The sequence below is a fragment of the Kocuria sp. KH4 genome (genome assembly GCF_053711175.1).
Genome location: NZ_JBSJYX010000029.1, coordinates 1 through 47,741, shown reverse-complemented (window position 1 = coordinate 47,741; position 47,741 = coordinate 1). Strand labels below are relative to the sequence as shown.

Here is a 47,741-nt window from a genome sequence, read left to right as displayed (position 1 = left end):
GGTTCCCGGGCCGCCGTGGGGAGGGCGCCGCCTCGGTAGTATGGACAGGACGATTGTCCGAAGCCGGGCGACGGCGCCGGACCCGATCCCGGCGCCGGTCCGGCGAGAGCGAAAGAGTTGTAGCGGTGACCGAACGTCTCGAATCCGACGACCAGCCCACCCCCCGCCCCGTTCCCAGCCCGGGAGCCGCACCGCGGCCCGGCATGCCGAAGCCCGGCGCCCCCAAGCCCGGAGCGGCCCGGCCCGCGGCCCCGGCGGCCCCCGCCCCCGGCCCGGCGGTCGCCCAGCCGGGCGCCGCGCAGCCCGTGGCGGCCCAGCCGGCGGCGGCTCCCGCGCTGGCCTCGCCGGAGTCCGTGGCCCGGGCCCGCGCGTTCGGGCGGGTGACCGAGGACGGGCACGTCTACGTCGTCGTGGACGGCGAGGAGGTGCTGTGCGGGCAGTTCCCCGACGCCACGGAGGACGAGGCGCTGGGCTACTTCGCCCGCAAGTACGACGACGTCGAGGCGCAGGTCGCCCTGCTCGAGCAGCGGGTCTCCGCCGGCGCCCCGTCGGCGGACATGCTCACCACGGTCGACCACCTCGCCGAGCAGGTGGGCCAGCGCAACATGCTCGGGGACATCCGCGGCCTCGAGGGGCGGATCGAGGCCCTGCGCCCGGCGATCCGCGACCTCGAGGCCGCCGAGCGGGCCGCCCACGAGGCACAGCGGGCGCAGAACGTCGCGGCGCGCGAGGCGATCGTCGCGGAGGCGGAGCAGATCGCCGCCCAGGACCCGCAGCGCACCCAGTGGAAGCAGTCCTCCGCCCGGATGGCCGAGCTGTTCGACCAGTGGAAGGCGCACCAGAAGTCCGGCATCCGGCTGGGCCGGGCCGCGGAGGACGCCCTGTGGAAGCGGTTCCGCACCGCCCGCACCACCTTCGACCGCCACCGCCGCGCGTTCTTCTCCCAGCTCGACGCCGACAACGCCGAGGCCAAGAAGGCCAAGGAGGCGCTCATCGCCGAGGCCGAGGCCCTCTCCGGGTCCACCGACTGGGGCGCCACGGCCGCGGAGTACCGCCGGCTCATGGACCGGTGGAAGGACTCCAAGCGGGCCTCGAAGAAGGACGACGACGCCCTGTGGGCCCGCTTCCGCGCCGCCCAGGACCGGTTCTTCGAGGCCCGCAAGGCCGACAACGACCGGATCGACGAGGAGTTCGAGGGCAACCTGGTGGTGAAGGAGCAGCTGCTCGCCGAGGCCAAGGCCCTGCTGCCCGTCACCGACCTCAAGGCCGCCAAGCGCGCCCTCGGCGAGATCCTGGACCGGTGGGAGCTGGCCGGGAAGGTCCCGCGCGCCCACATGCGCCGGGTGGAGGCCGAGCTGCGCACCGTCGAGGACGCCGTGCGCCAGGCCGAGGACGAGAAGTGGCAGCGCTCCAACCCCGAGACGAAGGCCCGCTCCAACTCGATGCTCAGCCAGCTCGAGACGAAGATCGAGGACCAGGAGGCCGCCCTGGCCAAGGCGCAGGCCGCCGGGGACGCCCGGCGCGCGGCCAAGCTGGAGGGCGAGCTCGCCACCAGCCGGCAGTGGCTGGAGACCCTGCGCCGCTCCTCCGCCGACCTGCGCTGACACCGGCGGCGCCGGGCCCGCCCGCACCGCGCGGGACGGTCCCGGCGCCCGGCAGGCCCCGGGCCCGTGCTGTCCACAGCACCGGCCCGGGGCCTTTCCCGTGCCCGGTCCGTCGGCCAGGCTGGCCCCATGCACGACCCGCCCTGGACCCCCGACTCCCTGCTGCTGCCGGACCGGCCCTTTTCCCGCGCCGAGCTCTCCGCCCTCGTGGCCGACGGGGTGCTCGTGCCCGTGGTGCTGGAGGCCCACGTGCTGCGCGGGCGCCCGGTGACGCGGGCGGTGAAGCTCGCGGCCCTCGAGGCGCAGCTGCCCCCGCACCTGCTGGGCCGCGGGGTGCTCGGCCGACTCTCCGCCGCCTGGTTCTACGACTGCGCCGCGCGCCCCACCGTGCTCCCGGTGCTGCTGGACAAGCTGCGCCGCACCACGATGTCCCCGGTGCCGGACGGCATGGCGCTGCACCAGGTGACCCTGGGCGGCTACGACGTGCACGACGCCGGGCCCGTGCGGGTCACCACCCCGCTGCGCACGGCCGTGGACCTCGCCCTGCACGTCCCCGAGCGGGAGGGGCTGGCGGCCCTGGAGCGGCTGATGCACGCCCCGCACCTGCACTGCCCGCCGGCGCTGGTGCAGGCCGCGCTGGAGAGCTTCGAGCGGATGCCCGGACGGCAGGCGGCGCTGCTGCGGGTGCGCCGCGCCGCCCGCGGGATCGGCCGGCCCGTGCCCTGACCCCGGCCGGCCGGCGGGAGCCACCGGTGCCCGCCGGTCCCGCGGGAGGACGGCTCAGCGGGAGGACGGCTCCGAGATGGGCCGGTTGCCGGAGGTGCGGTAGACGTCGTAGACCCCGTCGATCCGGCGGACCTGGTTGAGCACGTGGTCCAGGTAGCGCGGGTCGCCCATCTCGAAGGCGAAGCGGGAGATGGCCAGCCGGGCCTTGGAGGTGTGCACCGAGGCGGCGAGGATGTTGACGTGGTTCTCCGACAGCACCCGGGTGACGTCCGAGAGCAGGGACTTCCGGTCGAGGGCCTCCACCTGGATCTCCACCAGGAACACGCTGGACTGCGTCGGGGCCCACTCGACCTCGACCACCCGCTCCGTGGAGGTCAGCGCCAGCATGTTCACGCAGTCCTTCCGGTGCACCGAGATGCCGGCGCCCCGGGTGACGAAGCCCATGATCTCGTCCGGCGGCACCGGGGTGCAGCAGCGGGCGAGCTTGACGTAGACGTCCGAGGCCCCCTTGACCACGACCCCGGAGTCGGACACCCGCGGGCGCACCGGCTGGGTGGCGATGGTCGTCTCCGCGAAGTCCTCCTCCGCGCCGTCGGCCCCGCCCAGGTTGCCGACGATCCGCTCCACCACGTCCTGGGCGCTGACCACGTCCGAGCCGATCGCCTCGTAGAGGGAGCTGATGTCGGTGCGGTGGAAGTCCTGGGCCACCGCCAGCAGGGACTCCTGGGTCAGGGTGCGCTGCAACGGCAGGTGGTGCTTGCGCAGGGCGCGGGTGAGGGCGTCCTTGCCCTTCTCGATGGCCTCCTCGCGGCGCTCCTTGGAGAACCACTGCCGGATCTTGTTGCGCGCCCGGGGGGACTTCACGAACTTCAGCCAGTCCTGGGAGGGCCCGGCGTGCTCGGACTTGGAGGTGAGCACCTCCACCCAGTCCCCGTGCTGCAGCTCCGAGGACAGCGGCACGAGCTTGCCGTTGACCCGGGCGCCGATGGTCTTGTGCCCCACCTCGGTGTGCACCGCGTAGGCGAAGTCCACCGGCGTGGAGCCCGCCGGGAGAGCCATGACCTCGCCCTTGGGCGTGAAGACGTACACCTCGGAGGTGTTGATCTGGTAGCGCAGCGAGTCGAGGAACTCGGAGGAGTCCTGCGTCTCCTCCTGCCAGGAGACCAGGGAGCTCAGCCACGCGAGGTCCCCCTCCTGCGCCTTGGGCGTGGCGGAGTTCGCCTGGTTGGCCTGGTCCTTGTACTTCCAGTGGGCGGCCACCCCGTACTCCGCGCGCCGGTGCATCTCGTGGGTGCGGATCTGGATCTCCACCGGCCGCCCGTCCGGGCCGATCACCGTGGTGTGCAGGGACTGGTACATGTTGAACTTCGGCATGGCGATGTAGTCCTTGAATCGCCCCGGCAGCGGCCGCCACCGCGCGTGCAGGGCGCCCAGCGCCGCGTAGCACTCCCGCACCGTGTTCACGAGCACCCGGACCGCCTGCAGGTCCTGGATCTCGTCGAAGTCCTTCCCGCGCACGATCATCTTCTGGTAGATCGAGTAGTAGTGCTTGGGCCGGCCCGTGATGGTCGCCTCGATCCCCGCCTCGGAGAGGTCCAGGGCGATCCGCTCCCGGATCTTGGCCAGGGACCGCTCGCGCTGGGGCTGGCGCTCCCCCACCATCCGCACGATCTCCTCGTAGACCTTGGGGTAGAGCGCCGCGAAGGCCAGGTCCTCGAGCTCCCACTTGATGGTGTTCATGCCCAGCCGGTGGGCCAGCGGGGCGAAGATCTCCAGGGTCTCCCGCGCCTTCTTCGAGGAGGAGGACTGGGAGACGAAGCGCCAGGTGCGGGCGTTGTGCAGCCGGTCGGCGAGCTTGATCACCAGCACGCGGATGTCCTTGGCCATCGCCACGATCATCTTGCGCACCGTCTCGGCCTGGGCGGCGTCCCCGTACTGGACCTTGTCCAGCTTCGTCACGCCGTCGACGAGCGCGGCCACCTCGTCGCCGAACTCGGCGCGCAGCTGCTCGAGCGTGTAGTCGGTGTCCTCCACGGTGTCGTGCAGCAGCGCGGCGACCAGGGTGGCCCCCGTCATGCCCAGCTCCGCGAGGATCGTGGTCACGGCCACGGGGTGGGTGATGTAGGGGTCCCCGCTCTTGCGCTTCTGCCCCTCGTGGCACTTCTCCGCGACCTTGAACGCACGCGCCAGGACCTCCACGTCCTCCTCCGGGTGGGTGGCGCGCACGGTGTGCAGCAGCGGCTCCAGGATCGGCGAGTGGTCCATCGGCCGGCCGGAGAGGTAGGACAGGCTGGAGCGGGTGCGGTCGCTGCGGCCCGGGAACACCGCCCGGCCCTGCAGCGGCCGGGAGGCGGGCACGACGTAGTGCGTGCCGGCCATGTCCGAGCGGCGCGGCGGTGTCGGGGCGGTGCCCTGACCGGCGGGGACGACCCCGTCGTCGGACGAGCTCATGACCGTAGCTCCCTTCCCATCGATGCGACCGGGGCGGCGGCCGTGCGGCCGCCGCCCCGGTCGTCGAGCTGACGTGTGCTGCTGTGCGGCGGTCCGCGGCTGCGCGGTCCGCCCTGCGGTGGACCTCAGTCTAGTGCGCCGCGGCCTCCTCGGCGGCACGTCCGGCCGGGGCGCCCGCCCGCGCCTCCTGCTCGCGCACGTCCGCGTCCCGGGAGCGCAGCAGGGCGTACATCGGCGAGGCCACGAACAGGGTCGCGACGGTGCCCACGATGATACCGACGAACAGCGACAGGGACAGGTCCTTGAGGGTGCCCGCGCCGAGCACGAGCCAGCCGATGAACAGGATCGAGCCGACGGGCAGGATGCCGACCACCGAGGTGTTGATGGAGCGCACCAGGGTCTGGTTCACGGCGAGGTTCACCTGGTCGGAGAACCGCCGCCCCGCCCGTTCGGGCGGGGCCGTGCCGTCGAGCAGGCCCTCGGTGTTCTCCCGGACCTTGTCGAAGACCACCACGGAGTCGTAGAGGGAGTAGCTGAGCACCGTGAGGAAGCCGATGACCGCGGAGGGGGTGACCTCGAAGCCCACGAGGGAGTAGACCCCGGCGGTGATCGCGACGGTCGCGATCATCCCCGCGATCGCCGAGACGGACATCTTCCAGGTGCGGAAGTACAGGGCCATCAGCACGGTGGCCAGCACCACGAACGCCACGAGCCCCTGCAGCGCCTGCCGGGTGACGCCGGCGCCCCACGTGGGCCCCACGAACGTGGAGGTCACCTCGTCCTCGCTCACGCCGTAGGCCTCGACCAGGGCGTCCTTGACCGCGAGGGTCTCGTCGTCGTCGAGCTGCTCGGTCTGCACCCGGATCGTGCCGGGGGCGATGTTGGTGACCTCGACCTCCGCGGCGTCCGAGGACGCCGCCACGGCCTCGCGGCCGGTCTCCACCTCGGGCTCGGACACCGCGGAGACGGTGAACTCGGAGCCGCCGGTGAAGTCGATGCCGAGGTTGAACCCGCCCTTGGCCACGGGCACCAGCAGGGACAGCCCCACGAGGACCGCGGCGATCGTCAGCCACAGCCTCGCCCGCCCCACGAAGGGGTAGGAGATGCGCCCGCTGTGCAGGGCGTTGCCGAAATCAGCGAACCGGGACATCAGGCGTTCTCCTCGGGAGTGCGGGCCGACGACGGCGCGCCGACCGGGGCGTCCTGCGGGGCGGGCTCGCCGGGCCGGTCCGGCGGGACCGCCTCCGCCGCGCGGCGGCGCCGTTCGGCGATGGTCAGCCCGTCCCCGGTCCCCGGCTCCCGCAGGCGCCCGGCGCCGCGGTACAGGGGCACCGCGTCGAGGGCCTCCGGGTTCAGCCCCGAGTGCCGGCCGCCGCCGCCGAAGTAGCGGGTGCGCGCGAGCAGCACCATCACGGGGTGGGTGAACAGGAAGACGACGAGCAGGTCCGCGATCGCGGTCAGCCCGAGGGTGAAGGCGAACCCGCGCACGTTGCCCACCGCCACGAAGTACAGCACCACGGCGGCCAGCAGGTTCACGGCCTTCGACGCGAGCACGGTCTGCCGGGCCCGCCGCCAGCCGTGGTCGACCGCCGCGGGGATGGAGCGGCCGCTGCGGATCTCGTCGCGGATGCGCTCGAAGTAGACGATGAAGGAGTCGGCGGTCTGGCCGATCGCCACAATTAGGCCCGCGACGCCGGCCAGGGAGAGCCGGTAGTTCGCCGACCAGCCCAGCAGGGTGATGGCCAGCCAGGTGAGCACGCCCGCGACCACGAGGGAGCTGATGGTCACGAGCCCCAGCAGCCGGTACTGGAAGAGGGAGTACACGCACACCAGCACCAGCCCGATGATCCCGGCGACGATGCCCATCCGCAGCTGGTCGGCGCCGAGGGTCGCGGAGATCTGCTGCTCGGACTGGATCTCGAAGCTCATCGGCAGCGCCCCGTACTTCAGCTGCTCGGCGAGGAAGCGGGCCTGCTCCTCGGTGAAGCTGCCCGTGATCTGCGCCTGGCCGTCCGAGATCACCGCGTTCATCTGGGGGGCGGAGACCACCTGGCCGTCGAGCAGGATGGCGAACTGGCCGCGGGGGTCCTCGGGGGTGGACTGGCCGATGCCGTAGAGGCGCTCCGAGAGCTGCCGGAAGCGCTCGGTGGCGTCCGGGCCGAACTGCAGGTTCACGGCGAACTGGTTCAGGGAGGCCCCCTGGGAGTTCTGGGCGGTCCCGTAGGAGGCGTCCTCGATGCCGGTGCCCTGGATCTCCACCGGGCCCAGGAGGTACTTGGTCCCGGTGTCGGGCTCGCAGGCGACCACGGGCGCGTCGGCGTCCTGGGCCTCGCGCTCGTCCGGGGACTGCGGCGCGGTGCAGTCCGTCTCCTCGAACTGCCGGTACAGCTCCGGGGTGATCCAGTTGGGGTCGGAGGAGTCGGCGGGCTCGGCGGCGGGCTCGGGCAGCTCGTCCCGGGGCACGCGCTGGTCCTCGGGCACGGGCTCGGCGGCCGCGGTGGTGAGCACGGGACGGAAGTTCATCTGCGCCGAGGTCTGGATCAGCTCGCGGGTCTCGGCCGAGGGCACCCCGGGCATGGAGACCACGATGGTGCTGCCGGACTGGGTGGCGATCTCGGCCTCGGCGACGCCGGAGCCGTCCACGCGCTGGCGGATGATCTCCACGGCCTGGTCCAGCTGCTCGGGGGTGACCTCCTGGCCGGCCTCCTCCCCCTGCAGGGACGGGGAGAGGATCATCTGGGTGCCGCCCTCCAGGTCGAGGGCCAGCTTGGGCCCCCACCCGGTGCGGTCGGTGCCCGCGCCCCAGGCGAGCAGCCCGCCCAGCAGCGCCAGGAGCACGAGCAGCCCGAGCAGGGAGCGGCGCGCGCCCGAGAGAGCGGCCCGCACGCCGGAGCGCGCCGGTGCGGTGCTCCCCCCGCCCCGCCCGGGGGCGGGGGGAGCACCGGAGGTCTTGCGTGTGGTCAGTGCCATGGTTGTCCTAACGCACCACGGCCCGGGCGGCCCGGGCCTGCTCATGGGAACGGGCCGACCAGCGGTCGGCCCGTCGCCCCGAAGGGGGGATCAGTCGTTGCGCGGTCCCGGGTCGCGCCGGGAGTCGTCGTCCAGCGGGTCGACCGGACCGGAGCCGGTGCCGTCGGCGTCGCGCATCTCCGGCCCGGCCGGCGCCGCGGTGCCGGCGGCGGGGGCCGGGGCCTCCTCGACGACGGTGGTGACGGTCTGCAGGTGCACGGTCACGGCCGTGCCCGGGGCGATCTCCAGGACGACCTTGTTCGCGTCCCGGTCGACCGAGCGGACGGTGCCGTAGAGGCCGTAGTTCGTCATGACCTCGGTGCCCGGGCCCATGGCCGACTGCTTCTCCTTGACCTGGGCCATCGCCTTCTTCTGCCGGCGCATGGGCAGCCAGACCAGCAGCACCAGGGCCACGAGCATGAGCGGCAGCAGCCAGGAGGTGCCGCCCCCGGTGGGCTGGGCGGCCTGGGCGGAGAGGGACTGGGCGAGGAGGAGCGAGCTCACGGACTTCCGTTCGATCGGTGGTGGGTGTCCGTCCCATGGTAGGTGATGGAACCCGGAGCGTCCTGGACGTCCACCGGTGGATCCGCGCGTCGGGCGCGGATCAGTCCTCGAACAGGGGCGGGTCCTCCTCGGCCGCGGACGGGTCCGCCGCCGCGCCGAAGGCCGCCCGCAGCCCGGGGTCGCGGAACGCCGCGTGCTCCGGGACGGCCAGGCCCAGGTGGTCCCAGGCGGCCGCCATGGCGATCCGCCCCCGGGGGGTGCGCCCGAGCAGGCCCTCGCGGACCAGGTAGGGCTCGGCGACGGTCTCGACGGTCTCGGTCTCCTCCCCCACCGCGATCGCCAGGGTGGACAGGCCCACCGGCCCCCCGCCGAACTTCGTCACGAGCGCCTCGAGCACGGAGCGGTCCAGGCGGTCGAGGCCGCGGGCGTCCACCTCGTACATGTCGAGGGCGGCGGAGGAGGTGCGGGCGTCGATCCGGTCGATGCCGTGCACGAGCGCCCAGTCCCGCACCCGGCGCAGCAGCCGGTTGGCGATGCGGGGGGTGCCCCGGGACCGGGAGGCGACCTCGGTGAAGCCCTCGGCGGTCATCGCCAGGTCCATCAGCCCGGCCGAGCGGCGCAGCACCAGCTCGAGCTCCTCCACGGAGTAGAACTCCAGGTGGCCGGTGAAGCCGAAGCGGTCGCGCAGGGGCCCGGGCAGCAGGCCCGCCCGGGTGGTGGCGCCCACCAGGGTGAAGGGCGGCAGGTCCAGCGGGATGGAGGTGGCGCCGGCGCCCTTGCCGACCACGATGTCCACCCGGAAGTCCTCCATGGCCATGTACAGCATCTCCTCGGCGGGCCGGGACATGCGGTGGATCTCGTCGAGGAACAGCACCTCCCCCTCGGTGAGGGAGGACAGGATCGCCGCGAGGTCGCCGGCGTGCTGGATGGCCGGGCCGGAGGAGATCCGCAGGGGCGCGCCCATCTCCTCGGCGATGATCATCGCGAGGGTCGTCTTGCCCAGCCCCGGCGGGCCCGAGAGCAGGACGTGGTCGGCGGAGCGGCCCCGCAGCCGGGAGGCCTCCAGCACCAGGGACAGCTGCTGGCGCACCCGCTTCTGCCCCACGAACTCGTCCAGGTTGGCCGGGCGCAGGGCCGACTCGAGCTGCTTCTCGTCGGGCTCGTCGACCGGGGAGACGAGCCGGTCGCGGGCGTTCACGGCGGCGCCGTCCTCGCGGGCCACGCTCAGACCCCCCGCTCCGCGCCGGTGCGGGCACCGGCCTTGGCGGCGCCGAGCCACGCGAGCACGGTGCGCAGGATGGCGGGCACGTCCCCGGAGGCGCTCAGCTCCTCGCGTCCGGCGAGGGCGTCGGCGACGCCGCGGGCGGCGTCCTTCTCGTTCCAGCCCAGCCCCACGAGGGCCTCCAGCACCTGCTCCCGCCAGGGCTCCACGGGCGCGGCGGCGGCCGGGGCGGGGCGGTCGGGGACGATCAGCTTGTCGGCCAGCTCCAGCACGATCCGGCGGGCGCCCTTGGGCCCGATGCCGGGCACGGCCGTGAACGCCTTGGCGTCGCCCTGCGCGATGGCGCGGTGGACGTCGTCCGGGCCGAGCACGGAGAGCACCGCCAGGGCGGTGCGGGGCCCGACCCCGCTGACCCCGAGCATGATCTCGAAGACCTCGCGCTCGGCGGGGCTGCGGAAGCCGAAGAGCAGCGGGGACTCGTCCTTGCGCGCCACGTACGCCGTGTCGAGCCGGACCTCTCCCCCGATCCGCAGCCCGGACAGCGTCTCGGGGGTCGCCTGGACCTGGACGCCGAAGCCGCCCACCGCCACGACGGCGGTGGTGAGGCCGACGTGCTCGACCTGTCCCGTGATGGACGCGATCACCGCGCGCCTCCTTCCCGCGCCCCGGCGGGGCCGGGACCGGTTGCTCGAACAAATCTACGAATGACGACTCGCCGCCACTCTAGCAGGGGCGGCCGACTCAGCTGCGCCCGCCCCGGCGGGCCCGCGCCTCCGCCTCGGCCCAGGCGCGCTGGGCGGGGGTCATCCCGGAGCGGGCGGCGGCGAGGGGGCGGGCGCCCTGGTGCGTCTCGGTCCGGGCGGTCGCGTCCACGCCCGTGCCGCCGCCGCGCCAGCCGTGGCAGATGGCGATGGCCAGGGCGTCGGCGGCGTCGGCGGGCCGGGGCGCCTCCTCGAGCCGCAGGATCCGCACCACCATGCGGGCCACCGAGGCCTTGTCGGCCCGCCCCTCGCCGGTGACGGCGGCCTTGACCTCGGACGGGGTGTGCCAGGCCACCGGCACGCCGTGCCGGGCGGCGGAGGCGATGACGGCTCCGGAGGCGTGGGCGGTGCCGATCACGGTGTTCACGCTGGTCTGGGCGAACACCCGCTCCAGGGCCAGGGCGTCGGGGCGGTAGCGCTCGATCCACCGCTCGGTGGCCTCCCAGATGCGCAGCACGCGCACGTCGAGCGGGTCGGCGGCGTCCGTGCCGGCCACGCCGACGTCCACGAGCGACGCGGTGCGGTTGCCGGCCATGTCGATCAGGCCGAACCCGCACCGCGTCAGCCCGGGGTCCACCCCGAGGATCCGCTGCGTGGCCGTGGTCAGTCCTCGGCGTCGAGCTGGGCGAGGACCTCGGCGGGGATGTCCGCGTTGGCGTAGACGTTCTGCACGTCGTCGAGCTCCTCGACGGCGTCGACCAGGCGCAGGAACTTCCGGGCGCCCTCGGCGTCCAGCGCGACCAGCATGCTCGGGCGGAACTGGGGGTCGTCGTTGTTGTACTCGAGCCCGGCCTCGTCGAGGGCCGCGCGGATCGCCGGCAGGTCGGTGGCCTCGGAGACGACCTCGAAGACCTCCTCCTGCTCCACGACCTCGTCGGCGCCCGCGTCCAGGACGGCCATGAGGACGTCGTCCTCCGTGAGCCCGTCGGTGCGGGCGACCTCCACGACGCCCTTGCGCTCGAAGAGGAAGGCCACGGACCCGGAGTCGGCCATCGTGCCGCCGTTGCGGGTCACGGCCACGCGCACCTCGGAGGCGGCGCGGTTCTTGTTGTCCGTGAGGCACTCGATGTACAGGGCCGTGCCCTGCGGGCCGCGGGCCTCGTAGAGGATCTCGGTGTAGTCGACGACCTCGCCGGTCAGCCCGGCGCCGCGCTTGATGGCGCGGTCGATGTTCGCCACCGGCACCGAGTTCTTCTTGGCCTTGGACACGGCGAGGTCCAGCGCCGGGTTGCCGGCGGTGTCGGCCCCGCCCATGCGGGCGGCCACCTCGATGCCCTTGATGTACTTGGCGAAGGCCTTGGCGCGCTTGGCGTCGATCGCGGCCTTCTTGTGCTTGGTCGTGGCCCACTTGGAGTGACCTGACATGCGTTCCTCCTCGGAAGTCGTGACGGGACGTGGTGCCCGGGGTCTCGGGAGCCGCCGGCCGCGTCCCGGAGCGGCCCGCCCGGGCGGCAGGCCGGGACGGACCGGAAAAGTCCTGCTCCATCCTACCGGGTGCGGGCCCGCCCGCTCCCGGCGGCCGGCGGGGACGGGCCGGCGGGAACGGTCCGGCCGGTGCGGGCCGGGCCGATCAGCGGGGACGGGCCGCGGCGACCTCCCGGGCGCGCTCGGCGAGCGTGTCGTCCAGCGGCTCGGCGTCGAAGCTCCCGTACCGGCGCTCCACCGCGGCGCGGATGAGGTGGTCGGCCACGGCGGGGTTCTTCGGCAGCATCGACCCGTGCAGGTAGGAGGCCACCACGTGGTGTACGCGCGCGCCCTCGGTGCCGTCCTCGCCGTTGTTGCCGGCGCCCCGGCGCACCGTGCCGAGCGGGGCCTGGCCGGGACCCAGCCGGGTGATCCCCGAGTGGTTCTCGTAGCCCACCACGGTGCCGAACTCCGGGGACTCCAGGACGATGTTGCCGATCAGGCGCGTCGGTCCGCCCACCGTGGTGACGTCCAGGATCCCGATCCCGGGCAGGGTCTGCCCGGCGCCGGTGCGGAACTCGTGGCCGAAGAGCTGGTAGAGCCCGCAGATCGCCAGCATCGGCACGCCGTCCGCGGCCATCGCGCGCAGCTCCGGGGCGATGCGCTGCAGGTCCTCCTGGACGCGGAACTGCCCGGAGTCCTGCCCGCCGCCGCCCACGAGGAGGTCGGCGTCGGCCGGGAAGGGGTCCCCGGGGTCGTGGTCGGACAGCCGCACGGTGTAGCCGTACTTCTCCAGCCGGCGCTTGAGGGTCAGGGTGTTGCCCCAGTCGCCGTAGATGTTCATGTCCCGGGGGTAGAGCTGGACGAGGTGGACGGTGCGGTCGGTCATGGGGGCTCCGCTCAGATCTCGGCGACCTCGGCCACGCGGGACAGCTCCCGGCGCAGCTCGAGCATGGACGTGTAGGTGCAGAAGACGCGCATGGGCCGCTCGCCGGCGGCGGCCACGAAGCGCCGCAGCGCGTCGCCGAGGTCGGGGACGACGTCGCGCACGGGGACCTCGTCGTAGTCCAGGCGCAGGGCCATGTCCCACGCGCGGGTGCCGCCGACGACGTCCACCCCGGCGTCGCGCAGGGAGTGGAAGTCGACGTCCCACAGCCAGGACACGTCCCGGCCGTCGGCGTACTCGTCGTTGATGGTGACCATGGTGGCGTAGTCGCCGGGGCGGGCCGAGGCCAGGGAGAGGCGGAACCCGGCAGGGTTCTTCACGAGCAGCAGCTGCAGCGGGCGGCCGTCGACGTGGATGGTCTCGCCGCGCCCGAACGCCGGGGTGACGCGGGAGAGCTCGTCCACCAGCGCGGGGCGGTCCGCGTCCGGTCCGGCGACGGCGAGCACCAGCGCCAGGGCCGCGGCCGCGTTGTAGATGTTGTAGACGCCGTAGAGCTCCACGGTGGCCTCGACGTCCTCGCCGCCCACCGTGAGGTGCACCCGGTTCGCCGCGAAGGAGGTCAGCTCCACCTCGGCGGCCGGGCGCGGGGCGAGCTCGCGCTCGTGGTCCGCCTCGGCCTCGGGCCCGCCGGCGGAGCGCATGTCGTCGTCGGAGGGGAACATGCGGCGCAGCTGCGGCGCGAGGCCGAACCAGCGCACGTCGGTGCCGTCCGGGACGTGCTCGGCCAGCGACACGATCCGGGGGTCCTCCCGGTTGAGCACCACGGTGCCCGTGGTGGCCGCGGCGATCTGGGCGAGCATCCGGCGGGTCGTGTCGATCTCCCCGAAGCGGTCGAGCTGGTCGCGCATGACGTTGAGCAGCAGCGCGTGGCGGGGGGCGACCTGCTTCACGAAGTGCACCGCGTGGGCCTCGTCGAGCTCGAGCACGGCGATGTCGGCGTCGAGCCGGCCGGTGAGGCTCATCTCCCCCAGCAGCGCCGCCGCCACGCCCCGCACGAAGTTGGAGCCGGTGCGGTTCGTGAAGACCCGGTACCCCTGCGAGCGCAGCAGCTGGACGGCCATCTTGGTGGTGGTGGTCTTGCCGTTGGTGCCGCTGACGACCACCACCCCGTGCGGCAGCCGCCCGAGCTGCTCCGCCACGAACCCGGGGTGCAGCTTCTCCATCACGAGGCCGGGGAAGGCGGAGCCTCCCCCGCGCAGGGTCGTCAGGTACCGGATGCCTTGGCCGAGCAGGCGCACGTGGGGTCGGGACATGCGCTCCATCCTAGGGCGTGCGGGCGGCCCGGCGGGTCGGGGGCGCCGTGGACCCGCCCGGCTCCCTCCGGCACCCGGGCACGCCCCCGGGCCGCTCGGGGGCGTGCCCGCCCCCGGCGCGGCGCCTCCCCCCGGTAGGGTGGCTCAGCGTACGTGCCCGCCCACCGAGCCCGACAGGGACTGAGCCTTGGACAACCCCCTCCTGCGCCCCAGCGCGCTGCCCTACGAGCTGCCGGACTTCCGGAGCATCCGGGAGGAGCACTTCCTGCCGGCCTTCGAGGCGGCGATGGCCGAGGACCTGGAGTGCGTGCGGGCGGTCCGGGCCGACCCCGCGCCCCCCACGTTCGCGAACACCATCGAGGCCCTCGAGCGCGGCGGGCTGGCCCTGGACCGGGTCGAGTCGGTCTTCTTCACCCTCACCGCCGCGCACAACACCGCCGGCGTGCAGCGGATCTACCAGGAGCTCGCGCCGCGGCTGTCCGAGCACAAGGCGGACTTCACGCTGGACAAGGAGCTCTACGCCCGGGTCCGGCGGGTGGACCGCACGGACCTGCAGCCCTGGCAGCTGCGGGTGCTGGACGAGTACGTCTCCTGGTTCCAGGACTCCGGGGCGGAGCTGGGCCCGGCGGAGCAGCAGCGGCTGCGGGAGGTCAACGACGAGCTCTCCGCGCTGAGCATCCGCTACGGCAACGACCTGCTCCGGGAGGTCAACGCCTCCGCCGTCGTGGTGGACGACCCGGCGGCGCTGGACGGCATGGACCCCGCGGACGTCGAGGCCGCCGCCTCGGCGGCCGCCGAGAGCGGCCACCCGGGGCGCTACCTGCTCACCCCCGCGCTGTTCACCGTCCAGCCGGTGCTGTCAGTGCTCACCGACCGGGCGCTGCGCCGGCGGATCCACCTGGCCGCCGTCCACCGGGGCACCGGGGAGCACGGCGGGGAGGGCTCGCAGAGCCGCACGGACCTGCGCCCCCTGGCCGCGCGGATCGCCCGGCTGCGCGCGGAGCAGGCGCGGCTGCTGGGCTACCGCAGCCACGGCGACCACGTCATGGCGGGCAGCACGGCGCCCTCGCCGGAGGCGGTGCGGGAGGTGCTCGAGCGGATCACCGGGCCCGCGGTGCGCAACGCGCTCGAGGAGCGCGCCGAGCTGGAACGGCTCGCGGGCCACCCGGTCGAGGCGTGGGACTGGCCGTTCTGGGCCGAGCGGCTGCGCCGGGAGCGCTACCACGTGGACGCCTCCGCGCTGCGGGAGTACTTCGAGCTGGAGTCGGTGCTCGAGCACGGGATCTTCCGCACCGCCCGTGAGCTCTACGGGCTGGTCTTCACCGAGCGACCCGATCTGCACGGCTACCTGCCGCAGGTGCGGGTGTGGGAGGTCACCGACGAGCACGGGGCCGGGGTGGGCCTGTTCCTGGGCGACTGGTTCACCCGGCCCACCAAGCAGGGCGGGGCCTGGATGGGCTCGCTCGTGCACCAGAACCGGCTCACCGGGCAGCGGCCCGTCGTGGTGAACAACGCGAACTTCACCCGCCCGCCCGCCGGGCGGCCGAAGCTGCTGACCCTGGACGAGGTCGTCACGGTCTTCCACGAGTTCGGCCACGCCCTGCACGGGCTGCTCTCGGACGTGCACCTGCCCTCGTTCTCCGGCACGAAGGTGCCCCGGGACTTCGTGGAGTACCCCTCGCAGGTCCACGAGATGTGGGTGCTGCACCCGGACGTCGCCCCGCACTACGCCCGACACCACCGCACCGGCGAGCCGGTCCCGGAGGCCACCCTGGCCGCCCTGCGGGAGGCCGCCGCGCACGGGCAGGGCTTCCGGACCGTGGAGTACCTGGCCGCCACCTGGCTGGACCTCGCCTGGCACGGGATCGAGGACCCGTCCCGGCTGGCCGACCCGCGCACCGTGGAGCAGGAGGCCCTGGAGCGGGCCGGGATCGACGTGCCCGGCATCGCCCCGCGCTACCGGACCGGGTACTTCAAGCACATCTTCGCCGGGGGCTACTCCGCCGGGTACTACGCCTACATCTGGTCCGAGATCCTCGACGCGGACACCGCCCGGTGGTTCGCCGCCCACGGCGGGCTCACCCGGGAGAACGGACGGCGCTTCGCGGAGGAGGTGCTCTCCCGCGGCAACGAGACGGCGCCCCTGGAGGCGGTGGAGGCCCTGCTGGGCCGGCGCCCGCACCTGGGCGCCCTGCTGCGGCGGCGCGGGCTGCTGCCGCGCGAGGAGTTCGTGCACCGGCGGCGCGGGGCACCGGCCCCCGGTCCCGGGGGCCCGGGGCGGGCCTGAACGGCGCGCCGGCGGGCACCTCCGGGACCGGTCGGCCCGCGAGCGGGCAGGCCCGGGGTCAGGCCCGCGGCCAGGCGTCGGCGATGTCCTGGCGGGTGTCCCCCAGGGTCTGCATGATCGCCTTGGTCCCGGCGAGCACGGGCATGAAGTTCGCGTCCCCGTTCCAGCGGGGCACCACGTGCTGGTGCAGGTGCCCGGAGAGCGACCCGCCCGCCGCGGCCCCCAGGTTGATCCCCACGTTGAAGGCGTGCGGGGAGGCCACCCGGCGGATCGTCGACACGGCGGTGCGGGTCAGGTCCGTGAGCTCGCGCAGCTCCTCCTCCCCCAGCTCCGTCAGGTCGGCCACGTGACGGTACGGGCAGACCATGAGGTGGCCGGGGTTGTACGGGAAGAGGTTGAGGATCACGAAGCAGTGCTCGCCGCGGTGGACGATCAGGGACTCCTCGTCCGCCCGCCGGGGCCCGTGGCAGAAGGGGCACCCGGGATCCTCCCGCACGGACGGGTCCTCCCCCCGCACGTAGGCCAGCCGGTGCGGGGTCCACAGCCGCTGGAAGCTGTCGGGCACCCCCGGGATCTCGAACTCGTCCTGGCGGATCCAGTGGTGCGGAGGCCCGCCCTCGGGCGCCCGGCCGGTCACTGCCCGACCCCGGCCGTCTCCGCGGCGGACCGGGGGTCCTCGGGCAGGGCGGCCGTCGGCTCCTCGTTCACCCGGCGCTGGACGTGCGCCACGATCCGTTCGACGGCCTCGCCGACCGGGACGCCGTTGTCCTGGGAGCCGTCGCGGAAGCGGAAGGAGACCGCGTGCGCCTCCGCATCCTCCCCGCCGGCGATGAGCACGAACGGCACCTTCTCCTTGGAGGCGGTGCGGATCTTCTTGGGGAACCGGTCCGAGCCGGCGTCGAGCTCCACGCGCACTCCGCGGGCCCGGAGGGTGTCCACCACGCCCTGCAGGTAGTCGTTGAACGCCTCGGCCACCGGGATCGCCACCACCTGGACGGGGGCCAGCCACGCCGGGAACGCCCCGGCGTAGTGCTCCACGAGCACGCCCATGAAGCGCTCCACGGAGCCGAACAGCGCGCGGTGGATCATCACCGGGCGCTGCCGGGTGCCGTCCGCGGCCTGGTACTCGAGGTCGAAGCGCTCCGGGAGGTTGAAGTCCAGCTGGATGGTCGACATCTGCCAGGTCCGCCCGATGGCGTCCTTGGCCTGGACCGAGATCTTCGGGCCGTAGAAGGCCGCGCCCCCGGGGTCCGGCACCAGGTCCAGCCCGGACTCCGCCGCGACCTCGGCCAGGGTCGCCGTGGCCTCCTCCCACAGCTCGTCCGAGCCCACGAACTTCTCCGGGTCCTTGGTCGAGAGCTCCAGGTAGAAGTCGTCGAGCCCGTAGTCCTTGAGCAGGTCGAGGACGAATGTGAGGGTGGTGGTCAGCTCCGCCTTCATCTGCTCGCGGGTGCAGTAGATGTGGGCGTCGTCCTGGGTCATCCCGCGCACCCGGGTCAGGCCGTGCACCACCCCGGACTTCTCGTAGCGGTAGACCTGCCCGAACTCGAACAGCCGCAGGGGCAGCTCCCGGTAGGACCGCCCGCGCGAGCGGAAGATGAGGTTGTGCATGGGGCAGTTCATGGGCTTGAGGTAGTAGTCCTGGCCCTGCTTGGTGAGCTGGCCCGTTTCGGCGTCGCGCTCCTCGTCCACGTGCATGGCCGGGAACATCCCCTCCCGGTACCAGTCCAGGTGCCCGGAGACCTCGTAGAGGTGGCCCTTGGTGATGTGCGGGGTGTAGACGAACTCGTAGCCGGCCTCGGTGTGGCGGGCCCGGGAGTAGTCCTCCATGGTCTTGCGGATGATCCCGCCCTTGGGGTGGAACACCGGCAGCCCGGAGCCCAGCTCGTCCGGGAAGGAGAACAGGTCCATCTCGGAGCCGAGCCGGCGGTGGTCGCGCCGCTCGGCCTCGGCGAGGCGGTCCCGGTAGGCCTTCAGCTCCTCCTTGGAGGGCCACGCCGTGCCGTAGATGCGCTGCAGCTGCTTGTTCTTCTCGGAGCCGCGCCAGTACGCGGCGGCCGAGCGCATGAGGGCGTAGCCGTTGCCGATCAGCTTGGTGTCCGGCAGGTGCGGGCCGCGGCACAGGTCCTTCCAGACCGTCTCCCCGGTCTTGCGGTCCACGTTGTCGTAGATCGTCAGCTCGCCGGCGCCGACCTCCACGGACGCGCCCTCGGCGGCGGCGTCCACGTCCCCGCCCGAGCCGGGGCCCTGGGACAGGCCGATCAGCTCCAGCTTGTACGGCTCGTCCGCCATCTCGGCCCGGGCCTCCTCCTCGCTCACGGCACGGCGGCGGAAGGACTGAGTGGAGTTGACGATCCGCTGCATCCGCTTCTCGACGGCCTTGAGGTCCTCCGGGGTGAACGCCTGCGCGACGTCGAAGTCGAAGTAGAAGCCGTCGGTGATGTACGGGCCGATGCCGAGCTTCGCGTCCTCGTGCAGCTGCTGCACCGCCTGGGCCATCACGTGGGCCGTGGAGTGGCGCAGCACCTCCAGTCCCTCCGGCTCCGAGATCAGCACCCGCTCCACGGCATCGCCGTCGGCGAGCTCGGTGGCGAGGTCCCGGAGCACGCCGTTGACGCGGGCGACCACCACGGAGCGCTCCTCGCGGTACAGCTCCGCGGCGGAGGTGCCGGCCCCCACCGTGCGCTGCTCGCCGTCGACGGTGATCGTGAGGGGTGCGGACTCGGGCTGGTGCTCCGGCGCGGTGGTCATGGGGAGGGGTCTCCTTCGGTCGGCATCGGCACGCACCCGTACGGGGGGCGCGCGGCAGGGGCGCCGGCGGGCGGCGCGCACTGCATCGATGGTACCCGTCCGGTGTGGCGGGGACCGGTGAGGGGCGGTGACGCCGGGCCCGGCCGCACCGGGCGGACGCGGCCGGGCCCCCGGTGCGGACGGACCCCGCCCGGGCCGGGGAGCCGGCACGACGACGGGCCCCCGTCACCTCGCGGTGACGGGGGCCCGGAACGATCGGGTGCGATCAGATGCGGTCGCGGCGATCGCGGTCGGTGAGTCCGGTGCCGCGCTCGGCGTCGCTCTCGACCTCGACCTGCTCCTTGCGGACATCGGCCTCGACGCGCTCGGTGTCGCGGACGGTCTCCTTCTCGATCTCGACCTTCTCGACGCCCACGGTCTCCTTGGCGACGACGGGGCGCTCCTCGTGCAGGACCACCTCGACGTCCTCCTCGCCGATGGTGCCGGTGGTGGCCTCGGTGCCGCTGAGCGGAGTGCGCTCGACCCGGACCTCCTCGCGCTCGACGGGGACGTCGACGGTCTCGCGCTCGGTCACCACGTACTTGCGCAGGCGGGCCCGGCCCGTCTCCTGCTGCTCCTTGCCGACGTGCAGCCGCTCCTCGTGGCGGACCACGCCGTTGTCGTCGCGGTCGGTGAGGTCGCGGTCGGTGACGCCGCGGTCCACGTCGGCGTAGCCGGCGGTGCTGTCGCGGTCGGTGACGCCGCGGTCGGTGACGCCGCGGTCGACCTCGGCGTAGCCGGCGGTGCCCGCGCCGGGCACGGCGTTGCGGTCGGTGTCGAGCGTGTCGCCGGCGTCACGGCCGGTGGTGCCGGTGCCGGTGTAGTCGGTCGTGGCGTAGTCCGTCCGGGTGTCGCGGTCGCCGCCGGTGCCGGAGTAGTTCATCTTGTAGTAGCGGTAGATCTCCTCCTCCTCGGCCGGGGAGAGGTGCTGGTCCGCGTCCACGTTCGGGGCGTCCTTGACGACCTCCTTGGCGTAGGGGAGCACGAGGCGGTCGCCGTCCTGCTGGGCGCCCTCGACCGGGACGAAGCTCTCCTTGGTGCCGAACAGACCGGTGTTGACGGTCACGAAGGTGACCTCCTCGGTGTTGTCGTCCAGGAAGACCTGCTCGATCCTGCCGATCTTGTCGCCGTCCGACCCGTAGGCGGTGGCGGACAGCAGCGCGTTGACGTCGTACGTAGCCATGAGAACTCCTTCTCTCGATCTGCCGGGGAACGGGCTCCCAGGAGGGCGCCCGTCGCGGACGAATCCCGCCGGGGGGCGGGGTGCAGCTCATCCGCTGTTATTAGTAACCATACTGGCTATCAGCCCACTGGCCAATGGATTCTCCGAGAGTGAAATCCCTGGATCCGCACCGGCCTCCGGCGCATCATGCCCGGCCTCCGGTCCGCTCCCCGGCGCGGGGGCGGACCGGGGAGCGCACGGCCGCCGGGGTCGCCGGGTCGGCGAGGTCCCAGGCCTGCTCCGCGCTGAGGCTGATCCCGCGGGGACCCGTGCGCCGGATGCGCCCGCGCACCAGCAGCAGCCGCGTGCCGAACAGGTGCTGCCCCGAGCGCTCCTGGGCGTCGGCGAAGAAGGCGCAGTCCACGGCGCCCGTGCCGTCGTCGAGACTGACGAAGACCACCCGCCGGCCGCTGCGCATGGGCGGGGTCATGGTGGAGACCCGCACGCCCGCCACGAGCACCTCGGACCGGTTGCGCAGCTCCAGCAGCCGCTCGGCGGGCACGACCCCCAGCTCCCGCAGCAGGGGGGACCAGCTGTCCAGGAGGTGCGCCGAGACGTCGACCGCCAGCAGGTCCAGCTCGGTGCGCACCTTCTCCTCGACGGTGGGCTCGGGCCGCTCCGCGGGCAGGCCCCGCAGCTCCAGGTCCCCCAGGTCCAGGGCCAGCTGCCCCCGGACCTCCCGGCTCGCGGGGTCCCGGGGCGGGCGGGCGCTGTCCGCCCGGGTGCGCAGGGCGTGCACCAGGTCGGCGCGGGAGGCGGTCCCCCCGGAGCGGCGCAGCAGCCCGTCGAACGCGCCGACGGCGGCGAGACGCTCGAGGGTGCGGCGGGCGGGGCGGGCCCGCTGCCGCAGGTCGGCGAGCGAGGCATAGGGCTGCCCGGCCACGATCCGGCGCACCTCGGCCTGCGAGACCCCGTGGATGCCCGTCAGGGCCAGGCGCACCCCCAGGCGCCCGGGGTCCTCCGCCAGCCGCTCCACCCGGTAGTGCTCGTCGGAGCGGTTGACGTCCACCGGCAGGACGGGGATGCCCATCCGCCGCGCCTCCCCCACGAGCAGGCGCTTGGGGTACATCCCAGGGTCGTGCTCCCAGAGCCCGGCCAGGAACGCCTCCGGGTGGTGGGCCTTCAGCCACGCGGACTGGTAGGTGGGCACCGCGAAGGCCGCGCCGTGGGCCTTGCAGAAGCCGAACGAGCCGAAGGCCGCCAGGATCCCCCACACCCGGTCCACGACGTCCAGCGGGTACTCCCGCTCCCGGGCCCGCTCCCGGAAGTACGCCTCCACCTCGAGCTGCCGGTCGGAGCCGAGCCGGCGGCGCAGCTCGTCGGCCCGGGCGAGACCGCAGCCGGTGAAGGCGTGGAGGATGCGCAGGACCTGTTCGTGGAAGACGGTCACCCCGTGGGTCTCGGCGAGGATCGGGTCGAGGCTCGGGTGGACGGGGACGGGCCGGGACCAGCCGTGGCGGTGCTCCAGGTAGGGCCGGACCATGTCCGAGTGCATGGGCCCGGGGCGGAAGAGGGAGATGTCCACGACGAGGTCGCCGAAGCTCGTGGGCGCCATCTTGCCGATGAGCTCGCGCTGGCCCGGGGACTCGATCTGGAAGCAGCCCAGGGTGTGCGTGGAGCGGATGAGCTCGAACGTGGCCTCGTCGTCGACGGGGACGGACTCCAGGTCCAGGCGGGGCCGTCCCGGGTGGATGCGGGCCACCTCCTCGACGGCGTGGGCGAGGGCGGACTGCATCCGCACGCCGAGGACGTCGAGCTTGAGCATGCCCATGGGGTCCATGTCGTGCTTGTCGAACTGGCTCATCGGCATCCCGGCCCCGCCGGTCTGCACCGGGGTGCGGTCCAGGAGGGAGCGGTCCCCCAGGATCACCCCGCACGGGTGCATGGAGATGTGCCGGGGCAGGCGGTCCAGGCGCTCGGTGAGGTCCACGAGCAGGTCCAGCTGCTTCTCGCGGGACACCTGCTCGGCGAACTCCCGCAGCTCCGGCTGGCGGGCGAGGGTCTCGCGCAGGGCCGAGGCGGGCAGGTGCCACAGCTGCTTGGCCACCGTGTCCACGGTCTCGGGGTCCAGCCCGAGCGCCAGCCCCGCGTCCCGGACGGCGCCGCGGGCGCGGTAGGCGTTCTGCATGCTCATGAGGCTCACCCGCTCCGCGCCGAAGCGCTCGAAGATGCCCCGGTAGACGCGGTGGCGCTGGGCGGACTCGACGTCGATGTCGATGTCCGGCAGGGTCGAGCGGGCGGGGGAGAGGAAACGCTCGAAGAGCAGGTCGTGCTCCAGGGGGTCCACCTGGGAGACGTCGAGCAGGTAGTTGACGAGCGAGGAGACCCCGGAGCCGCGGGCGGCGTGCCGGACGCCCATCGCCCCGATCATCGCGGAGACCTCGGCCACGGTGAGGAAGTAGGAGGCGAAGCCCAGCTCCCCGATCACCGCCAGCTCCCGGTCCAGCCGGGAGCGCACCGCCGGGCTCGCCCGGCGGCCCGGGTAGCGCCGCGCCAGTCCGGCCTCGCAGCGGGCCTGCAGCTCCGCGGTCGCCGGGCGCCGCAGGCCCAGCACGGAGGCCTCGGGCACCACCGGGCGCCCCCAGCCGCAGTCGGACTCCGGGTCCAGGCGGCTGCGGTCGGCGACCCGATGGGTGCCCGCCAGCAGGGCCGCGGCGCCCTCGGCCCCGAGGTCGGCGGCCCCGGCGATCTCCGCGGCCAGCGAGCGCATCTGCCGGGCGGACTTGAGCCAGCCCTGGCCGTTGGGCTGCAGCGGCTCCGCCGGGGGCGCCCGCCGGTCGGCGCGGGCCCCGCTGCCGGGCGGGCCGGCCCGGCCGAGGGCCTCGAGCGGGGTGAGGGCGCGGGCGGCGTCGAGGACGTCGGCGGTCGCCGCCTCGGCGGGGGTGGCGTAGCGCACCGCGTTGGTCAGCACGGGGGTCAGTCCCGCCTCGACGGCGCCGCGCAGCAGCCGCGCCGCGTGGGAGGTGCTGCCCGCGGTGCCGGGGGCGGCCAGGTGGGTGACCACCTCCACGGCGAGCGCATCCGCCGGCAGCCGGGCCCGCCAGCGGGCCAGGGCGGCGCGGCCGCCGCGGTAGCGGCGGGCGGCGAGCTCCTGCCCGACGTCGGAGGACGGCCCGAGCAGCACGGTCAGCAGAGGGCCCGCGTGCCCGGGGCGGACGGCGTGGGCGGCGATCTGCTCCGGGTCCACCCCCGGCGGGCCGCCGCCGGCGTGGGCGGCGGAGACGAGCCGGCACAGGGCGGCGTAGCCGGCGCCGGCGGTCCCGCCGGCGGCGAGGACCAGCACGCGGCCGAGGACGCGCTCGCGCCCGGGGCCGTACAGGGCGAGGTCGGCGCCCAGGACGGGGGCGATGCCGTGCTCCCGGCAGGCGCCCAGGTGCTTGACCGCGCCGTAGAGCCCGTCCCGGTCGGTGCAGGCGAGCACCTCCGCGCCGTCCGCGGCGGCCGCGGCGACGAGGGCGGCGGGCCGGCTCACCCCGTAGTGGGCGCTGAAGGCGGTGGCGACGTGCAGGTGCGGAAAGCTCACACCGGTATTCGAATATGTGTTCGAACTTAAGTCAATTGCAAACGCCGGGGCGGGGCGGGCGGATCACTGCCCGGCGAGCTGGGGCAGCACGGCGTCCCCGAAGGCGTCGAGGAACGCCGCCTGCTCCTGTCCCACGTGGTGCAGGTGAATCTCGTCGAAGCCGAGCTCGGCGTACTCGTGCAGCCACTGCGCGTGCCGGCCGAGGTCGGCGGAGACGTTGACCGCCCCGGCGATCTGCTCGTCCCCGACGTCCTGCTGGACCGCCTTGCGCTGGTAGTCCTGCGGGGAGGCGAGCTCGGCCATGGTGACGGGGTCGAAGACGTTGGTGCGCCACTGGTCGAAGGCGATCGCCCGGGCCTGCTCCGGGGAGGGCGCCCAGCTCAGGTGCACCTGCAGGGCGGACCGCCCGGTGCCGCCGGCCTCGCGCCAGGTCCCGAGCATCCGGCGCAGGTCCTCGAGGGGCTGGTTGACGGTGATGAACCCGTCGGCCACGGGGGCGAAGCGGCGGACGGTGGCCGGGGTGAGGGCGGCCACCAGCAGGGGCGGGGCGACCTGCGGGGGGTCCCAGACGCGGGCGCGGTCGGCGTGCAGCGGTGCGCGGTGGCTGACCTGCTCCCCCGCGTGCAGGCGGCGGACGACGTCGAAGCTCGCCTCGAGGAACTGCTGGCGCTGCTCCTTGTCCGGCCACTCGGGGCTGACCGGGCGCTCGTTGAGCCGCTGCCCGCTGCCCAGGGCGGCCCAGAGCCGGCCGGGGAACATGCGGGCGAGCGTGGCCGTGGCCTGGGCGGTGACCACGGGGTGGTAGCGCCGGCCCGGGGCGTGCACGAACCCGAACGGCAGGTCCGTGCCGGCCAGCGCCGCGCCCAGCCAGGACAGGGCGAAGCCGGAGTGCCCCTGGCGCGGGGACCACGGTTCCAGGTGGTCGGAGCACATGGCGGCGCCGAAACCGGCCTGCTCGGCGTGCCGGACGTCGCGCAGCAGCTGCTCGGGCGGGATCTGCTCGTGGGAGGCGTGGAAGCCGATGGTCGCCATGGGGCCCTCCGGTCGGGGTCGGGGTCGGGGTCGGGTGCGGGACGGGTACCGTCGGCCGGCCCCGGTCAGGGGGTCCGGGGCAGGAGCTCCTCGGCGGGGGTGCAGACGTTGCGCAGCTGCCCGATACCCTCGATCTCGGTGACGACCTCCTGGCCGTCGCGCAGCCAGATCCGGCGGGGCTTCCGGGCCAGGCCCACCCCGGCGGGGGTGCCGCAGGCCACGAGGTCCCCGGGCTCGAGGGTCAGGAACCGGCTGAGGTACTCGACCAGCGCCACGGCGGAGAAGATCATCCGGTCGGTGCCGGAGTCCTGGTGGAGCACGCCGTCGACGCTGCAGCGGATGGCCAGCCCCGCCTCGGGATCGACCTCGTCCGGGGTCACGACCACGGGCCCCACCGGGGTGGTGCGGTCGAAGTTCTTGCCCTGGAACCACTCGGAGGTCCGGCCCTGCCAGTCCCGCACCGAGATGTCGTTCATGATCGTGTACCCGGCGATGGCGGCGCGGGCCTGCTCCGGCGTGGCGTGGCGCAGCGGGGCGCCGATCACCGCGGTCAGCTCGGCCTCCCAGTCGATCTTCTCGGACTCCTCCGGCATGGCGATGGGGTCGGTGGGGCCGATGAGCGCGGTGGCGTACTTCGCGAAGATCGTGGGGTGCTCCGGGATCTCCTGGCCGACCTCCTCCGCGTGGTCGTAGTAGTTGAGCCCCGCGCACAGGATCTTGCCGGGGCGCAGCACGGGCGGGGCCAGCTCCTCCGGGGCGGGCGCGGGACCCGGCTCCCCGGCCGCCCGCAGGTCGCCCCCGGCGAGGAGGGCCCCGACGTCGGGGACGGGCAGGTAGACCGTCTCCCCCGCCTCCTGGCGGAAGGCCTGGGTGGTGCCGTTGCGTCGCACGGTGCCGAGTCTCACGGGTGCCGCCTTTCTGTGCCGCGGGTACTGCGCCTCCGGGCTCCCCGCGCGCGGCGGGCCGGCCCTGCCTCCCGATCCTATGCGCCCGGGGCGGGGCGGACGCGCGCCCCTAGGCGCAGCGCACCACCTGGGCCCCCGAGGCGCTGGTGGCCGCCAGCAGCCGCCAGCGACCGGTGTCGAGGGTGTGGACGAGCTCGAGGGTCAGCAGCTCCGAGCGGACCGTGAGCTGGACCTGGACCCGCCACATCTGCTGGTCCACCGCCCCGGCCCCGCGGTCCCGGGGCAGCCGGGCGTCCTCGGCCCACCACGCCCGGCGCTCGTACCAGCGCACGGGGTCCTGCGCCACCCGGTAGCCCCTCCCGCGCCAGCGCACGGTCACCGGCACGCCGTCGGCGTCGCAGTCCACCTCGACGCCCTCCGTCAGAAAGCCCACGACGGCCCCTCCCTTCCTCGGTCCCGGCGCCCGCCGTGCGGCGCGCACCGTCCCTCTGGAAGCTAGAACACCTGTGCGACAGGCTAACCCTGTACCCCGTTCCGACGGAACACGTGTTCCCCCCGCGCGGGCGTTCCCGCGCGGGCCGGCCCCCGCCCCGCGCCACGCCCGGGACGGGGCGGCGGAGCATGGACAAGGCCGGTGAAATGGATACGCTGAACGCACGGAGGTCTTGCCCCGCGAGACCCCCCTGGTCGTCCCCTGTCCCCTCGTCCGACCCGCGCCGGAGCACCCGGCGCCGACACCACGGAGGCCTCCATGACCGGAACCATCACGCTGATCGCCCACACGGCGGAGAACACCAGGACTCCGGCCGTGTCCCTGCGTCCGGCCACCCCGGAGGACACCGAGAGTCTCGCCCAGCTCTACTACTCCTCCTACGAGCAGGGCGGGGTCTCCAGCCTCGAGGAGGCGCGCACGGTGATCCGGGGCGTCTTCGACGGCGAGTACGGGCCCTTCCTGGCCGAGGCCTCCCCGGTGGTGGTGGACGAGGGCGGGACCCTCGTGGCCGCGGCCCTGGTCCTGGCCCGGCGCGTCGGCGACGACCTGCCCGACGCCCCGTACATCTTCGAGCTGTTCACCGCGGCCTCCCGCCGCCGGCAGGGCCTGGCCGAGCAGCTGGTGCGCTGTGCCATGGGCACCCTCTACGACAAGGGCTACGACCAGGTGAGCCTGCGCATCGCGGAGGACAACGCGGCGGCGCTCGCGCTGTACCTGACGCTCGACTTCAACCGCTGGGTCCCCGAGACGGACTACGAGACGGACTACGTCTGAGCCCCGGCGGGGCCGGGCTTCACAGCGGAAGGTCCTCCCGGACCGGGGGCTCGGCCGCGACGTCCACGAACCGGGCCCAGTGCAGCCGCACGGCCACGAGCCGGGTGCTGTCCTTGCCCGTGGCGCCCGGGTGACGGGACTCCAGCAGCTCACCGGCGTCCTGCGCCGCGGGGCCCTCGAGCACCGCGGCGTGCCCTTCGAGCTGGAACTCCTGGCCGTCCCCGGAGACCACCACCAGGGAGACCCGAGGGTCGGCCCGCAGGTTCGCGTACTTGCGGCTGCGCTCGTTCGTGCCGAAGACCAGCCGCCCGTCCTCGTGGGCCGCGAGGTTGATCCACGCGGACTCGGGGCAGCCGGTGCCGCTGTTGGTCGCCACGACCCCGCCGCCGTGGGTCCGCACGAAGTCGCGGACCCGGCCGAGGGTCTGCCCGGCGCTCAGAACAGGCTCCGCTGCGGGAGGACGAGCTCCGGGGAGTTGTTGCGCACGTTGCCGACAGCCGGGTCCACCGGGTCCAGCACCCACCGGGCGGCCGTCCGGTGCGCCTCGGCCCGGACCAGGTCCACCAGCTGCGGGGCGTCGTCCTCCCCCGGGCGCAGCCAGTCGCCGACGTGCTCGGGAGCCAGCGGGATCGGCATCCGGTCGTGCAGCTCGTGCAGCTGCGTGAGCACGGGGTGCTCGTCGGAGGGCTCCGGGGAGTCGGTGGTGAGGATCGAGCAGGACAGCAGCCACGCGCTCTCCCCGCCGTCCCGGCCGGGCTGCAGGGCCGCCGAGTGCAGCTCCGTGCCCTCGGGCACCCGCCACCACTCGTAGATCCCGGCGAACCAGATGGTCTCCTCCGGGTCGGCCGGGTGGACGTAGTAGGGCTGCTTGCGCCCGCCCCGGCCGGGGCCCGGCTCGCGCTTCCACTCGTAGTAGCCGTTGGCGGGGACCGCGCACCGGCGGGCGCGGACCGCCTTGCGGAAGGAGGGCTTCTCCAGCACGGTCTCGGAGCGCGCGTTGAACATCTTCGACCCGACCGAAGGGTCCTTGGCCCAGCCGGGGACCAGTCCCCAGCGGGCCACGTGCAGCTCGCGGACCAGCTCCCCGCCGCCGTCCCCGCCCGCCAGGCGCTCCAGGACGACCGGCACGTCGGTGGTGGGCGCGGTGTTCCAGTTGGCCCGCAGCCGCTCGGAGTCGGCCTCGCCGAGGCTCTCGTCCGGGACGGCCCCGGTCTCGGCCACGAGGTCGCCCACGGCCCGGGCGATGACGTAGCGTCCGCACATCTGCTGCCTCCTCGGTGTGCCCGGCCCGCGGCCGGGACTCAGTCGGTGAGCGGCCCGTACCCCAGGTACTGGGAGTACATGCCGTACACCTTGCGGATCCCGCGCTCGACGTCGGCCACGGTGGTGCCCGGGCGCAGGTCGTCCACGGCCCCCGCGGTCGCGGGGTCCCACTCCAGGTCCAGGGCGGCGTAGACGTCGGTGAGCACCGAGCGGATGGGCTCGGACTGCTCGACCACCAGCACGGTGCTGAAGTACCAGGCGCCCGCGACCACCCGCTGGGCGGTGCCGGCCAGCTTCACCTTCCGGCCCGGGGTCGACGACGACGCCGGGTGCGTCCCGTGCACGCTGTACTCCCCGGCGCAGTACTCGCCGGGGACCTCCCCGACGTCGGCCTCGACCTCGAGCTCCTCCAGGGCCGCCACCAGCATGTCCCCGAACAGGCGATAGCGGTCCTGGATGCCCGTGGTGGGGTCCTCGGCCGCCTCCAGGTGGTCCACGATCAGGCACCCGCCGTGGTAGGCCGCCGCGCGCCCGCCCACCCGCCGGACCAGGGGCTCGAAGCCGCTCTCGCGCGCGGCCCGGGCGGCGTCGGCGAAGCCCGGGCGCAGCTCGTCCCGGCGCCCGAAGGCGACCGTGGGCGCCGGTTCGTACAGGCGCAGCACGGGGCCGCTGCGGCGGACGTCGGCGAGGAGGGTCATGGCGCTCTCGTAGTCCTGCTGGGCGCCCAGGGACTCGCGCTGGCGGAGTAGTTTCATGCTGGGTCCCACTCTAGCCGCGGGTCAGCGCGCGGCGATGCCGCTGGCGCGGAACCACTGCCCCAGGGCCACCGCACTGACCTCGACCTTCTCGGCCCACGCGAGCGCGGCCTCGTCGGCGGCGTCGGAGACGTGCTTGACCATCCGCAGCGGCACGCCCAGGTGCCGGCAGGCCACCGCGATCGCCCAGCCCTCCATGTCCACGAGGTCGGCCCGGGCGGCCAGGGCCTCCCGGGCGGGCCCGCCGGCCACGAACGAGTCCCCGGTGGCGAGGACCGGTCCGGTGCCGCCGAGCTCGATGACGTTGTCCACGGGGATCCCGGCCGCGCGCAGTAGCTGCTCGTCCACGTCCCGGTTGATGATCCGGGAGGGCTCGTGCACCCCGTGCAGCCCGTCCCGCAGCGCCCCGGCGCTGCCGATGTTGAGCACCGTCAGCTCCGCCCGCCGCGCGGGGTCCGGGCAGCGGGTGAGCACCGCCTCGGTGGTGCGCACCGCCGCCGCCGACATCCCGACGCCGGTCAGGACGAGGTCGACGTCGTCCGGGAAGTACTTGGTCTCCAGCGGGTGGGCGGCGAGCACGAGCAGTTTCTGCACCCGCCCACTCTACCGGCCCCCGCCTGCCCGCACCCGCCCCGGGCGCCCCGCACCCGGCGGGGGCGTCGTGGCCGGGCGGGCGCGGGGACGCGGTGCGGCGTCTCAGCGCGGGCGGGGGGCGAACAGCGCGGCGAGCCGGCGGTCGGAGTCCGCCTGGGCCCGGAGGTCGTAGGCGCCGCCGGTCACGAGGAGCTCGTCCGCCCCGGTCCGGGCGAGCAGCTGCTCCAGGCCCGCCCGGACCTCGGGGGCCGTGCCGTGCACCGAGGCCGCCAGGGACTCCTCCACCAGGCGCCGCGCCCGCTCCGGGAGCGCCCCGGGGTCCGCCGCCCCCGCCGGCTCCAGGGGCGGGAACTCGCCGCGCGTGCGGGAGACGGCCAGGGCACGGGCCTCGGGCAGGAGCAGCCGCCGGGCGGCCTCCCGGGTCCGCGCCACGGCGACGTTCGCCGAGACCACCACGTGCGGCTCCGGCCACCACGGCGACGGGCGGAACCGCTCCCGGTAGCGCTCCAGCACCGCGGCGGCGCCCGCGGGGCCCGGACGGTGCAGGGCGGGCCCGCCCAGCACCACGGCGAGTCCGGCCCGCGCCGCGACGTCCACCCCGGCGCCGGTGGCCAGCACGAAGACCGGGGTCGCGGCGTGGTCGCGCGGGCGGGCGGTCACGGGGGCGGTGCCGGAGAGGTGGGCGAGCAGCTCGGCGAGGTCGGCCCCGAAGCGGTCCGCGGCCTCCGGGCCCGTGCGCAGGGCGTCCCGGACCGCGCCGGTGAACCCGAGCGAGCGGCCCACCCCGAGGTCGATCCGGCCGGGGTGCAGGGCCTGGAGGGTGGCGGCCTGCTCGGCGACCACGAGCGGCTGGTGGTTGGGCAACATCATCCCGCCCGAGCCGATCCGGATGCGGCGGGTGCGGGCCGCGGCCGCGGCCATCAGCACCGCCGGCGCGGAGCCCGCGATGCCGGGCACCCCGTGGTGCTCGGCCACCCAGAACCGGTGGTAGCCCAGCTCCTCCGCCCGCTGCGCCCGCTCCAGCACGTGGGCCAGCGCCTCGGCCTCCGTGGACCCGCGCCGGGTGGCGGCGCGGTCGAGCAGGGACAGGGTGGTGTCGGAGAGGGGCATGTCCGGCTCAACCCCCGCGGCGGGAGAGGAATTCCGGGGCCGGTCCGGCTCAGCCGGACCGGCCCACGGCCTCCTCGGCGGCGACCCAGCCGAGCATCGCGCACTTGACCCGGGCCACGAACCGGGACACCCCGGCGAAGGCGGCGGCGTCGCCGAGGACCTCCTCGTCCGGGACCACGGTGCCGCGGGACCGCAGCAGCTCCCGGAACGTCCCGATCAGCTCCACGAGCTCGGCGCGGGTCATCCCGGGGGCGGTCTCGGCCAGCACGGAGGCCGCGGCCATGGAGATCGAGCAGCCCGCCCCCTCCCAGCTGATCCGCTGCACCACCGGCTCCGCGCCCTCCGCGCCCGGGACCAGCTCGGCGCGCACGGTGATCTCGTCGCCGCACGTGGGGTTGTACTGGTGCGACTCGCCCACGGCGTGACCGGGGGCCGGCTCCGCCAGGCCCTCCCCGGAGCGCCGTCTGGCGTGGTCGAGGATCACCTCCTGGTACAGCCCGTCCAGCGCACTCACCGGGGGCTCCCGGCGCCGAAGTAGGCGCGGACCCCGGCCAGCTCGGCCAGGAACCGGTCCACGTCCTCGGTGGTGGTGTAGAGGTACCCGCTGGCCCGGGTGGTCGCGGTCAGCCCCAGCGCCCGGTGCAGCGGCTGGGCGCAGTGGTGGCCCACCCGCACCGCCACCCCCGCGACGTCGAGGACCTGCCCGACGTCGTGGGCGTGCACCCCGGCCACGTCCACCGCGGCCAGCCCCACCCGCTCGGCCCCCGGGGGCGGGCCGATCAGCCGGACCCCCTCCAGCTGCGCCAGCCCGGCGGCCAGCCGCTGCCCCAGCTCCCGCTCGTGGGCCGCGACCCGCTCCATCCCGATCCCCTGCAGGTAGCGCACCGCCGCGGCCAGGGCCACGGCCTGGGCGATCCGCTGCGTGCCGGCCTCGAAGCGGATCGGCGCCGGCAGGTAGGACGCGGACTCCATGGTGACCCGGGTGATCATCGACCCGCCGGTGAGGAACGGGGGCATCGCGTCCAGCAGCTCCCCCCGCCCCCACAGCGCCCCGATGCCGGTGGGCCCGAGCATCTTGTGCCCGGAGAACACCGCGAAGTCCACCCCGAGGGCGGGCAGGTCCACCGGCAGGTGCGGCACCGACTGGCAGGCGTCCAGCACGGTGACCGCCCCCACCGCCCGGGCCAGGCCTACGAGGTCCGCGACGTCGGTGACCGCCCCGGTGACGTTGGAGACGTGGCTGAAGGCCACCACCCGGGTGCGCTCCCCGATCACCTCACGGGCGGCCGCGTGGTCGAGCAGCCCGGTCCCGTCCACGGGGATCCAGCGCAGGGCGGCCCCGGTGCGGGCGGCCAGCTCCTGCCACGGGATGAGGTTGGCGTGGTGCTCGGCCTCGGTGGTCACGATCTCGTCGCCCGGCCCGAGCCGGAACCGCTCGGCGGCCGCTCCCCCGCGCCCGGCCGCGGCGTTGGAGAAGGAGTAGGTGATCAGGTTGATCGCCTCGGTGGCGTTGGAGGTCCACACCAGCTCCGCCTCGGCGGCCCCGACGAACCCGGCCACGACCCGGCGGGCCTCCTCGTAGGCGTCGGTGGCCTCCACCGCCAGGGCGTGGGCGCCGCGGTGCACCGCGGCGTTGCGGTGCAGGTAGAACTCCCGCTCGGCGTCCAGCACCGCCAGCGGCTTCTGCGAGGTCGCCCCGGAGTCCAGGTACACCCCCGGGGCACCCGCCAGCAGCGGGAAGTCCTCCCGGATCGCCCGCACCTCGGCGTCGGTCAGCGGCTGCACGTCGTTTCCGTCCATGGTCCGACACTCTACGGCCCGGGCGGGTCGCTAGGGTCGGCGGGGCCGGAGATAGGTGCGGCCGCTGGCGTCCTTCTCCACCACGTACTCCTGCTGCAGGTTCTCGTACCACTGCCTGGTCTGCTCGCTGGGCCGGTCCTGGCCCCGCAGGTCGCGGCGGCTGCGCGCGGCGGGGCCGTAGAAGCGCATGGTGAAGTCGTCGAAGCGGCGGAAGAGGCTGCGCCGGGGCCGGTCCGGCTCGGCGTCGGGGGCCTGGTGGTCGGTCATGGTGTCCTTCCCGGGGATCGGTCCGCGGCGCCGGCAGGTCACCGGCGGGGTCGGCAGGTCCGCTCGCCGTCGCACGGCCCCGCCGGCGAGGAGGGCGGGTGCGCACCGGCACGGGCGCCGGGGCGCGCGGGGCACAGGACCATGATCGCCCTCCCGGCCACCGCGGGGCAAAGGCGGTGCCCGTGCGAGCGGTCCGGCGCCTGCCCCCTCCCGCGCGCCGCCGGGGCGGACTACGCTGGGCGGAACTGGTCGAGAGGTGCAGGATGGACGACCGGACGATCGCCAGGACCCAGGCCCGGATGATCCGCGCCGCGATCAGCGACGCCGGGCTGGGCGTGGGCGAGCTGTGGGGGGAGTACCGCCGCAGCGGCGGCGAGGTCGACGAGCTGGAGGTCGACGCCTACCTCCACCACGCCCTGCACCTGGTGCCCCGGCACCGGGACAGCCTCGCGCGCGTCACCAACCGCATGGTGCCCGGCGCCCGGGTGCCCTGCTCCCGGGACCTGCGCCCCATCGACGGCATGTCCGAGACGTGACCCGGCCGCGGCGGGGCGCCTCCGGTCCGATATCGTCACGGCCATGACCCCACACCACGCAGGACGGACGCTCACCGCCGGACTGGTCGGATACGGCATGGCCGGGCGGCAGTTCCACACGCCGCTGCTGCGGGAGGCCGGCTGCCGGGTCACCGACGTCGTCACGACCGATCCCGCTCGTCGCGCCGAGGCCGGCGCCGACTGGCCGGGGGTGTCGGCGCACCCCGACCTCACCGCGCTGCTGGAGGCCTCCCGCCCGGACGTGCTGGTCGTCGCCTCGCCGACGGGCCGGCACGTCGAGCACGCGCTGGCCGGTCTGGACGCCGGGATCCCCGTGGTCGTCGACAAGCCGCTGGCCCTCGACCTCGCCGGCGCCGCCGCCGTCGCCGGGCGGGCCGAGGCCACCGGGACGCCCCTGACCGTCTTCCAGAACCGCCGCTGGGACGCCGAGCAGCTGACCCTCGCCCAGGTGCTGGCCGAGGGCCGGCTCGGGGACGTGCACCGGTTCGAGCGCCGGTGGGAGCGCTGGCGCCCGGTGCCCCGGAACCGGTGGCGGGAGAACGCGGTCGGTGCGGGCGGCGGGCTGCTGCTCGACCTCGGCCCGCACCTCGTGGACGCCGCGATGCAGCTCTTCGGCCCCGTGACCGGGGTCCGGGCCGAGCTGCGCGCCCTGACCACGCCCACGGAGGACGACGTCTTCCTGGCCCTGGACCACGCCTCCGGCACGGTCAGCCACCTGTGGGCCGCGAGCCTGGCGGGCGCCCCCGGGCCGCGGACCCGGGTGCTCGGCTCGGCGGGCGCCTTCCTGATGCCCGGCCACGAGGACAGCCCCGGCCCCTTCGACGTCCTGGCCCCCGGGGACGGGATGACCGGCTGGCTGGTCCGCGGCGCCGAGAGCACCCCCGTGCCCACCGCCGCGGGCGGGCCCGCCGACTTCTACCGGGGCGTGGCCCGGTGGATCCTCGACGGGGCGCCCGCCCCGGTGGACCCCGCGGACGCCGTCGCCACGGCCGCGGTGCTCGACGCCGCCCGCCGCAGCGCCGCCACGGGCGCCCGGGAGACCCCGGCGGCCCCCGCCCCGGTGGACGGCCCGTAGGCACCGCCGGGACGGGACGGCCGGGGAACGCGGTGAGGACCGCCCCGCCGGCCGCCTCCGGAGCGGCCGGGTCCGGCGGCCCGCGCCCACCGGTGCGTGCGCCGCTGCCGGTCCTCCGGCGCCGCCCGGCGGCAGGGCGCTCAGGGCTGCGGCGCGGCGGTCCCGGCCTCCTCGCCGCGCGCCCGGGCAGGCGCTCCGCACCAGGTGGTGAGCGCCTCCTCGAGCCCGGACCGGGTCCCCTCCCCCACCCAGGCCACATGGCCGTCCGGCCGGATCAGCACGGCCGTGGGCGCCGGGACGGCGCCGAGCGCCGGGAGTTCCCAGGGGCCGGCGCACTCGGCGCGCACCCGTCGGACGCGGTCCGCCCAGGGGCGGAGGTCGACGCCGTCCGGCTCGTGCTCGGCGAGCTCGAGCAGCACGGGCCGGGCCTCGTGCAGCAGGGCGTACACCCGCGGGGTGCCGTCCGCCGCGCGGAGGTCGAGGTCCGGCATGCGCCGTCCCAGCAGCGGGTGTCCCGGCCCCAGATCGTAGTGGACGTCCAGTCCGGACATCGTCGCGGCGAACCGGCGGCGCGGTTCCTCCATGCCCAGCAGCTCGGCGACGGTCTCGCCCACGGCCCGGATGCGCTCGTCGGGCCGCCGGAGCGCGACCTGGGCCATCGTGTGGCGCAGCACGCGGGCGGCGACCGGGTGCCGCTCGGCGTGGTAGGTGTCCAGGAGGTCCTCCGGCGACGTCCGCCGGAGGACCTGGGCCAGCTTCCAGCCCAGGTTCACCGCGTCCTGCACACCGGTGTTGAGGCCCTGGCCGCCGTCCGGGGCGTGCACGTGGGCGGCGTCGCCGGCCAGCAGGACCCGCCCCTGCCGGTAGGACGCCGCCTGCCGGGTCGTGTCGGTGAATCTGGTCAGCCAGGTGGGACGGTGGACCCCGTAGTCGGTGCCGTACACCGCCACGAGCGCCTCGCGCAGCTCGCGCAGGGTGGGCTCGCGGCCGGACCCGACGTGACGCTCGGTCACCATGATCCCCACCTGCCCCGTCTGTGTCCGGCGGAACGCGTGCTTGCCGAGGGCGTCCTGGTGGATGCCCCACTCCGGCTCCTCGTCCGTCTCGGCCTCGGCGAGCAGGCTGCTGGTCGTGGCGTCCCAGCCCGGGAAGGCGATGCCGGCGGCCCGGCGGACCCGGCTGCGCCCGCCGTCGCACCCCACGACGTACTGCGCGCGCCACCGCCGGCCGTGGGACAGGTCGACGTCGACCCCGGCGCCGTCCTGGGCGACGCCCGTCACGTCGTGGCCGTAGTGGACCGGCACCCCCAGCTCGCCGGCCCGCTCGGCGAGGATCCGCTCGACGTGGTGCTGCCACAGGGCGAGTCCGTAGGGGTGGCGGGTGGGGAGGTCGCCGACGTCCAGGGGGACCCCGGCGTACCCCGCGACCTGGGCGGTCGTCCCCCGGGAGAGGAACCGGTCGGCGAGCCCCCGCTGGTCGAGCACCTCGATGGTGCGCGTGTGCAGCCCGCCGGCCCGCGCGCCGGCGAGCTCCTGGCCGGGCCGCCGCTCCAGGACGACGACGTCGACCTCCGCCAGCGCCAGCTCCCCCGCCAGCATCAGGCCCGTCGGCCCGGCGCCGACGATCACCACCGCGTGCTCGTTCATCCGCTCCCCCTCGGTCCGCCGGTGCCGGGTCCTGCCCGGCCCCGGTCCGTGATTCTGCGCCGCTCCGGGGGGCTTGCGGCAAGCCCCCCGGCGCGGCGTACCGTGGAGGGGAGGGAGGCCCTGCGACTCCGGGCCGTGACCCCGCCCCGCCCAGCGCGCCCCCGGCACCTGTCCCGGCACGTGCCGCCGCCCGTGTCGCGGCCGCGGCTGTTCCCGTCGCCGGGTCCTGCGGGCGAACCAGTCCGGGCGCACGGCCTCGCGGGCCTGCCCGGCGCCGGTCACGGGCTCCGGAGCGCCCCTCCGGCGGAGAGCCACTGCTCGAAGGTCTGCTCGCCGTGCTGGGCCCCGGGGCGGGGCAGCAGGGTGCCGTCGCGCAGCGCGCGGCCGAACCCGCCGGGGACCGGCAGCTCGAGGACCCGGCCGCGGAGGCCGTGGGCGGCGGCCCACCGCCGGCTCAGCTCGGCCATCCGCTCCTTGCGCGGACCGGCGAGGTCCGGCACCCGGCCGGACGGACCGGCCTCGGCGAGCGCCACCAGCCGGGCGGCGACCTCCCGGGCGGCGACCGGCTGCGACCGCATGGCCGGCACGAGCGCGACCGGGCCCAGCCGCATCCGTCCGTGGACCTGCCCGGCGAACTCGTGGAACTGGGTGGCCCGCAGCAGGGTCCAGGGCACCTCGGCGGCCTGCACCAGGCGCTCCTGCGCCGCCTTGCCCGCGTAGTAGCCGTACGGGGCGTCGTCGAGGCCCACGATCGACAGGACCAGGTGGTGGCCCACGCCGGCCGCCCGTTCGGCCGCGAGGAGGTGCCGGGTCACCGCGGTGAAGAACCGGGTCGAGCGGCGCCCGCTGGTGGTGGCGATCGAGGTGACGTCGACGACGGCCTGCACCCCGGTCAGGTCCAGGCCCGCCCCGGTGGTCAGGTCCACCCCCTGCGACCTGGCCAGCACCACGACCTCGTGCCCGCGCCCGCGGGCGGTCTCCACCACGTGACGGCCCACGACCCCGGTGCCCCCGGCGACGGCGATCCTCATGACGCTGCTCCTCGTCCTCGTCCTCGTCCTCGTCGACATCCTTGTCCGAGCCCGTGGTGCCCGCGGCATGCGACGGAACATGTCGCGCCGGGATGTCGAGATCCGGCGCGCGGCTCCGTCCCGGGGGTGAGCACGGCCACAATGGGCCGTACTGCACCGAGGAGATCACGATGGCCAAGTACCTGCTGCTCAAGCACTACCGGGGCGCCCCGGCGCCGGTCAACGACGTGCCGATGGACCGGTGGACGCCGGAGGAGATCTCGGCGCACGTGCAGTACATGCACGACTTCGCCGCACGGCTGGAGCGCACCGGTGAGTTCGTGGACGCGCAGGCGCTGTCCCCCGAGGGCACGTTCGTCCGCTCCGCCGGCGAGGGGCGGCCGCCGGTCACCGACGGGCCGTTCGCGGAGACCAAGGACCTGATCGCCGGGTGGATGGTGATCGACGTCGAGAGCTGGGAACGGGCGGTGGAGCTGGCCGGTGAGCTGTCCGCGGCCCCGGGGGCGGGCGGGCAGCCGATCCACGAGTGGCTCGAGGTGCGCCCGTTCCTGGCCGCACCCCCGACCGTCACGGAGTGACGCACGGTGGACGAGGACCTGCTGCGGGCCCTCACCCCCACCGTGACGGGCGTCCTCGCCCGCCGCGAGGCCGACTTCGCGGCGGCCGAGGACGCCGTGCAGGACGCCCTGGTCGACGCGGTGCGCACGTGGCCGCACGATCCGCCGCGGGACCCGCCGGGCTGGCTGGCCACCGTGGCGTGGCGCAGGTTCCTCGACGCCGCCCGCGCCGGCACCGGGGCGGGAGGAGCCCCCAGCACCTGCAACCGGTCCGCCCCGTCAGGACCGCAGCGCCCACCGCCGGCGGCGCCGAGGCGACCGCCCGGACGGACGCGGATGCGCCGGACCGCGGGACCGGGCTCCTAGGCTTCGGGACATGGACACCGCCGGATCCCCCGCTCCCGCACCTCCTCCGCCGTCCCGGCTGCCGCGAGGGCTGGTGCTCCTGGCGGGCCTGGGCGTGCTCATGGGCCTGGGCGGAGCGCTGCTGGTGCTGCTGCATCCCCCGGAGGCCTCGTTCGGCTGGTTCGCGTACACCCCACTCACCGACGAGACGTTTCCCGCCGGGTCCTGGGTGAGCCCGGAGGCGGCGGCCGGGTGGACCGGTGTCGCCGCCGGCCTCGCCGTCCTGGCCTTCTGCGCCGGCTGGCTCGCGGGCCGGCGGCGGCACGCCCCGCACCGCTGACCGGCGTGCCCGTCAGGGCGCGGGCAGCGGGACCACGGTGCGGTACTTGCCGCCGGGGCCCTGCTGCGGGGCCTCCGCCGCGCGCTCCACGGTGACGTGGGCCAGGCCCAGATCGCCGAGCAGGCCGGCGATCCCGCTCAGCACGGCCGTCCACACCCGCTCCGGCTCCGCCTCCGGGGCGGGGCGCAGCCGCACCCGCAGACCGGTGGGGCCGGTCTGGACGACCTGGAACAGCTCCACCCCGGGGACGCGGCCGACGACGGTGCCCAGCGCCGCTGCAGGAACTCCCGTCCGGCCCCGGCCGTCGGCGGTGGGAAGGTCGAGCACGTCCGCGGTCCTGCCCTGCACGCGCAGGGCCGGGGCCGGGTGGCCGCAGGCGCACGGGCCCGGCCGGACCAGCACGCGGTCGCCCACGTCGTAGCGGATGACCGGCTGGACCCGGTTGGCCAGGTTCGTCATGAGCACCGTGTGCGAGACCGTCCCCGGCGGGACGGGGCGGTGCTCGGCGTCCACCGGCTCGAGGATCAGCCAGTCCTCGATCAGGTGCAGCCAGCCCTCCGCGCAGCCGGCGGCGGCGTATCCGCACTCGGTGCAGCCGTAGACCTCCCGCACGGGCGCGGCGAAGGCCTGCTCGGCCCGGATGCGCTCCCCCGCGGGCAGGCCCTCGGCGGTGCTGAGCACGAGCACCGGGCGCAGGTGCAGCCGTCCGGCCTGCTGCTCGGAGGCCAGCAGGCGCAGCACGCCGGCGTAGGCCCCGAGCAGCGGCGGGTCGAGGGCGTCGAGCTCGGCGACCAGCTCGGGCGGCGGCGCCGGGGCCTCTCCCGCTGCTCGCGGGTGCCGGCGGCCACGGACAGGAAGTGCCCGCCCGTGGCCACGACGCCCGCGAACCGGCCCCCGCGGGCCACCAGCCGCACCACCTCGCGCAGCGGCAGCCAGCCCGCGCTCAGCCGGGTCGTCAACCCCGAGGTCACCGCCCGGCACCGGTCGTCGAGCACGAAGACGCCCCGGGTGCCGGTGGTGCCGGCGGTGGTGGCCACCAGGTACCTCCCGACGAACCGCGCCCCGATCCGGGCCGGATCCGCCACGAACTCCTCGACCGCCGCGCGCGTGACCACCGGGTCCGTGACCACCTCGTCGAAGGAGGCCATCAGCGCCTTCTTGTCCGTCACCGGCAGCACGGTGACGTCCTCGATCCGCTCGGGCAGCCCGTGGTAGAGCCGCCGGTAGTACGGGGAGTTCGTCCGCGCGAAGGCCACCAGCTCCACCAGCCGCTCCTGCTGCCGCCTCCGGATCGCCTCCGGGCCCTTCCGGTGGGTCCGGCGCGCGTCCCACCACACCCGGACCGCGCCGCCCCGGGCGCCGGTGACGTGCTCCCCCCGTGCCCCCATGCAACGACTCTAGGAACCCCGCGCCCGGGGCGACAGCGTCTCCGCGCAGGTGACGCCGCCGGCCCTCGTCCCGGCCGGGGCCGCCCTGCGGGCGGCGTGGGCGGGCTCCCCGCGCGCCGTCCCCCGGCCCGCGGTCCGCCGCCCCGCGCGCAGCGCCGGCGTCAGCGCTGCCGGGCGAGGCCGAGGTCGTCGAGGACGCGTGCGAGGCGGGCCCGCTGGTCGTCGTCGAGTCCTCGCAGGGGCAGCGGCAGGCACGCCCCGGGCGCCAGTCCCTCCTGCTCGGCGATCGCGGCCACGACCCGCAGGCTCCCGTGCTCGGCGACCAGCCGCCACAGCGGTGCCAGCCGCGCGGACTCGGCCGCGGCCTCGGCGCCCCGCCCCTCCCGGACGGCCCGGGTGATCCTCAGCGCCGGGGCGGGCAGCGTGCCGGCGAGGACCGAGTACCAGGCGTCGCAGCCGGCGACCAGGCCGGTGGCCGCGGTGGCGTCCCCGGAGACCCCGATGCGCACATGCTCCGGGAGCACCGCCCGGATCGCGGCCACCCGTGCCCGGGCGGCCTGCGGGTCGGCGGGCACCCCGGGGATCTTGACCGAGGCGATCCGGGGCAGCTCCGCGATGCGCCCGTAGAGCTCGGTGCTGAACGTGACCCGGGTGGTGCCCGGGTTGTCGTAGACGATCACCGGGACCGAGGAGTGGGCGGTGACGGTGTCGAAGAGCTCGACCACGTCGTCGTCGGTCAGGGGCTGGTAGCTCATCGGCGCCAGCAGCACCGCGGAGGCCCCGGCCTGCTGGGCGTGCTCGAGGTGGGTGAGGACCTGCGAGGTGCGCAGCGCCCCGATGCCGACGAACACCGGGATGTCCCCGGCGTGCTCGACCGCCAGCCGGGCGACCCGGCGCCGCTCCTCGGCGCTCAGGTAGGCGTAGGAGCCGGTGGAGCCCAGGGCGGTGATGGAGTCGACCTGCGCCGCCGCCAGCTGCTGCACCAGGCCGGTGAAGGCGGTCTCGTCCACGGTGTCGTCCGCCAGGGGGGTGAGGGGGAAGGCGCTCAATCCGGTGAACATCGTGCACGCTCCTGTGCTGGTCGGTGTGCTGGGTGTCGCGGTGGGTCCCGTGCCGGCCGGTGCGCGGGAACCGTGCGGGCGCGGCACCGGCGAGGGGGTGGGTGCGCCCTAGCCGATGGGGTCGAGGGCGGGCCGGTCGGCGGTGGGCTCGGCGAGCCGCGGGCGGCGCCGGCCACCGCGCTGGGCGGCCGCGCCGGCGAGGACGACGAGCAGGATGCCGGCGGTCTGGACGCCGGAGGGCTGCTGGTGGAGCACGAGCAGCCCCAGGAGCACCCCGAAGGCCGGCTCCACGGCCATCAGGGTGCCGAAGGCGGTGGGCGTCATCCGGCGCAGCGCGAGCATCTCCAGGGCGAACGGCAGGACGGGGAGCAGCAGGGCGAGCCCGGCCGCGGCGGCGAGCACACCGGGGGTGATGTGCCCGGCGGCCTGCGGGACACCGATGACCGCTGCCGTCACCGCGGCGACGGGCACGGTCATCGACAGTGCGTCGATGCCGTCGAAGCGGTCACCGATCCGCTGGGTGAGCAGGATGTAGCATCCCCACCCGACGGCGGCCAGCCCGGCGAACCCGATGCCGGCGAGGTCGATCCGGCCGTGCCAGGGCTCGGTCAGCAGCACCACCCCGGCCAGCGCCAGGGCGGGCCAGGTGAGCGCCCGGAGGCTGTGGGAGCGCACGGCGGCCACGGTCAGCGGGCCGAGGAACTCGATCGCCACGGCGGTGCCCAGCGGGATGCGCTCGATCGCGGCGAGGAAGCCGGTGGTCATCACCCCGGTGGTGATGCCCAGGCCCAGCAGCGCCGGCACGTCGTGCCGGCGCACGGACCGCAGCGGCGGACGGGCCAGGATCAGGAAGATCAGCGCTCCCGCGCTGAGCCGCAGCCAGGCGGTCCCGGCCGGGCCGACCGTGCCGATCAGGTCCACGGACAGGGCCGAGCCCAGCTGGATCGAGAGCATCGCGGTCACGGCCAGCCCCCACGGGGGCACGGTGGTGGAGGGGACGCGCAGGGTCATGGCCGCTCCCTCCACGATCCCCGGTCACCGGTGGTGGATTCCCAGCAGTGGTGGGGCATGTCAGTCTCCTTGCCCGGACGTCGGGCCGGCGGTGAGCAGGCGGTGGGTGATGCGCACCTCGGGGCCGAGCCGGGCCAGGCGGGTGGCCAGGTCCTCGAGCGCGGCGTGCAGGGCCTCGTCGGTCAGGGGCGCGAGCGCGTCGAGGACGAACAGGGCGGTGGTGGTGTCCTCGGTCAGGCCGGTGCGGCGTCCCTGGCGCCAGTTCCAGCGCCGGCAGGTCACCCCGGCGTCGTCGCACCACACCACCTCGCCGGGCTCGGGGTGCTCGGTCACCGGCTCCCCGGCGGCGGTCGTGTCGAAGGCTTCGGCACCGGTGGCGCGGGCCAGGCGCGGGGCGCCGCGGTAGCGCGACAGGTCCTCCCCGCCGAGCGGGATCTGGTGCAGCACCGAGACCGCGTTGTAGAGGTCCGTGAGCCGGTTGACCCGCGGCAGTCCGGCCGAGGCCCGGCGCAGCAGGGCCTCCAGGCTGTTGCGGGTGCGCTGCGGCTTCGCCCCGAACGCCCGGTAGGCCTCCCGCCACGCGGCCACGTGCGGCAGCTGCTCCACCGGCCGGTCGCCCAGCGCCCGGCGGGCGGCGGCCTCGGCCTCCTGCAGCAGCGTCTCACCGGCCTCGTCGCTCGGACCCGGCACGAGCCCGTCGACGGCCAGCAGCGCGGCGCGGTAGTCCAGTCGCAGCGCGAACACCTCGTCCTCGACCCGGGCCTCGTCGAGCAGCCGGTCCAGCGTGCTCAGGTCAGTCATGGGAACCCTCCTGGTGGTGTGCCGAGCCCACGCCCGGTTCGAAGACGGTCAGGGAGAAGTGCGCCGGCTCGGCGCCGGAATTGGCGTAGGCGTGGGCCACGTCGCCGGGAAAGGCGAGCGCGTCACCGGCGTCGAGGGTTTCGCACCGGTCGGCGACCTCGACGGTGAGCGTGCCCTGCTGGACCTGCAGGAGCTCCCTGGTGCCCGGGGCGTGGGCCTCGCTGGCGTGCCGGTCGCCGGGACCCAGGGTCCAGTCCCACAGCTCCACCACGTCCGGGGGCGCGGTGCCGGCCACCAGGACCCCCCGCCCGCCGGAGTCCCCGGTCCACAGGACCGCGCCGTCCCCGTGCCGGGTGACCTTGACGGGCCTGGGCTGCGGCGGCTCGACCAGCGCCGGCAGCCCGATGCCCAGGGCGTCGCTGATCCGCAGCAGGGTGCCCACGCTGGGGTTGGCCGCGCCCTGCTCCACGTTGACCACCATCCGGCGGCTGACCCCGGCGGCCTCGGCCAGCTGGTCCAGGGTCCAGTGCCGGTGCTGCCGCTCCTGTCTCACGCGGGTGCCAATGGCCGTCGCCAAGCTTGTCGTGCTGTCATCCATGAGTGCATCATAGTGCACTGACAGTGCATTCTATAAACCGGCGTCGCCGATCGGGCACTGTCCCGGCCCGTCCGCTCTGCTATAGCTGGAACCCCGGGGCGAGATGCGGCCCGGGCTCCAGGACGAGCAGAGGCAGGTGCGTCATCACCGTCACCATCCCCCCGGCCGGCGGCGTCAGCCCGGACCCGCGGGCGACGCCCGTCCCGGCGGCCCACCCGCGCCCGCGATGAGTCCGCCGGACACCCACGGGGACCGGCGCCGCCCCCTCCGGGTCGCGCTGAGCCTGCTGCTGCTGGGTTCCCTCGGGGGCGCCCTGGTGCTCCTCGGGCCGAGCCTGCTCGGCGGTCCGCGCGTAGGCGAGGGCTGGCCGCGCTGGGGCCCCGAGTGCACGGTCGAGACCGCCGACGGGCCGGTGGAGCTCACCCGCGAGGAGGCCCAGCGGGCCACCACGGCGGTGGCGCTCGCCGCCCGCGGACAGGCGGCGGACACCGCCGGGCTCGACCGGGCGGTGCTGCAGCGGCTCTCCGAGGGGCCGCCCGGGGACGCCGGGGCGAGCCTGGCCTGCCGGGGGTCGGCCGCCGGTGACCTGCCGGAGCAGCAGCTGACCGGGACCGGGCTGACCCCGCGCGCCGAGCGGATGCGCGCGGCGATGACGGAGGTGTTCGGTGAGCAGAGCCTGGGCGGGTTCGCCCCGGGCGGCGTCGGCCAGGGGCACGGCGAGGAGTCGACGCACTACGACGGCCGCGCCGTCGACGTGTTCTTCCGCCCCGTGACCGAGCAGAACCGGCGGCAGGGGTGGGTGCTGGCCCACTGGCTGGTCGCCCACGCCGAGGACCTGGACGTGCAGTACGTCATCTTCGACGACCGGTTCTGGAGCGCCCACAGCGGCCGCGGGCGGTGGCAGGACTACGACGCACCCGAGCCCGCCGACGAGATCCTGCGCCACCTCGACCACGTGCACGTGGACGTGCTGCGCGGCGGCGCCGGCTGAGGATCCTCCGCCGCGGACGGCCGGCCCCGGGGCGTCGTGGGCCGCGGCCGGGCGTGCAGGTCGGGGCCGCCGGTGAGAGGCTGGAGCGCATGACGACGACCCACCGCTACGACGTGGAGATCCTGCACCTGCTCGTCTCCCCCGGCCACGCCTACTTCGGCCGGGCCCGGGACGGCGCCGCGGACGTGCCGACGACGGACGCGGACCGCGCCGAGCTGGTGGCCGGCAAGGGCATCGTCGGCGACCGGTTCTTCGGCAAGGCCGCGCACATGGACGCGGCCGTCACCCTGCTCGCCGTCGAGGCCCTCGAGGCCATCGCCGCCGACCTCGGCGTCGAGCCCTTCGACCCCCTGCTCGCGCGGCGCAACGTGGTCCTGCGCGGCGCCGAGCTGGCCCCGCTGCTGGGCCGGGAGTTCGCCCTGGAGTCGCACGGCGAGCTCGTGCGGCTGCGGGCCGGGCGGCCCGCTCACCCCTGCGCGTGGATGGACCGGATGCTCGCCCCCGGGGCGCACGCCGCGATGCGCGGGCGGGGAGGCCTGCGCTGCCGGCCGCTCACGGACGGGGTCCTGCACCGGGGGGCGGCCGTGCTGCACAGTCCCGTGCCCCTGGCCCCGGAGCGGGCCGGGGCCGCGGTCCGGCTGCGCCCGTCCCGGCTGCCCTGACCGCGGCCCCCTCGAGGCCCCGGTCGTGCGGGACGCGGCGCGCTCCCGCCGCGGCGCCGGCCGCGAGCGCTCGTTCCCGGCCCCTCGCGGGGCGGGGGCCCGGCCGGCTCACCGGTCGCGGAGCGCGGGCGAGGTGCTGCCGGCGCCCGGCGCCGGATCGCGTCCGGGCGCGCCGCGCCGGCGCGGGAGTCCCTGCACGACGAGGTAGCCGCCGGCCGCGATGAGCGCCAGCGGCCACAGGGAGGACACCACGGACAGCAGCGCGGTGGCCTCCAGCGCGATCAGCGCCGCGAGGACGGCCAGGGCCGCGGCGGGGAGCCACGCCCACCGGGTGCGGGCCGCGCCCGTGGGCAGCACGGCCACGAGCGCGAACGTCGCGGCCAGCCCCACCAGGAACAGCACCCCGCCGGCCTGCTCCTGCCGGGCGGCGGCGGTGAGCAGGGCCTGCAGCGCCAGGGTGATCAGCACACCGGCCGGGACGACGGCCCACCACCGGTCGTGGTGGCGCAGGTAGACCGCGATGAACCCGGCGCCGCCGCCGCCGAGGAACAGGACTCCACCCCACTGCTGGCTGCCGGGCACGCCGGCCGCGTCGAACAGCACGAGCACGCCGAGGCCGAGGAGCGTGCCTGCGGGGATCGCCGCCCACCACATCGCCCGGTCCGTGGCGTCCAGGACGCCGAACGCGATGCCGGCCACGAGGAACAGCAGCCCCCACAGCACCCCCACGGCCCCCATGAGTCCGGTCACCTCCAGGAGCAGCAGCACTCCTGCGGCGAGCAGCAGGGTCCCCAGCACGATCGTCGCGGTCCTCCGTGGCACGGCCACCACCCCCGGGACCCAGGGTAGGCCGCCGGCACGGGGGCCCGCCCCGCCGGTGGCGTCACGATCCGGACATGTCCGCCCCGGCTCTTACCGCACCGGCGCCGGGTGCCTACGGTGGAAATGCCCACGTGCAGCGCACGGCCCCGGGGATCCGGGCGCCGGCACCCGGGGCGCCGGAGCACCGACCAGGGGGCCGGTGCCGGTCGGTTCACGATGAGGAGTCTGGTCATGGCTGGATTGATGCGCAGGGAGGCCTTCGACGTGCTCGAGCCCCTCCGTCGTCTGATGGAGGGCGACCTGGAGAGCACGTGGCCGCGCGTGGAGGAGTTCCAGGACGGCAGCACCATGGTGATCCGGGCCGAGCTGCCCGGGATCGACCCGGACAAGGACGTCGAGCTCACGGTCGTCAACGACACCCTGCACCTGCGGGCCACCCGGCAGGAGAGGACCGAGCACAAGGACAAGGGCAGCTACCGCTCCGAGTTCCACTACGGCTCCTTCTCCCGCGCCCTGCCCCTGCCCAAGGGCTGCCGCGAGGAGGACATCACCGCCGCCTACACCGACGGGGTGCTCGAGGTCCGGGCCCCGATGCGCGAGCCCGGGGAGCAGACCAGCAGGAAGATCCCGGTGACCCGCCGGGAGTCCGGATCCGTCTAGGGCCACCGCACGCGGCGGCGGATCCGCCGGGGTGCGGTCCGCCGCCCGACCACGATCCGCCGCACCGCCCCGGGCCCGGCACGCCGGGGTCGGGATGATCCACCGGCACGACCCCGGCACCGCCGGACCCGCACCGAAGGAGCGTCATGAGCGACACCCCGATCGAGACCCCCACCGGCGAGCGCATCATCGTGGGCGTCGACGGTTCCGACCACTCCAAGGAGGCGCTGCGGGAGGCCGCCCGGCTGGCGCAGGCCCTCGACGCCCCCGTGGAGGTGATCGCGTGCTGGCAAGACCCGGCCATGTACGCCACGTCCTACGGATACGTCCCCGAGCTCGATCCCGAGACGTTCCAGGCCGACGCCCGGCACATGCTTCAGGAGACGCTCCGGGAGGTGTTCGGGGAGACCCGCCCCGCCCGGCTGAGCACCCGGCTGCTGCGCGGGCGAGCGGCCGAGCTGCTCGTCGAGGAGAGCAGGACCGCCCGGATGCTGGTGGTCGGGCCCCGCGGCGTCGGCGGGGTCCTCGGCATGATCCTCGGCTCGGTCAGCTCCGCACTGGTCTCCCACGCGCACTGCCCGGTCCTGGTCGTACGCCGGTAGGCCACGGGCCCGCACCCGGCGGTCGGGCCGGTGGGGCCTCCCGGTCGCGCTCGGCCCCCGGGCCCCGGGGTGGCCTGTTCGTGGCGGACCTGGTCCTGGCCGGGTGGGAGCTCCGCGAGCTGGTGCGGGATCCCGGCGGCGACCTCGTCACCGCGCCCCTGCTCCCGGAGGCGGGCACACCGGCCGGCGAGGGGACCCGCCGCCGGTGGAGCGCGGCGCTGCCCGCTCTCCTGGTCCCCGTGGCCTGTCCCGTCCTGGCGGTCGTCGGCTGGATGCTGGCCCGAGGCGTTCCCCGTCGCCGCGGGCGGTCAGGCCGGCGGCCACGGGGCGGCGGGTCCGTGCTCCGGGCTCCCCCGGTGGACGCGGGCGGCCATGGTCAGCACGGTGACGAGCTGGAGCGCGATGACCGCTGAGGCCCAGCCGCCCTCGGCGACGACCAGGTGGACGGCCGCGGGAACGACCAGCAGCGGTGGAAGGGCGCGGAGCACCAGCAGCCGTCCCCGCTCGCCCGGGATCTCGGGGACGTCCTCGACGGCCGCGGACGCCCGCCCGGCGCGGGCGGGGAACCCCTCCGCGGCGACGAGGCCGAGCCGGCGGCGCCGCGCGTGGTGGAGCATGCCGGTCAGCACCGCCAGGTACATCGCGGCCACGATCCCCGAGACGAAGAGCAGCACCGGCCCCTCGTCGTCGCCCGCGCGCAGCCCAGCCACGAGCCCGAGACCCAGAGGCAGCAGCCAGAGCCCGAGGAGCAGCTTGTCGACGCCGGTCAGCACGTGGTCCTCCCCCGGTCGGACGTGCCCGAGGACCGCATCCTCGCACCCCGGGCACCGCCGTGTCTGACCCCTCATCCGGGGGCGCGGACCCGCAGGGGCCAGCAGCAGGGGCGGGCGTCCCGGACT

48 protein-coding genes are annotated in these 47,741 nt (G+C 75.2%); 14 read left to right on the top strand and 34 right to left on the bottom strand.

The features are described from left to right. The first annotated feature begins 203 nt into the window (after positions 1 to 203). Both ACWCOM_RS16860 and ACWCOM_RS16855 read left to right on the top strand, forming a co-directional pair. A complete protein-coding gene (locus ACWCOM_RS16860; protein WP_454549901.1) occupies positions 204 to 1,604 on the top strand; it encodes a DUF349 domain-containing protein in 1,401 nt (466 codons plus the stop codon). A 129-nt stretch (positions 1,605 to 1,733) separates the two neighbouring features. Next, a complete protein-coding gene (locus tag ACWCOM_RS16855) occupies positions 1,734 to 2,330 on the top strand; it encodes a type IV toxin-antitoxin system AbiEi family antitoxin (RefSeq protein WP_454549898.1) in 597 nt (198 codons plus the stop codon). Positions 2,331 to 2,384: 54 nt separating this feature from the next. Here ACWCOM_RS16855 and ACWCOM_RS16850 read toward each other — a convergent pair whose 3' ends face one another. From ACWCOM_RS16850 to ACWCOM_RS16805, 10 genes are all read right to left on the bottom strand, one after another. Then, complete coding sequence (locus ACWCOM_RS16850) at positions 2,385 to 4,709, bottom strand: RelA/SpoT family protein (RefSeq protein WP_454549900.1); 2,325 nt, start codon at positions 4,707 to 4,709, stop codon at positions 2,385 to 2,387. Between the two features lie 202 nt (positions 4,710 to 4,911). Then, positions 4,912 to 5,931 carry a protein translocase subunit SecF gene (gene secF / locus ACWCOM_RS16845; protein WP_454549897.1) on the bottom strand — a complete coding sequence of 340 codons (1,020 nt, stop codon included), beginning with the start codon at positions 5,929 to 5,931 and terminating at the stop codon, positions 4,912 to 4,914. Beyond that, positions 5,931 to 7,751 carry a protein translocase subunit SecD gene (gene secD / locus ACWCOM_RS16840; protein WP_454549896.1) on the bottom strand — a complete coding sequence of 607 codons (1,821 nt, stop codon included), beginning with the start codon at positions 7,749 to 7,751 and terminating at the stop codon, positions 5,931 to 5,933. Before secD ends, secF begins: the two co-directional genes overlap by 1 nt. 90 nt (positions 7,752 to 7,841) lie before the next feature. Beyond that, complete coding sequence (yajC, locus tag ACWCOM_RS16835; protein ID WP_454549895.1) at positions 7,842 to 8,294, bottom strand: preprotein translocase subunit YajC; 453 nt, start codon at positions 8,292 to 8,294, stop codon at positions 7,842 to 7,844. Between the two features lie 100 nt (positions 8,295 to 8,394). After that, the gene (gene ruvB / locus ACWCOM_RS16830; protein WP_454549899.1) at positions 8,395 to 9,492 is read right to left on the bottom strand and encodes a Holliday junction branch migration DNA helicase RuvB; all 1,098 of its coding nucleotides are present in this window, start codon (positions 9,490 to 9,492) and stop codon (positions 8,395 to 8,397) included. A 26-nt stretch (positions 9,493 to 9,518) separates the two neighbouring features. Beyond that, positions 9,519 to 10,160 (bottom strand): Holliday junction branch migration protein RuvA, encoded by a 642-nt coding sequence (gene ruvA / locus ACWCOM_RS16825; protein WP_454549894.1) that lies wholly within the window; start codon positions 10,158 to 10,160, stop codon positions 9,519 to 9,521. 97 nt (positions 10,161 to 10,257) lie between these two features. Further along, complete coding sequence (gene ruvC, locus ACWCOM_RS16820; protein WP_454549893.1) at positions 10,258 to 10,854, bottom strand: crossover junction endodeoxyribonuclease RuvC; 597 nt, start codon at positions 10,852 to 10,854, stop codon at positions 10,258 to 10,260. 26 nt (positions 10,855 to 10,880) lie between these two features. Beyond that, positions 10,881 to 11,642: a YebC/PmpR family DNA-binding transcriptional regulator gene (locus ACWCOM_RS16815; RefSeq protein ID WP_454549892.1), complete on the bottom strand. Its 762-nt coding sequence runs from the start codon at positions 11,640 to 11,642 to the stop codon at positions 10,881 to 10,883. A 205-nt stretch (positions 11,643 to 11,847) separates the two neighbouring features. Continuing rightward, a complete protein-coding gene (locus tag ACWCOM_RS16810) occupies positions 11,848 to 12,570 on the bottom strand; it encodes a type 1 glutamine amidotransferase (protein WP_454549891.1) in 723 nt (240 codons plus the stop codon). An 11-nt stretch (positions 12,571 to 12,581) separates the two neighbouring features. After that, the gene (locus tag ACWCOM_RS16805; protein ID WP_454549890.1) at positions 12,582 to 13,889 is read right to left on the bottom strand and encodes a MurT ligase domain-containing protein; all 1,308 of its coding nucleotides are present in this window, start codon (positions 13,887 to 13,889) and stop codon (positions 12,582 to 12,584) included. A gap of 178 nt (positions 13,890 to 14,067) precedes the next feature. Between ACWCOM_RS16805 and ACWCOM_RS16800 the strand changes: the two genes are divergently transcribed. Next, positions 14,068 to 16,167 carry a M3 family metallopeptidase gene (locus ACWCOM_RS16800; RefSeq protein ID WP_454549889.1) on the top strand — a complete coding sequence of 700 codons (2,100 nt, stop codon included), beginning with the start codon at positions 14,068 to 14,070 and terminating at the stop codon, positions 16,165 to 16,167. Positions 16,168 to 16,225: 58 nt separating this feature from the next. Here the strand turns inward: ACWCOM_RS16800 and ACWCOM_RS16795 are convergent, their stop codons facing one another. The 7 genes from ACWCOM_RS16795 to ACWCOM_RS16765 all read right to left on the bottom strand — a co-directional run bounded on the left by ACWCOM_RS16795 (position 16,226) and on the right by ACWCOM_RS16765 (position 26,072). Beyond that, positions 16,226 to 16,804 (bottom strand): HIT family protein, encoded by a 579-nt coding sequence (locus ACWCOM_RS16795; protein ID WP_454549888.1) that lies wholly within the window; start codon positions 16,802 to 16,804, stop codon positions 16,226 to 16,228. After that, the gene (thrS, locus tag ACWCOM_RS16790; protein ID WP_454549887.1) at positions 16,801 to 18,918 is read right to left on the bottom strand and encodes a threonine--tRNA ligase; all 2,118 of its coding nucleotides are present in this window, start codon (positions 18,916 to 18,918) and stop codon (positions 16,801 to 16,803) included. Before thrS ends, ACWCOM_RS16795 begins: the two co-directional genes overlap by 4 nt. Positions 18,919 to 19,183: 265 nt before the next feature. Beyond that, positions 19,184 to 20,140: a PRC and DUF2382 domain-containing protein gene (locus tag ACWCOM_RS16785; protein WP_454549886.1), complete on the bottom strand. Its 957-nt coding sequence runs from the start codon at positions 20,138 to 20,140 to the stop codon at positions 19,184 to 19,186. 184 nt (positions 20,141 to 20,324) lie between these two features. Further along, entirely contained in the window at positions 20,325 to 23,702 is a 3,378-nt protein-coding gene (locus tag ACWCOM_RS16780; RefSeq protein WP_454549885.1) for a DNA polymerase III subunit alpha, read from the bottom strand. Positions 23,703 to 23,765: 63 nt separating this feature from the next. After that, positions 23,766 to 24,734, bottom strand: a complete 969-nt coding sequence (locus tag ACWCOM_RS16775; protein WP_454549884.1) for a TIGR03885 family FMN-dependent LLM class oxidoreductase — start codon at positions 24,732 to 24,734, stop codon at positions 23,766 to 23,768. 65 nt (positions 24,735 to 24,799) lie between these two features. Beyond that, a complete protein-coding gene (locus ACWCOM_RS16770) occupies positions 24,800 to 25,639 on the bottom strand; it encodes a fumarylacetoacetate hydrolase family protein (protein WP_454549883.1) in 840 nt (279 codons plus the stop codon). Between the two features lie 109 nt (positions 25,640 to 25,748). Further along, entirely contained in the window at positions 25,749 to 26,072 is a 324-nt protein-coding gene (locus ACWCOM_RS16765) for a DUF6504 family protein (RefSeq protein WP_454549882.1), read from the bottom strand. Between the two features lie 318 nt (positions 26,073 to 26,390). Here ACWCOM_RS16765 and ACWCOM_RS16760 point away from each other — a divergent pair, with 318 nt between their 5' ends. Beyond that, entirely contained in the window at positions 26,391 to 26,906 is a 516-nt protein-coding gene (locus ACWCOM_RS16760; protein ID WP_454549881.1) for a GNAT family N-acetyltransferase, read from the top strand. Positions 26,907 to 26,925: 19 nt separating this feature from the next. Here ACWCOM_RS16760 and ACWCOM_RS16755 read toward each other — a convergent pair whose 3' ends face one another. The 8 genes from ACWCOM_RS16755 to ACWCOM_RS16720 all read right to left on the bottom strand — a co-directional run bounded on the left by ACWCOM_RS16755 (position 26,926) and on the right by ACWCOM_RS16720 (position 32,695). Continuing rightward, positions 26,926 to 27,306, bottom strand: coding sequence for a pyridoxamine 5'-phosphate oxidase family protein (locus tag ACWCOM_RS16755; protein ID WP_454549880.1), 381 nt, complete (start codon positions 27,304 to 27,306; stop codon positions 26,926 to 26,928). Between the two features lie 35 nt (positions 27,307 to 27,341). After that, complete coding sequence (locus ACWCOM_RS16750) at positions 27,342 to 28,169, bottom strand: SOS response-associated peptidase (RefSeq protein ID WP_454549879.1); 828 nt, start codon at positions 28,167 to 28,169, stop codon at positions 27,342 to 27,344. Between the two features lie 38 nt (positions 28,170 to 28,207). Next, the gene (locus ACWCOM_RS16745) at positions 28,208 to 28,924 is read right to left on the bottom strand and encodes a lipoate--protein ligase family protein (protein WP_454549878.1); all 717 of its coding nucleotides are present in this window, start codon (positions 28,922 to 28,924) and stop codon (positions 28,208 to 28,210) included. A gap of 24 nt (positions 28,925 to 28,948) precedes the next feature. Beyond that, on the bottom strand, positions 28,949 to 29,518 hold the full coding sequence (locus tag ACWCOM_RS16740) for a nucleosidase (RefSeq protein ID WP_454549877.1): 570 nt from the start codon (positions 29,516 to 29,518) through the stop codon (positions 28,949 to 28,951). 102 nt (positions 29,519 to 29,620) lie between these two features. Next, positions 29,621 to 30,628, bottom strand: coding sequence for an MsnO8 family LLM class oxidoreductase (locus ACWCOM_RS16735; protein WP_454549876.1), 1,008 nt, complete (start codon positions 30,626 to 30,628; stop codon positions 29,621 to 29,623). Between the two features lie 49 nt (positions 30,629 to 30,677). Continuing rightward, the gene (sufU, locus tag ACWCOM_RS16730) at positions 30,678 to 31,142 is read right to left on the bottom strand and encodes a Fe-S cluster assembly sulfur transfer protein SufU (protein ID WP_454549875.1); all 465 of its coding nucleotides are present in this window, start codon (positions 31,140 to 31,142) and stop codon (positions 30,678 to 30,680) included. Then, on the bottom strand, positions 31,139 to 32,428 hold the full coding sequence (locus ACWCOM_RS16725) for a SufS family cysteine desulfurase (RefSeq protein WP_454549874.1): 1,290 nt from the start codon (positions 32,426 to 32,428) through the stop codon (positions 31,139 to 31,141). Before ACWCOM_RS16725 ends, sufU begins: the two co-directional genes overlap by 4 nt. Positions 32,429 to 32,458: 30 nt before the next feature. Further along, positions 32,459 to 32,695 (bottom strand): hypothetical protein, encoded by a 237-nt coding sequence (locus ACWCOM_RS16720; protein WP_454549873.1) that lies wholly within the window; start codon positions 32,693 to 32,695, stop codon positions 32,459 to 32,461. A gap of 263 nt (positions 32,696 to 32,958) precedes the next feature. Between ACWCOM_RS16720 and ACWCOM_RS16715 the strand changes: the two genes are divergently transcribed. After that, entirely contained in the window at positions 32,959 to 33,231 is a 273-nt protein-coding gene (locus ACWCOM_RS16715) for a hypothetical protein (protein WP_454549872.1), read from the top strand. 43 nt (positions 33,232 to 33,274) lie between these two features. Continuing rightward, positions 33,275 to 34,327, top strand: a complete 1,053-nt coding sequence (locus ACWCOM_RS16710; RefSeq protein WP_454549871.1) for a Gfo/Idh/MocA family protein — start codon at positions 33,275 to 33,277, stop codon at positions 34,325 to 34,327. Positions 34,328 to 34,467: 140 nt separating this feature from the next. On the opposite strand, the gene ACWCOM_RS16705 is transcribed toward ACWCOM_RS16710, so the two are convergent. Next, complete coding sequence (locus ACWCOM_RS16705) at positions 34,468 to 35,973, bottom strand: FAD-dependent monooxygenase (RefSeq protein WP_454549870.1); 1,506 nt, start codon at positions 35,971 to 35,973, stop codon at positions 34,468 to 34,470. A gap of 278 nt (positions 35,974 to 36,251) precedes the next feature. Continuing rightward, the gene (locus ACWCOM_RS16700; RefSeq protein ID WP_454549868.1) at positions 36,252 to 37,004 is read right to left on the bottom strand and encodes an SDR family oxidoreductase; all 753 of its coding nucleotides are present in this window, start codon (positions 37,002 to 37,004) and stop codon (positions 36,252 to 36,254) included. Positions 37,005 to 37,174: 170 nt separating this feature from the next. On the opposite strand from ACWCOM_RS16700, the gene ACWCOM_RS16695 reads away from it, so the two are divergent. The 3 genes from ACWCOM_RS16695 to ACWCOM_RS16685 are packed head-to-tail and all read left to right on the top strand — an operon-like array spanning position 37,175 to position 38,246. Next, complete coding sequence (locus ACWCOM_RS16695) at positions 37,175 to 37,582, top strand: YciI family protein (protein WP_454549867.1); 408 nt, start codon at positions 37,175 to 37,177, stop codon at positions 37,580 to 37,582. A gap of 6 nt (positions 37,583 to 37,588) precedes the next feature. Continuing rightward, positions 37,589 to 37,927, top strand: a complete 339-nt coding sequence (locus ACWCOM_RS16690) for a sigma factor (RefSeq protein ID WP_454549866.1) — start codon at positions 37,589 to 37,591, stop codon at positions 37,925 to 37,927. A gap of 10 nt (positions 37,928 to 37,937) precedes the next feature. Next, positions 37,938 to 38,246, top strand: a complete 309-nt coding sequence (locus ACWCOM_RS16685; protein WP_454549865.1) for a hypothetical protein — start codon at positions 37,938 to 37,940, stop codon at positions 38,244 to 38,246. Between the two features lie 12 nt (positions 38,247 to 38,258). Here ACWCOM_RS16685 and ACWCOM_RS16680 read toward each other — a convergent pair whose 3' ends face one another. Further along, positions 38,259 to 38,987 carry a hypothetical protein gene (locus ACWCOM_RS16680; RefSeq protein WP_454549864.1) on the bottom strand — a complete coding sequence of 243 codons (729 nt, stop codon included), beginning with the start codon at positions 38,985 to 38,987 and terminating at the stop codon, positions 38,259 to 38,261. Between the two features lie 126 nt (positions 38,988 to 39,113). Between ACWCOM_RS16680 and ACWCOM_RS16675 the strand changes: the two genes are divergently transcribed. Then, the gene (locus ACWCOM_RS16675; RefSeq protein ID WP_454549863.1) at positions 39,114 to 39,461 is read left to right on the top strand and encodes a hypothetical protein; all 348 of its coding nucleotides are present in this window, start codon (positions 39,114 to 39,116) and stop codon (positions 39,459 to 39,461) included. Between the two features lie 334 nt (positions 39,462 to 39,795). Here the strand turns inward: ACWCOM_RS16675 and ACWCOM_RS16670 are convergent, their stop codons facing one another. From ACWCOM_RS16670 to ACWCOM_RS16655, 4 genes are all read right to left on the bottom strand, one after another. Continuing rightward, positions 39,796 to 40,695 carry a dihydrodipicolinate synthase family protein gene (locus tag ACWCOM_RS16670; protein WP_454549862.1) on the bottom strand — a complete coding sequence of 300 codons (900 nt, stop codon included), beginning with the start codon at positions 40,693 to 40,695 and terminating at the stop codon, positions 39,796 to 39,798. A gap of 108 nt (positions 40,696 to 40,803) precedes the next feature. Next, complete coding sequence (locus tag ACWCOM_RS16665) at positions 40,804 to 41,706, bottom strand: EamA family transporter (protein WP_454549861.1); 903 nt, start codon at positions 41,704 to 41,706, stop codon at positions 40,804 to 40,806. Between the two features lie 60 nt (positions 41,707 to 41,766). Then, positions 41,767 to 42,507 (bottom strand): B3/B4 domain-containing protein, encoded by a 741-nt coding sequence (locus ACWCOM_RS16660; RefSeq protein ID WP_454549860.1) that lies wholly within the window; start codon positions 42,505 to 42,507, stop codon positions 41,767 to 41,769. Further along, positions 42,500 to 43,105, bottom strand: coding sequence for a helix-turn-helix domain-containing protein (locus tag ACWCOM_RS16655; RefSeq protein WP_454549859.1), 606 nt, complete (start codon positions 43,103 to 43,105; stop codon positions 42,500 to 42,502). Before ACWCOM_RS16655 ends, ACWCOM_RS16660 begins: the two co-directional genes overlap by 8 nt. A gap of 226 nt (positions 43,106 to 43,331) precedes the next feature. Here ACWCOM_RS16655 and ACWCOM_RS16650 point away from each other — a divergent pair, with 226 nt between their 5' ends. Both ACWCOM_RS16650 and ACWCOM_RS16645 read left to right on the top strand, forming a co-directional pair. Further along, positions 43,332 to 44,096 (top strand): hypothetical protein, encoded by a 765-nt coding sequence (locus ACWCOM_RS16650; protein WP_454549858.1) that lies wholly within the window; start codon positions 43,332 to 43,334, stop codon positions 44,094 to 44,096. A gap of 89 nt (positions 44,097 to 44,185) precedes the next feature. Continuing rightward, the gene (locus tag ACWCOM_RS16645) at positions 44,186 to 44,758 is read left to right on the top strand and encodes an MOSC domain-containing protein (protein WP_454549857.1); all 573 of its coding nucleotides are present in this window, start codon (positions 44,186 to 44,188) and stop codon (positions 44,756 to 44,758) included. A 108-nt stretch (positions 44,759 to 44,866) separates the two neighbouring features. On the opposite strand, the gene ACWCOM_RS16640 is transcribed toward ACWCOM_RS16645, so the two are convergent. After that, a complete protein-coding gene (locus ACWCOM_RS16640) occupies positions 44,867 to 45,580 on the bottom strand; it encodes a hypothetical protein (protein WP_454549856.1) in 714 nt (237 codons plus the stop codon). 231 nt (positions 45,581 to 45,811) lie between these two features. On the opposite strand from ACWCOM_RS16640, the gene ACWCOM_RS16635 reads away from it, so the two are divergent. Together ACWCOM_RS16635 and ACWCOM_RS16630 are read left to right on the top strand one after the other, a co-directional pair. Then, a complete protein-coding gene (locus ACWCOM_RS16635) occupies positions 45,812 to 46,240 on the top strand; it encodes an Hsp20/alpha crystallin family protein (RefSeq protein WP_454549855.1) in 429 nt (142 codons plus the stop codon). 146 nt (positions 46,241 to 46,386) lie between these two features. Beyond that, positions 46,387 to 46,842, top strand: a complete 456-nt coding sequence (locus ACWCOM_RS16630; RefSeq protein ID WP_454549854.1) for a universal stress protein — start codon at positions 46,387 to 46,389, stop codon at positions 46,840 to 46,842. Between the two features lie 308 nt (positions 46,843 to 47,150). Here ACWCOM_RS16630 and ACWCOM_RS16625 read toward each other — a convergent pair whose 3' ends face one another. Further along, the gene (locus ACWCOM_RS16625; RefSeq protein WP_454549853.1) at positions 47,151 to 47,615 is read right to left on the bottom strand and encodes a hypothetical protein; all 465 of its coding nucleotides are present in this window, start codon (positions 47,613 to 47,615) and stop codon (positions 47,151 to 47,153) included. Positions 47,616 to 47,741: the final 126 nt, after the last annotated feature.

Bases quoted from the DNA above. Each gene is read 5' to 3' on its own strand.
- ACWCOM_RS16685 (WP_454549865.1), top strand. From the start codon at position 37,938: ATGGACACCGCCGGATCCCCCGCTCCCGCACCTCCTCCGCCGTCCCGG.
- ACWCOM_RS16810 (WP_454549891.1), bottom strand. From the start codon at position 12,570: ATGACCGACCGCACCGTCCACCTCGTCCAGCTCTACCCCCGGGACATG.
- ACWCOM_RS16855 (WP_454549898.1), top strand. From the start codon at position 1,734: ATGCACGACCCGCCCTGGACCCCCGACTCCCTGCTGCTGCCGGACCGG.
- thrS (WP_454549887.1), bottom strand. From the start codon at position 18,918: ATGACCACCGCGCCGGAGCACCAGCCCGAGTCCGCACCCCTCACGATC.
- secF (WP_454549897.1), bottom strand. From the start codon at position 5,931: ATGTCCCGGTTCGCTGATTTCGGCAACGCCCTGCACAGCGGGCGCATC.
- ACWCOM_RS16745 (WP_454549878.1), bottom strand. From the start codon at position 28,924: ATGAAACTACTCCGCCAGCGCGAGTCCCTGGGCGCCCAGCAGGACTAC.
- ACWCOM_RS16645 (WP_454549857.1), top strand. From the start codon at position 44,186: ATGACGACGACCCACCGCTACGACGTGGAGATCCTGCACCTGCTCGTC.
- ACWCOM_RS16630 (WP_454549854.1), top strand. From the start codon at position 46,387: ATGAGCGACACCCCGATCGAGACCCCCACCGGCGAGCGCATCATCGTG.
- ACWCOM_RS16715 (WP_454549872.1), top strand. From the start codon at position 32,959: ATGGACGACCGGACGATCGCCAGGACCCAGGCCCGGATGATCCGCGCC.
- ACWCOM_RS16700 (WP_454549868.1), bottom strand. From the start codon at position 37,004: ATGAGGATCGCCGTCGCCGGGGGCACCGGGGTCGTGGGCCGTCACGTG.
- ACWCOM_RS16670 (WP_454549862.1), bottom strand. From the start codon at position 40,695: ATGTTCACCGGATTGAGCGCCTTCCCCCTCACCCCCCTGGCGGACGAC.
- ACWCOM_RS16760 (WP_454549881.1), top strand. From the start codon at position 26,391: ATGACCGGAACCATCACGCTGATCGCCCACACGGCGGAGAACACCAGG.
- ACWCOM_RS16665 (WP_454549861.1), bottom strand. From the start codon at position 41,706: ATGACCCTGCGCGTCCCCTCCACCACCGTGCCCCCGTGGGGGCTGGCC.
- ACWCOM_RS16860 (WP_454549901.1), top strand. From the start codon at position 204: ATGCCGAAGCCCGGCGCCCCCAAGCCCGGAGCGGCCCGGCCCGCGGCC.
- secD (WP_454549896.1), bottom strand. From the start codon at position 7,751: ATGGCACTGACCACACGCAAGACCTCCGGTGCTCCCCCCGCCCCCGGG.
- ACWCOM_RS16805 (WP_454549890.1), bottom strand. From the start codon at position 13,889: ATGGAGCGCATGTCCCGACCCCACGTGCGCCTGCTCGGCCAAGGCATC.
- ACWCOM_RS16815 (WP_454549892.1), bottom strand. From the start codon at position 11,642: ATGTCAGGTCACTCCAAGTGGGCCACGACCAAGCACAAGAAGGCCGCG.
- ACWCOM_RS16850 (WP_454549900.1), bottom strand. From the start codon at position 4,709: ATGGCCGGCACGCACTACGTCGTGCCCGCCTCCCGGCCGCTGCAGGGC.
- ACWCOM_RS16650 (WP_454549858.1), top strand. From the start codon at position 43,332: ATGAGTCCGCCGGACACCCACGGGGACCGGCGCCGCCCCCTCCGGGTC.
- ACWCOM_RS16710 (WP_454549871.1), top strand. From the start codon at position 33,275: ATGACCCCACACCACGCAGGACGGACGCTCACCGCCGGACTGGTCGGA.
- ACWCOM_RS16720 (WP_454549873.1), bottom strand. From the start codon at position 32,695: ATGACCGACCACCAGGCCCCCGACGCCGAGCCGGACCGGCCCCGGCGC.
- ACWCOM_RS16655 (WP_454549859.1), bottom strand. From the start codon at position 43,105: ATGGATGACAGCACGACAAGCTTGGCGACGGCCATTGGCACCCGCGTG.
- ACWCOM_RS16635 (WP_454549855.1), top strand. From the start codon at position 45,812: ATGGCTGGATTGATGCGCAGGGAGGCCTTCGACGTGCTCGAGCCCCTC.
- ACWCOM_RS16660 (WP_454549860.1), bottom strand. From the start codon at position 42,507: ATGACTGACCTGAGCACGCTGGACCGGCTGCTCGACGAGGCCCGGGTC.
- ACWCOM_RS16695 (WP_454549867.1), top strand. From the start codon at position 37,175: ATGGCCAAGTACCTGCTGCTCAAGCACTACCGGGGCGCCCCGGCGCCG.
- ACWCOM_RS16785 (WP_454549886.1), bottom strand. From the start codon at position 20,140: ATGGCTACGTACGACGTCAACGCGCTGCTGTCCGCCACCGCCTACGGG.
- ACWCOM_RS16735 (WP_454549876.1), bottom strand. From the start codon at position 30,628: ATGCCCCTCTCCGACACCACCCTGTCCCTGCTCGACCGCGCCGCCACC.
- ACWCOM_RS16705 (WP_454549870.1), bottom strand. From the start codon at position 35,973: ATGAACGAGCACGCGGTGGTGATCGTCGGCGCCGGGCCGACGGGCCTG.
- ACWCOM_RS16725 (WP_454549874.1), bottom strand. From the start codon at position 32,428: ATGGACGGAAACGACGTGCAGCCGCTGACCGACGCCGAGGTGCGGGCG.
- ACWCOM_RS16750 (WP_454549879.1), bottom strand. From the start codon at position 28,169: ATGTGCGGACGCTACGTCATCGCCCGGGCCGTGGGCGACCTCGTGGCC.
- ACWCOM_RS16775 (WP_454549884.1), bottom strand. From the start codon at position 24,734: ATGGCGACCATCGGCTTCCACGCCTCCCACGAGCAGATCCCGCCCGAG.